The organism is Intrasporangium mesophilum, from assembly GCF_054783095.1.
In genome coordinates this window covers 1-56379 of the sequence record NZ_BAAGRF010000031.1, presented here as the reverse complement: position 1 = coordinate 56379, position 56379 = coordinate 1, and the positions used below count along the sequence as shown (strand labels likewise).

56 protein-coding genes and 1 tRNA gene (1 of these 57 only partly in view) are annotated in these 56379 nt (G+C 69.9%); 20 read left to right on the top strand and 37 right to left on the bottom strand.

The genetic code is table 11. The features are described 5' to 3' along the window. From frdA to ACYVLP_RS23045, 3 genes are all read right to left on the bottom strand, one after another. Positions 1 to 427, bottom strand: partial view of a fumarate reductase (quinol) flavoprotein subunit gene (gene frdA, locus ACYVLP_RS23055; protein ID WP_460629639.1) — the beginning only. It extends 1364 nt beyond the left edge of the window; the window shows 427 of its 1791 coding nt (coding positions 1–427); it begins with the start codon at positions 425 to 427; its stop codon lies beyond the left edge, outside the window. Positions 428 to 433: 6 nt separating this feature from the next. Continuing rightward, positions 434 to 658 carry a hypothetical protein gene (locus tag ACYVLP_RS23050; RefSeq protein ID WP_452267539.1) on the bottom strand — a complete coding sequence of 75 codons (225 nt, stop codon included), beginning with the start codon at positions 656 to 658 and terminating at the stop codon, positions 434 to 436. Positions 659 to 796: 138 nt separating this feature from the next. After that, positions 797 to 1228 (bottom strand): CBS domain-containing protein, encoded by a 432-nt coding sequence (locus tag ACYVLP_RS23045; protein ID WP_452267541.1) that lies wholly within the window; start codon positions 1226 to 1228, stop codon positions 797 to 799. A gap of 207 nt (positions 1229 to 1435) precedes the next feature. Between ACYVLP_RS23045 and ACYVLP_RS23040 the strand changes: the two genes are divergently transcribed. Together ACYVLP_RS23040 and otsB are read left to right on the top strand one after the other, a co-directional pair. Beyond that, positions 1436 to 3028, top strand: a complete 1593-nt coding sequence (locus ACYVLP_RS23040) for an alpha,alpha-trehalose-phosphate synthase (UDP-forming) (protein WP_460629638.1) — start codon at positions 1436 to 1438, stop codon at positions 3026 to 3028. Further along, on the top strand, positions 3025 to 3831 hold the full coding sequence (gene otsB, locus ACYVLP_RS23035) for a trehalose-phosphatase (RefSeq protein WP_460629637.1): 807 nt from the start codon (positions 3025 to 3027) through the stop codon (positions 3829 to 3831). The genes ACYVLP_RS23040 and otsB overlap by 4 nt, the downstream gene beginning before the upstream one ends. A gap of 237 nt (positions 3832 to 4068) precedes the next feature. Here the strand turns inward: otsB and ACYVLP_RS23030 are convergent, their stop codons facing one another. From ACYVLP_RS23030 to ACYVLP_RS23010, 5 genes are all read right to left on the bottom strand, one after another. After that, positions 4069 to 5082, bottom strand: a complete 1014-nt coding sequence (locus ACYVLP_RS23030; RefSeq protein ID WP_460629636.1) for a LacI family DNA-binding transcriptional regulator — start codon at positions 5080 to 5082, stop codon at positions 4069 to 4071. Position 5083: 1 nt separating this feature from the next. Beyond that, positions 5084 to 6976, bottom strand: a complete 1893-nt coding sequence (locus ACYVLP_RS23025; protein ID WP_460629635.1) for a glycoside hydrolase family 13 protein — start codon at positions 6974 to 6976, stop codon at positions 5084 to 5086. Further along, complete coding sequence (locus ACYVLP_RS23020; protein ID WP_460629634.1) at positions 6973 to 7887, bottom strand: sugar ABC transporter permease; 915 nt, start codon at positions 7885 to 7887, stop codon at positions 6973 to 6975. Before ACYVLP_RS23020 ends, ACYVLP_RS23025 begins: the two co-directional genes overlap by 4 nt. A gap of 1 nt (position 7888) precedes the next feature. Further along, positions 7889 to 9445 carry an ABC transporter permease subunit gene (locus ACYVLP_RS23015; RefSeq protein WP_460629633.1) on the bottom strand — a complete coding sequence of 519 codons (1557 nt, stop codon included), beginning with the start codon at positions 9443 to 9445 and terminating at the stop codon, positions 7889 to 7891. A 114-nt stretch (positions 9446 to 9559) separates the two neighbouring features. Continuing rightward, on the bottom strand, positions 9560 to 10867 hold the full coding sequence (locus tag ACYVLP_RS23010; RefSeq protein WP_460629632.1) for a sugar ABC transporter substrate-binding protein: 1308 nt from the start codon (positions 10865 to 10867) through the stop codon (positions 9560 to 9562). Between the two features lie 304 nt (positions 10868 to 11171). On the opposite strand from ACYVLP_RS23010, the gene ACYVLP_RS23005 reads away from it, so the two are divergent. Next, positions 11172 to 12275: an ABC transporter ATP-binding protein gene (locus ACYVLP_RS23005; RefSeq protein WP_460629631.1), complete on the top strand. Its 1104-nt coding sequence runs from the start codon at positions 11172 to 11174 to the stop codon at positions 12273 to 12275. Positions 12276 to 12414: 139 nt separating this feature from the next. Continuing rightward, complete coding sequence (locus ACYVLP_RS23000; protein WP_460629630.1) at positions 12415 to 13659, top strand: DUF4032 domain-containing protein; 1245 nt, start codon at positions 12415 to 12417, stop codon at positions 13657 to 13659. On the opposite strand, the gene ACYVLP_RS22995 is transcribed toward ACYVLP_RS23000, so the two are convergent. From ACYVLP_RS22995 to cysS, 4 genes are all read right to left on the bottom strand, one after another. Further along, the gene (locus ACYVLP_RS22995) at positions 13643 to 14161 is read right to left on the bottom strand and encodes a vitamin K epoxide reductase family protein (protein ID WP_460629629.1); all 519 of its coding nucleotides are present in this window, start codon (positions 14159 to 14161) and stop codon (positions 13643 to 13645) included. The two genes, ACYVLP_RS23000 and ACYVLP_RS22995, sit on opposite strands and share 17 nt — an antisense overlap. 4 nt (positions 14162 to 14165) lie before the next feature. Continuing rightward, entirely contained in the window at positions 14166 to 15020 is an 855-nt protein-coding gene (locus ACYVLP_RS22990; protein ID WP_460629628.1) for a DUF929 family protein, read from the bottom strand. Positions 15021 to 15155: 135 nt separating this feature from the next. Then, the gene (gene rlmB / locus ACYVLP_RS22985) at positions 15156 to 16127 is read right to left on the bottom strand and encodes a 23S rRNA (guanosine(2251)-2'-O)-methyltransferase RlmB (RefSeq protein WP_460629627.1); all 972 of its coding nucleotides are present in this window, start codon (positions 16125 to 16127) and stop codon (positions 15156 to 15158) included. A gap of 1 nt (position 16128) precedes the next feature. Then, entirely contained in the window at positions 16129 to 17583 is a 1455-nt protein-coding gene (gene cysS, locus ACYVLP_RS22980) for a cysteine--tRNA ligase (RefSeq protein ID WP_460629626.1), read from the bottom strand. A gap of 69 nt (positions 17584 to 17652) precedes the next feature. Between cysS and ACYVLP_RS22975 the strand changes: the two genes are divergently transcribed. Continuing rightward, the gene (locus ACYVLP_RS22975) at positions 17653 to 18408 is read left to right on the top strand and encodes a hypothetical protein (protein WP_460629625.1); all 756 of its coding nucleotides are present in this window, start codon (positions 17653 to 17655) and stop codon (positions 18406 to 18408) included. Between the two features lie 102 nt (positions 18409 to 18510). Here the strand turns inward: ACYVLP_RS22975 and ispF are convergent, their stop codons facing one another. The 4 genes from ispF to ACYVLP_RS22955 all read right to left on the bottom strand — a co-directional run bounded on the left by ispF (position 18511) and on the right by ACYVLP_RS22955 (position 21112). Further along, positions 18511 to 19062 (bottom strand): 2-C-methyl-D-erythritol 2,4-cyclodiphosphate synthase, encoded by a 552-nt coding sequence (gene ispF, locus ACYVLP_RS22970; RefSeq protein WP_460629624.1) that lies wholly within the window; start codon positions 19060 to 19062, stop codon positions 18511 to 18513. Continuing rightward, entirely contained in the window at positions 19062 to 19862 is an 801-nt protein-coding gene (locus ACYVLP_RS22965) for an SDR family NAD(P)-dependent oxidoreductase (protein WP_460629623.1), read from the bottom strand. Before ACYVLP_RS22965 ends, ispF begins: the two co-directional genes overlap by 1 nt. A 16-nt stretch (positions 19863 to 19878) precedes the next feature. Next, on the bottom strand, positions 19879 to 20565 hold the full coding sequence (gene ispD, locus ACYVLP_RS22960) for a 2-C-methyl-D-erythritol 4-phosphate cytidylyltransferase (RefSeq protein WP_460629673.1): 687 nt from the start codon (positions 20563 to 20565) through the stop codon (positions 19879 to 19881). Positions 20566 to 20629: 64 nt separating this feature from the next. Beyond that, positions 20630 to 21112 (bottom strand): CarD family transcriptional regulator, encoded by a 483-nt coding sequence (locus ACYVLP_RS22955; protein ID WP_013493734.1) that lies wholly within the window; start codon positions 21110 to 21112, stop codon positions 20630 to 20632. Positions 21113 to 21508: 396 nt separating this feature from the next. Between ACYVLP_RS22955 and ACYVLP_RS22950 the strand changes: the two genes are divergently transcribed. Further along, on the top strand, positions 21509 to 22030 hold the full coding sequence (locus ACYVLP_RS22950; RefSeq protein WP_452267558.1) for a hypothetical protein: 522 nt from the start codon (positions 21509 to 21511) through the stop codon (positions 22028 to 22030). Between the two features lie 97 nt (positions 22031 to 22127). Here the strand turns inward: ACYVLP_RS22950 and ACYVLP_RS22945 are convergent, their stop codons facing one another. After that, a complete protein-coding gene (locus tag ACYVLP_RS22945) occupies positions 22128 to 22811 on the bottom strand; it encodes a response regulator transcription factor (RefSeq protein WP_460629622.1) in 684 nt (227 codons plus the stop codon). Positions 22812 to 22975: 164 nt separating this feature from the next. Beyond that, the gene (locus ACYVLP_RS22940; protein WP_460629621.1) at positions 22976 to 24340 is read right to left on the bottom strand and encodes a sensor histidine kinase; all 1365 of its coding nucleotides are present in this window, start codon (positions 24338 to 24340) and stop codon (positions 22976 to 22978) included. A gap of 248 nt (positions 24341 to 24588) precedes the next feature. Between ACYVLP_RS22940 and phoU the strand changes: the two genes are divergently transcribed. Then, positions 24589 to 25296, top strand: coding sequence for a phosphate signaling complex protein PhoU (gene phoU, locus ACYVLP_RS22935; RefSeq protein ID WP_460629620.1), 708 nt, complete (start codon positions 24589 to 24591; stop codon positions 25294 to 25296). An 86-nt stretch (positions 25297 to 25382) separates the two neighbouring features. On the opposite strand, the gene ACYVLP_RS22930 is transcribed toward phoU, so the two are convergent. The 3 genes from ACYVLP_RS22930 to mshA form a co-directional block, all read right to left on the bottom strand. Further along, on the bottom strand, positions 25383 to 26126 hold the full coding sequence (locus ACYVLP_RS22930; protein WP_460629619.1) for a phosphoglyceromutase: 744 nt from the start codon (positions 26124 to 26126) through the stop codon (positions 25383 to 25385). Between the two features lie 24 nt (positions 26127 to 26150). Next, positions 26151 to 26627, bottom strand: coding sequence for a type III secretion system chaperone family protein (locus ACYVLP_RS22925; RefSeq protein ID WP_460629672.1), 477 nt, complete (start codon positions 26625 to 26627; stop codon positions 26151 to 26153). A gap of 149 nt (positions 26628 to 26776) precedes the next feature. Further along, a complete protein-coding gene (mshA, locus tag ACYVLP_RS22920) occupies positions 26777 to 28105 on the bottom strand; it encodes a D-inositol-3-phosphate glycosyltransferase (protein ID WP_460629618.1) in 1329 nt (442 codons plus the stop codon). A gap of 72 nt (positions 28106 to 28177) precedes the next feature. On the opposite strand from mshA, the gene ACYVLP_RS22915 reads away from it, so the two are divergent. After that, the gene (locus tag ACYVLP_RS22915) at positions 28178 to 28975 is read left to right on the top strand and encodes a methyltransferase domain-containing protein (RefSeq protein WP_460629617.1); all 798 of its coding nucleotides are present in this window, start codon (positions 28178 to 28180) and stop codon (positions 28973 to 28975) included. 123 nt (positions 28976 to 29098) lie between these two features. Then, positions 29099 to 30076, top strand: a complete 978-nt coding sequence (locus tag ACYVLP_RS22910) for an MEDS domain-containing protein (RefSeq protein ID WP_460629616.1) — start codon at positions 29099 to 29101, stop codon at positions 30074 to 30076. Positions 30077 to 30233: 157 nt separating this feature from the next. Here the strand turns inward: ACYVLP_RS22910 and ACYVLP_RS22905 are convergent, their stop codons facing one another. From ACYVLP_RS22905 to ACYVLP_RS22880, 6 genes are all read right to left on the bottom strand, one after another. Next, the gene (locus ACYVLP_RS22905; RefSeq protein ID WP_460629615.1) at positions 30234 to 30695 is read right to left on the bottom strand and encodes a phosphomannose isomerase type II C-terminal cupin domain; all 462 of its coding nucleotides are present in this window, start codon (positions 30693 to 30695) and stop codon (positions 30234 to 30236) included. Between the two features lie 86 nt (positions 30696 to 30781). Continuing rightward, complete coding sequence (locus tag ACYVLP_RS22900) at positions 30782 to 31096, bottom strand: DUF2516 family protein (protein ID WP_452267567.1); 315 nt, start codon at positions 31094 to 31096, stop codon at positions 30782 to 30784. Between the two features lie 71 nt (positions 31097 to 31167). Continuing rightward, positions 31168 to 31593 (bottom strand): D-aminoacyl-tRNA deacylase, encoded by a 426-nt coding sequence (gene dtd, locus ACYVLP_RS22895; protein WP_460629614.1) that lies wholly within the window; start codon positions 31591 to 31593, stop codon positions 31168 to 31170. 12 nt (positions 31594 to 31605) lie between these two features. Continuing rightward, the gene (locus tag ACYVLP_RS22890; RefSeq protein WP_460629613.1) at positions 31606 to 32631 is read right to left on the bottom strand and encodes an asparaginase; all 1026 of its coding nucleotides are present in this window, start codon (positions 32629 to 32631) and stop codon (positions 31606 to 31608) included. 125 nt (positions 32632 to 32756) lie between these two features. Continuing rightward, positions 32757 to 33638, bottom strand: a complete 882-nt coding sequence (locus ACYVLP_RS22885; protein ID WP_460629612.1) for a hypothetical protein — start codon at positions 33636 to 33638, stop codon at positions 32757 to 32759. Between the two features lies 1 nt (position 33639). Beyond that, complete coding sequence (locus tag ACYVLP_RS22880; protein WP_460629611.1) at positions 33640 to 34167, bottom strand: helix-turn-helix domain-containing protein; 528 nt, start codon at positions 34165 to 34167, stop codon at positions 33640 to 33642. Positions 34168 to 34624: 457 nt separating this feature from the next. On the opposite strand from ACYVLP_RS22880, the gene ACYVLP_RS22875 reads away from it, so the two are divergent. Then, complete coding sequence (locus ACYVLP_RS22875; RefSeq protein ID WP_460629610.1) at positions 34625 to 35479, top strand: beta-keto acid cleavage family enzyme; 855 nt, start codon at positions 34625 to 34627, stop codon at positions 35477 to 35479. A 30-nt stretch (positions 35480 to 35509) separates the two neighbouring features. Here ACYVLP_RS22875 and ygfZ read toward each other — a convergent pair whose 3' ends face one another. Together ygfZ and ACYVLP_RS22865 are read right to left on the bottom strand one after the other, a co-directional pair. Beyond that, entirely contained in the window at positions 35510 to 36628 is a 1119-nt protein-coding gene (gene ygfZ / locus ACYVLP_RS22870; protein WP_460629609.1) for a CAF17-like 4Fe-4S cluster assembly/insertion protein YgfZ, read from the bottom strand. A 28-nt stretch (positions 36629 to 36656) separates the two neighbouring features. Next, on the bottom strand, positions 36657 to 37154 hold the full coding sequence (locus ACYVLP_RS22865) for a heme-binding beta-barrel domain-containing protein (RefSeq protein ID WP_460629608.1): 498 nt from the start codon (positions 37152 to 37154) through the stop codon (positions 36657 to 36659). Between the two features lie 22 nt (positions 37155 to 37176). Here ACYVLP_RS22865 and ACYVLP_RS22860 point away from each other — a divergent pair, with 22 nt between their 5' ends. Further along, positions 37177 to 37548 (top strand): DsrE family protein, encoded by a 372-nt coding sequence (locus ACYVLP_RS22860; protein WP_460629607.1) that lies wholly within the window; start codon positions 37177 to 37179, stop codon positions 37546 to 37548. A gap of 118 nt (positions 37549 to 37666) precedes the next feature. Here the strand turns inward: ACYVLP_RS22860 and ACYVLP_RS22855 are convergent, their stop codons facing one another. Together ACYVLP_RS22855 and ACYVLP_RS22850 are read right to left on the bottom strand one after the other, a co-directional pair. Continuing rightward, entirely contained in the window at positions 37667 to 38623 is a 957-nt protein-coding gene (locus ACYVLP_RS22855) for a hypothetical protein (RefSeq protein WP_460629606.1), read from the bottom strand. A gap of 15 nt (positions 38624 to 38638) precedes the next feature. After that, positions 38639 to 38935, bottom strand: a complete 297-nt coding sequence (locus tag ACYVLP_RS22850; protein ID WP_460629605.1) for a MoaD/ThiS family protein — start codon at positions 38933 to 38935, stop codon at positions 38639 to 38641. 76 nt (positions 38936 to 39011) lie between these two features. Here ACYVLP_RS22850 and ACYVLP_RS22845 point away from each other — a divergent pair, with 76 nt between their 5' ends. After that, complete coding sequence (locus ACYVLP_RS22845) at positions 39012 to 39731, top strand: response regulator transcription factor (RefSeq protein WP_460629604.1); 720 nt, start codon at positions 39012 to 39014, stop codon at positions 39729 to 39731. Between the two features lie 172 nt (positions 39732 to 39903). Here the strand turns inward: ACYVLP_RS22845 and ACYVLP_RS22840 are convergent, their stop codons facing one another. Then, on the bottom strand, positions 39904 to 41670 hold the full coding sequence (locus ACYVLP_RS22840) for a bifunctional metallophosphatase/5'-nucleotidase (RefSeq protein WP_460629603.1): 1767 nt from the start codon (positions 41668 to 41670) through the stop codon (positions 39904 to 39906). Positions 41671 to 41826: 156 nt separating this feature from the next. On the opposite strand from ACYVLP_RS22840, the gene mshD reads away from it, so the two are divergent. The 7 genes from mshD (at position 41827) to pstB (ending at position 50494) form a co-directional block, all read left to right on the top strand. Further along, complete coding sequence (mshD, locus tag ACYVLP_RS22835) at positions 41827 to 42759, top strand: mycothiol synthase (RefSeq protein ID WP_460629602.1); 933 nt, start codon at positions 41827 to 41829, stop codon at positions 42757 to 42759. Positions 42760 to 42804: 45 nt separating this feature from the next. Further along, positions 42805 to 45111: an RNA degradosome polyphosphate kinase gene (locus ACYVLP_RS22830; protein WP_460629601.1), complete on the top strand. Its 2307-nt coding sequence runs from the start codon at positions 42805 to 42807 to the stop codon at positions 45109 to 45111. Between the two features lie 155 nt (positions 45112 to 45266). After that, complete coding sequence (locus ACYVLP_RS22825) at positions 45267 to 46217, top strand: NUDIX hydrolase (protein ID WP_460629600.1); 951 nt, start codon at positions 45267 to 45269, stop codon at positions 46215 to 46217. A 285-nt stretch (positions 46218 to 46502) separates the two neighbouring features. Beyond that, positions 46503 to 47630 (top strand): phosphate ABC transporter substrate-binding protein PstS, encoded by a 1128-nt coding sequence (gene pstS, locus ACYVLP_RS22820; protein ID WP_460629599.1) that lies wholly within the window; start codon positions 46503 to 46505, stop codon positions 47628 to 47630. 104 nt (positions 47631 to 47734) lie between these two features. Continuing rightward, on the top strand, positions 47735 to 48739 hold the full coding sequence (gene pstC, locus ACYVLP_RS22815; protein WP_452267584.1) for a phosphate ABC transporter permease subunit PstC: 1005 nt from the start codon (positions 47735 to 47737) through the stop codon (positions 48737 to 48739). Continuing rightward, positions 48736 to 49698, top strand: coding sequence for a phosphate ABC transporter permease PstA (pstA, locus tag ACYVLP_RS22810; protein ID WP_460629598.1), 963 nt, complete (start codon positions 48736 to 48738; stop codon positions 49696 to 49698). Before pstC ends, pstA begins: the two co-directional genes overlap by 4 nt. A 19-nt stretch (positions 49699 to 49717) precedes the next feature. Then, entirely contained in the window at positions 49718 to 50494 is a 777-nt protein-coding gene (pstB, locus tag ACYVLP_RS22805) for a phosphate ABC transporter ATP-binding protein PstB (RefSeq protein WP_460629597.1), read from the top strand. A gap of 563 nt (positions 50495 to 51057) precedes the next feature. Here the strand turns inward: pstB and ACYVLP_RS22800 are convergent. The 5 genes from ACYVLP_RS22800 to ACYVLP_RS22780 all read right to left on the bottom strand — a co-directional run bounded on the left by ACYVLP_RS22800 (position 51058) and on the right by ACYVLP_RS22780 (position 55966). Continuing rightward, a complete protein-coding gene (locus ACYVLP_RS22800) occupies positions 51058 to 52062 on the bottom strand; it encodes an inorganic phosphate transporter (protein ID WP_460629596.1) in 1005 nt (334 codons plus the stop codon). A gap of 7 nt (positions 52063 to 52069) precedes the next feature. Further along, the gene (locus ACYVLP_RS22795; RefSeq protein ID WP_460629595.1) at positions 52070 to 52690 is read right to left on the bottom strand and encodes a DUF47 domain-containing protein; all 621 of its coding nucleotides are present in this window, start codon (positions 52688 to 52690) and stop codon (positions 52070 to 52072) included. A 239-nt stretch (positions 52691 to 52929) separates the two neighbouring features. Then, the gene (locus ACYVLP_RS22790) at positions 52930 to 53139 is read right to left on the bottom strand and encodes a hypothetical protein (RefSeq protein WP_460629594.1); all 210 of its coding nucleotides are present in this window, start codon (positions 53137 to 53139) and stop codon (positions 52930 to 52932) included. Positions 53140 to 53463: 324 nt separating this feature from the next. Then, positions 53464 to 54075, bottom strand: a complete 612-nt coding sequence (locus tag ACYVLP_RS22785) for a hypothetical protein (protein WP_460629593.1) — start codon at positions 54073 to 54075, stop codon at positions 53464 to 53466. 25 nt (positions 54076 to 54100) lie between these two features. Further along, positions 54101 to 55966 (bottom strand): CHAD domain-containing protein, encoded by a 1866-nt coding sequence (locus tag ACYVLP_RS22780; RefSeq protein ID WP_460629592.1) that lies wholly within the window; start codon positions 55964 to 55966, stop codon positions 54101 to 54103. 252 nt (positions 55967 to 56218) lie between these two features. On the opposite strand from ACYVLP_RS22780, the gene ACYVLP_RS22775 reads away from it, so the two are divergent. After that, positions 56219 to 56294: transfer RNA gene (locus tag ACYVLP_RS22775), tRNA-Lys, on the top strand. Positions 56295 to 56379: the final 85 nt, after the last annotated feature.

The window sequence follows — 56379 nt, the reverse complement described above, 5'->3', positions numbered from 1 at the left end:
TCTGGAAGAGCGTATGCAGCATGTGGAAGCCGGTCTTGTCCGCGGCGAACCACGTGCGCATCGTCGTCATGCCGCCGAACGCGCGCACCGCCACGTGTCCATCCCGCTGGCGGCTCCATGGGCAGCCCCAGTGCTCGAGCTGGAGGAGCTCGCGCGGGGCCTCCTCGACGAACGCCTCCACCGCGTCCTGGTCGCAGAGCCAGTCGCTGCCGGACACCGTGTCGTACGCGTGCTCGGCCAACGTGTCCCCCGGCGCGATCACCCCCGCGGCGCCGCCCTCGGCAGACACCGTGTGGCTGCGCATCGGGTAGACCTTGGAGATGACCGCCACCCGCACGGCAGGGTCAGTCTCGGCGATCGCGATCGCTGCGCGCAGGCCTGCGGCCCCGCCGCCCACGATGAGCACGTCGTGGTCGGCGGCCGTCATCGGGTGTCACTCACCGCGGAGCTCTTCGTCGAGGAGCACCTTGCCCTTGTGGTGGACGACGCGGTGATGCGTGCTGCCGTCGTGGAAGTCGTCGCGGAAATCCTCGCAGCCGCAGCCATAGTGAAGGTGATCGACGACCAGCCCGTCGTCGTCACTGTCGGTATATCGGGCACCGTCGACGATCCGCCCGCACGGTGCCTTTTCTGCGCTGAAGCTCGTCCTGGTCGGCATGGTGCACTGCCCTTCGCCCGACGCGTGCTACCAGCATGCTCCTGCTGGGCCCGCCGCGGGAAGGGTCAGCGCCGTCGGCTTGTACCGGCGTAGTGCACCGGCGGCCGGCCAGGACGACGGCGAAGACGACCGCGAGGGTCAGCTCGTGATGTAGTCGCGCAGCTGATCTCGCTCGGACTGCAGCTCTGACAGGCGATGCTTGACGATGTCGCCGATGCTGACGATGGCCGCGAGCTTGCCGTCGTCGTCGACGATCGGCACGTGCCGCACACGCAGCTCGGTCATCGTCGCGGCCAGGTCGGCGATGTTGTCCTTCGCCGAACCGGTGGTCACGTCGCTCGTCATGATCGCGGAGACCGCACCGTCCAGCACCGAGGTGCCGGTGGTGTGCAGATGACGCACGATGTCACGCTCGCTGACGATCCCCTCGACGGTCGCGCCGTCGCTGCTCACGACGACGGCACCGATCCGGTGCTCGTCGAGGAGGGCGAGCAGGTCTGCGACGGTGTCGTCGGGCTTGATCGTCACCACGACGGTCCCCTTGGACCGGATGACGTCCGAAATCTTCACGGCGACCTCCTTCACTCGGCGAGTTTGGGTACGGACAGACCATGAGCCGCTCACGCGCTCCAGCCCGAGTGCCCTGACTCGACCCTAGAACGCCGCCGGATCGGGCGCCAGCATTCGTCGTTAGAGTGAGACCGATCGCGCCCGATCGCTCCCCGAGAGGCGGTGGCGACCAGGCGCAGCCACCCGTAACCCTCAGGAGCTGATTGCGTGCCGTCCCCCCGGCCGACGTTCGACCTGGTCATCGCAGCGAACCGCCTGCCCGTCGACAAGGTGGTGTCCGACACCGGAGAGGACGAGTGGCGCCGCAGCCCGGGCGGGCTCGTGACGGCGATGGAGTCGGTCATGCGCGACGAGCCGGGCGCCTGGGTGGGCTGGGCCGGGGACTCGGGGGACGCGCCCGAGCCCTTCGAGTCGGACGGCATACACCTGCATCCCGTGGCGCTGTCGGCCGCGGACATCCGGGACTACTACGAGGGCTTCTCCAACGACACGCTGTGGCCGATCTACCACGACGTCATCGTGCCCGCGTCGTTCCACCGGGACTGGTGGTACAGCTACCAGCGGGTCAACGCCCGGTTCGCCGAAGCCGTCGCAGAGGTGGCCGCGCCGGGCGCGCGCGTGTGGATCCAGGACTACCAGCTCCAGCTCGTCCCCTCGATCGTGCGCCGACTCCGCCCGGACGTGCGGATCGGCTGGTTCAACCACATCCCGTTCCCGCCGGTCGAGCTCTTCGCCCAGCTCCCCTGGCGCACCCAGCTGCTCGAGGGCCTGCTGGGCGCCGACTTCCTCGGCTTCCAGCGACAGGCCGACGCCCGCAACTTCGTCCGGGCGTGCCGGCAGCTGCTCGGCGCGCCCACGCGGCGCGACCTGGTGACGGTGGAGGGGTCGCAACGGCAGGTTCGTGCCGCGGCCATCCCCATCTCCGTCGACTTCAAGGGTCTGGAGGCGCTGGCGAAGCAGCCCGAGGTGATGGCACGCGCCAAGGAGATCCGGTCGAGCCTCGGGAACCCGAAGGTGCTCATGCTCGGAGTCGACCGCCTCGACTACACCAAGGGCATCAGGCACCGGCTCAAGGCCTACGAGGAGCTGCTCGCCGAGGGCCGACTCGAGCCACCCGAGGCCACCCTCGTCCAGGTCGCGACGCCGAGCCGTGAGCGCGTCGAGTCCTACCGCATCCTGCGCGAGGAGATCGAGCAGACCGTGGGCCGGATCAACGGTGACCTCGGCAAGATCGGCGCGCCGGCGGTGCACTATCTGCACCACTCGTATCCGCGCGACGAGATGGCGGCGCTGTTCCAGGCCGCGGACGTCATGCTGGTCACGCCCCTGCGCGACGGGATGAACCTCGTCGCGAAGGAGTACGTCACCTGCAGGCACGACCTCGGCGGGGCGCTCGTGCTGTCGGAGTTCACCGGCGCCTGGCACGAGCTCCACCAGGCGTTCGCCTGCAACCCCCACGACATCGAGGGCCTGAAGCAGACGATCATGCGGGCGATCAACACCCCGGCCAGGGACAAGCAGCGCATCATGCGTGCGCTACGCCGCCGCGTCTCCGACCACGACGTCCAGCGGTGGGCCAGCCGTTACCTGGCGGCCCTCGATGCGGCGCCCGACATGCCGCGCTACGACCGTCGCGGCTTCGGCGTCGACGGCTCCGCCAACGGCTCGCCCGACCTGGACGGGGGCGGGCCCGGCCCGACCGACGCCGACGGCCCCAGCAGGACCCACGGTGCGACGGACCGTCCGGCCGGCGCGTCGGCCGGACCAACGGCCCACGACGACAACGTGGCCGGGGCATGAGCGCCGTCGCACCCTCGGACGAGGTGCTCGAGCACGCGGCCGCGGCCACACCGCTTCTCGTCGCGACCGACTTCGACGGGGTGCTCGCGCCGTTCCATGCCGACCCGATGCAGGCGACGCCGCTGCCCGGCACGGTCGACACGCTGCGCGCCCTGGCCGCCCTCGAGGGCGTCCACGTCGCAGTCGTCTCTGGCCGTGACCTCGACACTCTGCGCCTTCTGACCGGCATCGACCCCGCCGAGCCGATCGTCCTGATCGGCAGCCACGGAGCCGAGTCCTCAAGTGAGGCAGTGCGATCCGCGATGGAGGCCGCCGCGGTGACACCAGACGACGAGGCGACCTTGGCGATGCTGCGCGACGACATCGAAGCGCTCGTCAAGGAGCACCATCCGGCGGCCGGCATCGAGTACAAGACCGCCGCGGTCGTCGTGCACACCCGTGGGCTGCCGCACGACGTCTCCGAGGCTGCCATCGCAGATGCCCGACGCGTCGCACTCGACCACGCCGGGGTCAAGGTGCTCAAGGGCAAGTCGGTCCTGGAGCTGACGGTGTCGCACGCCGACAAGGGCTCGGCCGTCACTGCGCTCGGGCGGCACGTGGGCGCCGTTGCGCGCGTCTACCTCGGCGACGACGTCACCGACGAGGACGCCTTCATGCGGATGACCCGGCCGGACGACGTCACCGTCAAGGTCGGCGCCGGCTCGACGGCCGCGCACTACCGCGTCGACGACGAGGCCGCGGTCGCCGGCCTGCTGGAGCGCCTCCTGTCGCTGCGCTCCGCCGCCCACGCCACCGTCGAGTGAGCGCCCCGTCCCACACCTCTTCCTCGAGCCCTCCGTCCCACACCTCTTCCTCGAGTGGGCGCTCCGTCCCACACCTCTTCCTCGAGTGGGCGCTCCGTCCCACACCTCTTCGTCGAGTGGGCGCTCCGTCCCACACCTCTTCGTCGAGTGGGCGCTCCGTCCCACCCGTTCCAGCGGAAGGTGCGATTCCGCTGGAACTCGTGGGACGGAGCGCCCACTCGACGGTGGAAAGGCGAGTCAGCGGCTGCGGACGGCGCCCGTCGAGCCGCGGACGACGAGTTCAGGCCGGAAGACATACTCGGCCCGAGGCGACGGCTGGCCGGCGATCTCGTCCAGGAGGGCGCGCACGGTCGCCGCGCTCATCGCGTTGACGCTCTGCCGGACCGTCGTCAGCGGCGGGTCGGTGAACGCGATGAGCGTCGAGTCGTCATAGCCCACGACGGAGAAGTCCCGCGGCACCTGAAGGCCCCTCTTGCGTGCCTCACGGATCGCACCGAGCGCCATCAGGTCGGACCCGCACACGACGGCGGTCGCGCCTCGGTCGAGCAGGCGCCCGGCCGCGGTCGCCCCGCCCTCGACGGAGAACAGCGACCGCTCGATGAGGTGGTCGACGTCCGAGCGGCCGGTCAGCTCCTGCATCGAATGGCGGAAGCCGGCGATCTTCCTGATGACCGGCACGTAGCGGTCCGGCCCCACAGCCAGCCCGATCTCCTTGTGCCCCAGGCTGACCAGGTGCTCCAACGCGAGGCCCATCGACGCGACGTCGTCGTTGGAGATGAACGGCGCGTCGACACCTTCGATGTACCCGTTGACGAGCACGAGCGGGAGACCACGCTCACGGAGCGCGACGTAGCGGTCCGGGTCGGTCGTCGTGTCCGCGTGCAGCCCGGAGATGAAGATGATCCCGGCCACGCCGCGTTCGAGCAGCATCTGGACGTAGTCGTCCTCGTGCACTCCGCCGGCGACCTGCGTGCAGAGCACCGGGGTGTATCCGTTCTGCGCGAGGGAGTTCTCGATGATCTGGGCGAACGCCGGGAAGATCGGGTTCGTCAGCTCGGGGACGATGAGCCCGACGAGCCCGGCGCTCTTTCGCCGCAGGCGACTTGGACGGTCGTAGCCCAGCACGTCCAGTGCGGTCAGGACCGCCTGGCGGGTCGACTCTGCGACCCCTGGCTTCCCGTTGAGGACGCGTGAGACCGTCGCTTCGGAGACGTTCGCCTGGTCAGCAATGTCCTTCAGCCGTGCCTTCACGTCACCTCCTCCTTCGCCGCGGGAGGCGGGCCCCCTCGTCGCCCGGCTTCCACGTCCATACCCTGACAAGCGGCCCCCCAGCGCTCAGTGTGACAGCCCGCGTCCCGACCTTCGGTGCGGATCCGTATGTCGGTGTGCCCGTGTCGATCCCGGCTAGATGCCGCGTGTCGAGCACGATCGGCTCGTGAGCCCCTCGCGCCACGTGCACGAGGGCCACCTCGTCGAGCGTCTCTCGCAGGAACACGATGGCGTCGCCGTCGGCATGAACCCAGCGCAAGCCACCCCGGCGCAGCGCGACCGACCTGTGCCGCGCGGCGATGAGGCCACGGTAGACCTCGAGAATCCTCGTGTCCCAGCCATTTCCGTCCCACTGCATGGTGCGCCGGCCGTCCTCGCCGAACGCACCCTCCATCCCGATCTCGTCGCCGTACGTCATCATCGGCATCGACGGCATGGTGAACAGCAGTCCGGCGGCGACGTCCACGAGCCTCGGGTCGTCCCCGACCAGCGTGCGGATGCGGGTCACGTCGTGCGAGCCGACAAGGTTCCAGGAGCGGACGAGCGACTGCCATGCGATGCGGGAGGTGAAGTCGCGCATCGTCTCCACGACCGCACCGGCCTCGAGGACCGGCAGCGGTGCCGGGGCCCCCATGGTCATGGGGTCCTCGTCCTCCTGGCGCAGCCAGTTCCACACCGGCTTGCAGAAGCCGGCGTAGTTCATCACGCCGTGCCAGCCGTCGCCCGGGATGTCGTGGGTGTAGTCGTGGAAGTGCTCGCCGACGAGCAGTGCCTCGGGCGCCCACCGCGCGAGTGAGCCGCGCATCTGCCGGGCGACCTCGTGGTTGACGTCGGTCGCGCGCCAGCGCCCGGTCATGTTGGCGACATCGACCCGCCACCCGTCGAGACTGCCGCTGCGCCCGAGCCACCTGCGCACGACGCCGTTGCGGTCCTCGAAGATCCGCTTGCGCAGGTCGTGGTCGAGGTGGTTCAGCTTCGGCAGCGACCGCACCCCGAGCCACGCGACGTAGTCGCCGTCCTCCCAGATGTAGTAGCCGCGCTCGGGCCGCTTGCGACCGTCGGGACCGGCGGCCGCGAGGAACCACTCGTGGGCGTTGCCCGTGTGGTTCGTCGTGAAGTCGCCCATGACTTTCATGCCCCGCGCGTGCGCCGCGGCCGTGAGCCGGCGCAGCGCCGCGTCACCGCCGACGAGCGGGTCGACCCTGTCGAAGGTCGTGGCGTCGTAGCGGTGGTTGGACCGGGCGGGGAAGAACGGCGTGAAGTAGATGACGTCGACGCCGAGCGACTCGAGGTGGTCGAGGTGCTCGATGACACCGTCGAGGTCTCCGCCGTAGAACTGGTGGGCGACGGCTTTCGAGCTCGTGTCGACGGGTGCGTCCCAGCTGGCGGGGATCGCCCAGTCCGGCAACTCCCGCCGGTCGGCAGCCCGCGAGCGGGCGAAGCGGTCGGGGAAGATCTGGTAGACGACGCAGTCGAGGGACCAGTCCGGTGGCGGCGCGTCGCCGGCCACGAGGCGGAAGTCGCTCGCATCCGGCACGTCCCGGTGGTGCACACCGGTGCCGTTGAGCCACGCGTACTTCGTCGGGCCGCCGACGAGCAGGAACCGGTAGTTGGTGACCGGGTTGTGGCAGACCACCGTGACCTTCCACCACGCGTCGGTGGCGGTCGTCTTGACGAGGCGGGCGCTGCGGAACTGGTTCTCCCCGTCGGGAGCGGTGCGCACGTGCACCGAGTCGATCTCGCACTCGAGCGGCACGCGCACGAGCAGGTCGACGCGGTCGCCGAGGCGGGGCGTCTGGTTGGAGACGTACCGCCCCGACCCGTCGTGGTGTGGCTGGGTCAGCCACGCGTGCTGGCGGGCCGGGGCAGGGCTCACTTGACCGAACCTGCGGTGAGTCCGCCGACGAGGAACCGCTGGACGGCGAAGTAGAGAGCCATGACCGGCACCGACGCGAGCAGCGCGCCCGCGCAGAAGGGGCCGAAGTACTTGTTCTTGTCCGCCTTGAGCAGGGCCCACAGGCCGACGGCCAGGGTCTGGTTCTCGGCGTCCTTGAGGAAGATGCTCGCAAGGAGGAACTCGCTGAAGAGCCCGACGAACGCGAGCATCCCGACGGTCGCCAGGATCGGCAGCACCAGCCGCAGGATGATCGTGAAGAAGATCCTGGCGTGGCTCGCGCCGTCGACCTTGGCCGCCTCGTCGAGCTCGCGCGGCACCGTGTCGAAATAGCCCTTGAAGAGCCACACGTTGGCGCCCATGGCGCCGCCGAGGTAGGCGATCATCAGGCCGATCTGGGTGTTCAGGCCGATGGCGGGGATCGAGTCGCCGATGTAGTCGAAGGTGAGGTACATCGCGACGAACGCGAGCATCACCGGGAACATCTGCGCGAGCAGCAGCGTCATGAGGCCGCCGCGGCGGCCGTAGAAGCGCATCCGCGAGAAGGCGTATGCCGCTGCCGCACCGATGAAGACGCTGGCGAACGCACCCACGCCGGCGATGAAGAGCGTGTTCTTGTACCAGGCCCAGTACGGCCGGATGTCGAACAGCTGGGTGAAGTTGTCGGTGCCGATGTTGTTCGGCAGCAGCTGCGTCGTGCTCAGGGTGCCCGACGGGTTGAACGCCGCCGAGACGATGAACACGATCGGGAAGAGCGCCCAGATGAGCGCGATGATGGCCAGGACGTACTTCCACCAGGTGCCCGAGCGCTTCTTCTCGCCGACGGCGTGGACGACGTTGGCGGCCTCGAGCTCGGCGGAAGTGGTGATGCCGGAGGTCGTGGTGGTGCTCATGTCAGTTCACCTCTTCCAGGGCCTTGGTCTGACGGAAGCCGACGTAGGACAGCACGGCCACGATCATGAAGATGAAGATCGAGATCGCCGCGGCATACCCGAAGTTCGGTGCGGCGCTGGTGAAGGCGAGGCGGTACGCGTAGGTGATGAGCAGGTCGGTCGACCCGATCGCGCTCTGGTTGTTCTCGAACGGACCGCCCTCGGTCATGAGGTAGATCACGGTGAAGTTGTTGAAGTTGAAGGCGAACGACGCGATGAGCAGCGGACCGACCGCGACCAGGACCAGCGGCATGACGATCGACCGGATGGTGCGGAACCCGCTGGCACCGTCGATCGCCGCAGCCTCCTTGACGTCGCCCGGGATCGCCTGCAGAGCGCCCGTGCACACGATGAACATGTACGGGAAGCCGAGCCACAGGTTGGCGATGAGGATGGCCACCTTGGCCGCGTAGCCGTTGCCGAGCCAGTCGACATCAAGGCCGAGCGCGTTGTTGATCAGACCGAACTGCTGGTTGAACATCGAGGCCCAGACCAGCGCGGAGACGAAGCCGGGCAGCGCGTAGGGCAGCACGAGCAGCGTCCGCATCACCCGCCTGCCCTTGAGCCGTTCGTCGTTGAACAGCAGCGCGAGCGCCAGGCCGAGCAGGAACGTCGTCAGCACCGACATGAAGGCGAACAGCAGGTTCCAGCCGAAGATCTTGAGGAAGCCGGCTCGGAGCGTCTCGTTGGTCAGGGCGTTGGTGAAGTTCTTGAAGCCGACGTTCTCCTTCCAGCCCTGCGGAAGCTTGTCGGTCGAGTCCGAGACGTTGACCCACGACGCGTTCGACGGCCCGTAGACCTTCGCCGGCTGGCCGCTGGCCTCCGTGCGGGTGTCGGTGATCCGGTCCGTCCTGGGGTCGTACGTCGCGGCGGGTTTGCCTTCGAAAGCCTCGGAGAGGCCCACCCGTTTGATCGCCGCACCGCCCGTCGTCGGGACCGCGAAGTCGTCGAGGTCCTGGCGGGCATTGACCTGTCGGCCGTTGAGGATCGTGTAGCCGTTGACCGCCGTGACGCGACCCGTGGCCCCCTTGGTCACGTCGCTGGCAGGGAGCTCGGTGAGCCCGTCCTTCGTGCCGGCATACACCTTGTCGGTCGTCGGGTTGGTCAGGATGTAGACCGGTTCACCCGTGGTGACGTCGTCGCCGGCCTTGACCGCGACGCTGAGGGCGTAGCGCGGCTGGCCCTGCACCTCCTCGACCGACGAGGAGACGATCGCCTTGATCGACTCTTCCTTGGTGAGGCTGTGGCCGTCGCCCCAGTTGGTGAACGCCGTCGTGGCCGTGAAGACCGCCGGCCAGATCTGGAAGGCGAGGAAGAAGACGAGGCCCGGGAAGAGGTACTTCGCCGGGACGTTGCGGCGCGAGGCGTAGATAAGGAGCACGGCGAGGCCGACGAGGCCGAGGACAACCGTGCCGAGCAGCTGGCCGTTCGCGGCGAACAGGCCGGCCATGTAGATGATCACGGCCATCACGGCCACGATGATGACCCATTTGAGCACGACGTAAGGGGAGCGATTCATCGTTGAATCTCCGTCAAGGAGGAGGAGCGGCGGCGGGGGCGGCTCCGCGGGCGGCGACCAAGAGATGCGCTCTCGGTCACCGCCCGCGGGGTTTGCTCAGGTGACGTCGGGACGTCAGCCCTTGGCGATGTTCGCGATGATCTCCTGCGCGGCGGCGTCGAAGCGGGCCTTCGGGCCGGTCTTCTGGGAGATCACGTCAGCACCGGCCTGGCCGAGCGGGCCCCACACCGAGTTCATGGCGGGAATGTTCGGCATCGGCAGGGCGCCCTGGCCGGCCTGGAACCAGGCGGCGACGTCGGGGTCGCTCTTGGCGACCTCCTGGTAGGCCTCGGTCAGGGCCGGCGGACGGTGACCAACGTTGAACAGGTCGACCTGCAGGTCCTTGTTCGGGACGTACTTGGTGACGAACTCCTCGGCGAAGGCCTTGTTCTTGGCCTTGGACGAGACGTAGAACATCTGGACGCCGAGGAACGGCTCCATCTTTCCGCCGTTGAGCGTCGGCAGCGGCGAGATGGCGTACTTGATGTTCGCCTTCTTGGCCTTGTCGATGGCCCACGGGCCGGTGATGTAGTACGGGTACTTGCCGGAGTCGAAGAGCGCGTCGGAGTTGGTGCCGTCGACGTTGGTCGTCAGGACCTTCTCCTTGCCGAGCTTCGCGAGCTCGTTGGCACCCTTGATCGAGCCGGGGCTGTTGACGATGACCTTGTTCGGGTCGTAGTCGCCGTTGGACTTCTGCGCGAAGATGCCGCCGTCGAACGCCTTGAGGTAGGGGTACGTGTAGTAGGCGTTACCGGTCTTGCCGACCTCCTGGACGACGATGCCGTCGGCCTTGCCAGCAGCCATCAGGGCCTTGCCCTTGGTGATCATGTCCTCGTAGCTCGCGGGAGCGTTCGGCGCGAGCGCGGTGTTGCGGACCAGGCCGATGTTCTCGACGGCGTAGGGGACGCCGTAGATCTGGCCGTTGAACTTGGTGGCCTTGATGGCGTCCGGAGCGAACTTGGCCTGGATGTCGGGCGCGAGGTTGATCGGCGACACGGCGTTGTTCTGGACGAGCTCGCCGAGCCAGTCGTGCGCACCGACGATGACGTCAGGGCCCTTGCCGGCGTTCGTCGCGTCCTTGAAGTTGGCGCGGACGTCGGGGGCCACCTGGACGGCGACCTTGATGCCCTGCTCCTGGCCGAACTGGTCGGCGTACTTCTGGATCGCCGCCGCACGGTCGTTGTCGGTCCAGATCACGAGGTCGACCGAGGCGTCACGAACCGGGGCAGCAGTCGTGCTCGCCGGTGCGGGGGCCGCGGAGGTCGTCGTGGTCGTCGATCCAGCGGGGGTCTGAGACGCGGAGGGCGTCGACCCACCGCAGGCGCTGAGGGCCAGGGCGGCAACACCCGTGACGGCTGCAGCACCGAGCGCACGCTTGTGCATGGATTCTCCTTTGAAGCCTGGTGGCACACGCCGCCACCGGTTGTGGCGCCGAATGTAGCAAGAACTTGCAGTATGGGCCACCGGCTCTTGCAGCAAGTTTTTGCAACGTTCTGGACACATCCTGGGCTCAGGACGGCAACGACGCGGACGGCATACGGACCCCCTCGGACGGACTCGCCGGTGGACCTGGGGTGGTCAACCCCGCCCGCATGGGACATGATGGCGATGCCCGCTCACCCGGGTGGGTTCCCTTTACAACGGATCGTCCGGCACGTTCCTGCCGGTGAAGGAAGGCAATGAAGCCATGGCAACAGTGACGTTCGACAACGCGACGAGGCAGTACCCGGGCAACCCGGTCCCGTCGGTCGACAAGCTCAACATCGAGATCGCGGACGGAGAGTTCCTCGTTCTCGTCGGTCCCTCCGGGTGTGGCAAGTCCACGTCCCTGCGCATGCTCGCCGGCCTCGAAGAGGTCAACGGCGGCCGCATCCTGATCGGTGACCGCGACGTGACGAACCTGTCCCCCAAGGACCGCGACGTCGCGATGGTGTTCCAGAACTACGCGCTCTACCCGCACATGTCGGTGGCCGACAACATGGGCTTCGCGCTCAAGATCGCCGGCGTCGACAAGGCGGAGATCCGCAAGCGCGTCGAGGAGGCCGCCAAGATCCTCGACCTCACCCCCTACCTCGAGCGCAAGCCGAAGGCCCTCTCCGGTGGTCAGCGGCAGCGTGTGGCCATGGGCCGCGCGATCGTCCGCTCGCCCCAGGTGTTCCTCATGGACGAGCCGCTGTCGAACCTCGACGCCAAGCTCCGCGTCCAGACGCGCACCCAGATCGCCTCGCTGCAGCGCCGGCTCGGTGTCACGACGGTCTACGTCACGCACGACCAGGTCGAGGCCATGACGATGGGTGACCGCGTCGCGGTCCTCAAGGACGGCATCCTCCAGCAGTGCGACAGCCCGCGCCGCATGTACGACCACCCCGCCAACGTCTTCGTCGCGGGCTTCATCGGCTCGCCGGCGATGAACCTGCTCGACGTGCCCATCGTCGACGGCGGCGTCGACCTCGGCGGCCACACGCTGCCCGTCGAGCGTGAACACCTCAAGGACGCCGGCTCGCACGTGACGCTCGGTGTTCGCCCCGAGGACCTCGAGGTTGCCGAGGACGGCCACGGCGTCGCGGTCACGGTCGACGTGGTCGAGGAGCTCGGTGCCGACGCGTACATCTACGGCTCCACCAAGGCACACCAGGTTGACTCCGACGGCACCGAGGAGATGTCCACGCCGTTCATCGCGCGCGTCGACGGCCGCCGTCCCCCGGAGAAGGGCCAGGTCGTGAACCTTCGGCCCAAGCAGGGTCACGTCCACCTGTTCAACGCCGAGTCGGGCATCCGCCTGGGCGACTGACGCACGAGCCGGCTTTCCGAGCCGGTATGCCGCTGGGCCGGCTCCCGTCGACGGGGGCCGGCCCAGCGCCGTTGCGGCACCTGGCACCGCTCCGCGGACTCGAACGACGCCTCGAGGTGCCGCGTGCCACGATGGGTGCGTGACTCTCGAGATCACCACGGCCCGGCCGGAGTCGGCCCTGCTCGACCTGCCCTGGTCGACACCCCTGGAGGAGTGGCCGGAGAGCACGCTCGCGGCGCTCCCGCGCGGCATCTCCCGGCACGTGGTCCGGTTCGTCCGGCTCGGCAACCGCGTGCTGGCCGTCAAGGAGATCAAGGACGACATCGCCGACCGCGAGTACGCCATGCTGCGCAACCTGCGCCGGCTGGAGGTGCCCTCCGTCGAGCCGTTCGGGGTGGTGCACGGCCGGGCGACCGACGACGGCGAGCCGCTCGACGCCTGCCTGGTCACGCGGCACCTGCAGTTCTCGCTGCCGTACCGCGCCCTCTACAGCCAGAACCTGCGACCCGACACGGCGGTGCGCCTCATGGACGCCCTCGCCCTACTGCTCGTCCGGCTTCACCTCGAGGGCTTCTGGTGGGGAGATGTGTCCCTGTCCAACACACTGTTCCGGCGCGACGCCGGCGCGTTCGCGGCATACCTCGTCGACGCCGAGACCGGCGAGCTCCACCCGCGGCTGTCTGACGGGCAGCGGGAGCACGACCTCGACATCGCCCGCGTCAACATCGCCGGGGAGCTGATGGACCTCGCGGCGGGCGGTTTCCTCGAGGAGCAGGCCGACCCGTTCGAGGTGTCCGGATCGATCATCGACCGCTACCACTCGCTGTGGCAGGCGCTGACCGGCACCGAGCGTTTCGAGCTCGGTGACCGGTGGCGGGTCGACGAGCGCATCCGGCGGCTCAACGAGCTGGGCTTCGACGTCGACGAGCTCTCGATCCGGACCGACATCGGCGGCACCGAGATCCAGATCACCCCGAAGGTCGTCGATGCGGGCCACCACTCCCGCCGCCTGCTCCGGCTCACGGGGCTCGATGTCGGCGAGAACCAGGCCCGCCGCCTGCTCAACGATCTGGACGCCTACTCCGCGGCCACCGACCAACAGGGCGTCGACGAGGAGCTCGTCGCCCACGAGTGGCTCGCCCGGGTCTACGAGCCGACGACGCGGGCGGTCCCGCGTGAGCTGCTCGGGCGTCTCGAGTCAGCCGAGCTGTTCCACGAGGTGCTGGAGCACCGCTGGTATCTCAGCGAGCGCGCCGGCCACGACATGCCGATCGAGGATGCGCTGCGCGACTACGTCGCGACGGTGCTGCCGAAGAAGCCCGAGGAGAAGGCCGTGCTCGGTGTCGACACGATGGAGCTGCCGGTCATCAGCCGCCTCGACTGACCCTCGCCTCCTGCTTCTCCACGGGACCCGACAGGATCTGCCCGAAGAGCACGACCATCCACAGCGCGAAGGTCGCCACGTGAACCGCCGTGCACCACAGGCAGATCGCGTTGATCCGGAAGAGCTCGGCCCAGACCAGGTAGAGCACCATCCCGAGACCGATGGTCACCCAGACGAGGCGGACTGCGTCGAGCCAGCCCTCTGGCCGCCGCCACGTCCTCGGCAGACAGAGGCCGAGCGCGACCACGAAGAAGACCAGCCCGAGCAGCGCGACCGGGACACCCATGAAGGTGCTCCACGCGCTCGTGGTCACCTTCGCGCAGTCGATGATGCCGCCGATGCTGCACGCGAGGGTCGCGTTGTTCGTGGAGTGCTCGTAGGTGAGGTAGACCGACGTCCCGAGCCCGATGATGACGAGCACGAGCGAGGTGGGGGCGAGCCAGCGGGGCCGGACGCGGACGAACTGGGTCTGCTCGGCCGAGGCCGTGCTCTGGCGGCTCATGTCGTCAGTTCTTCAGCAGCACGCTCGCGGACATGACGCCCGGGCTCGTACACACGTTGGTCGGCTGGCCCTTGGTCAGCTGGCACAGCTGCGCGGAGATCATGTTGATCGCGGGGTCCATCGCCTTGCCGATGTCGGACTTCGGGTCCTGGATGCCGGCGATGATCTGGTCGTACGTCTTGCCGTCGAGGGCGTTGGCGTCGACCGTCGCGCCGCTGGTGGCGTGGGTGCCGCCGTAGGTGATCCACGGGATGCCGCCACCAGGGTTGTGCTTGGTGAACAGCGCCAGGTTCTCGCCGTCGAGGGTCTGCAGCGGCTGTCCCTCACGGTCCTGGGTCTCCACCGCCTCGAAGGCCAGCTTGTCGCTGTCGAACTTGGCCTTGGCGAACGACCACGTCGGGGTGTCCGGGTGCACGTCGGTCGAGGAGCTCGTCGTGGGGGTCAGCCCGCTGAACGTGCCGAACCTCGACATCGCTCCGATCAGGGCCCAGCGCTCCATGGCGCAGAACGGGCAGTACTCGGCGCCGACGTAGAGCACCTTGGGCTTGCCGTCCTGGGTCAGGGGCGTGCCGCCCTGCAGCGGCTGGGGAGCCTGCGAAGGCGTCGGGGCGACCGCGGAGTCGAGCGTCGAGACGGGCAGCGTCGTCAGCTTGGCGAGCGCCGCGTCCGCGCCGGTGGCCGCCGGAGCGGCCGGCTTGGGCCGGTTGGCGATGACGACACCGAGGGTCACCGCGATGATGACGACCACGACCGCGACGGCCGCCGCGATCACCTGCTTGCGCTGTCGCTCCTGTCGAGCCGCCTCGGCGCGCAGCTGCGCTGCCCGAGCCGCTGTCTCGGCGCGGTTGCTCTTGGCCACAATGGTTCCTTTGGTCGTCGTCATGCCCCGGCGCGGTGCGGGCCCAATACTACGTAGCGTAGTTGTCGCGCCGAGAGCACTGTACCGGGGTCCACTGATCAAGCGTCGGGAAGGGCCGATGAGTTCCCGCGGACCTCAGCGGCGGCGCTGCCGGGCGATCTCGTAGAGCGTCACGCCGGTCGCGAGCCCGGCGTTGAGCGACTCGACGGCCGAGCTCATCGGGATCGACACGATCTGGTCGCAGGTCTCCCGTACCAGCCGGGAGAGGCCCTTGCCCTCCGAGCCGGTGACGATGACGAGCGGCTCCGAGGCCAGCGACAGGTCGGGCAGGTCGACGTCGCCGTCCATGTCGAGGCCGAGCACGAAGAAACCGGCCTTCTTGAACTCCTCGAGCGCGCGGGTGAGGTTGCCGGCCTTGGCGACCGGGATGCGCGCCGCGGCCCCGGCGGACGTCTTCCACGCGGATGCGGTCATCCCGACCGACCGCCGCTCCGGCACGACCACGCCGTGGCCGCCGAAGGCGGCGACCGAACGGATGATCGCCCCGAGGTTGCGAGGGTCGGTGATGCCGTCGAGAGCCACCACGAGAGGTATGCCGGGCTGCTCAGGATCGATGAGGTCCGCCGGGTCGGCGTAGTCGTACGGCGGCACCTGCAGCGCCAGCCCCTGGTGCACCGCGCCGTCGGTCAGCCGGTCGAGCTCACCCCGGGGCGTCTCGAGAATGGCCAGACCCCGCTCGCTGGCGAGCTTGAGCGCCTCCTTGACCCGGTCGTCGGATTCGATCCGCGTCGCGATGTACATCGTCGACACGGGGATGTCGGCGCGCAGCGCCTCGACGACGGAGTTGCGGCCGGCGACGATCTCGCTCGATCCCTTGGCACGCCGGCTCGGTCGCGCCCCGGCCCCAGCGCGCCCACCGGTCTGGGGGTGGCCCGAGCGCTTGGCGACGGTTCTGGCGCGCTTGTGTGCCGCGTGGTACTCCCGGTCGACCGCCTTGGGGGTCGGCCCCTTGCCCTCGAGGCCGCGCTTGCGCTGGCCCCCCGAGCCGACCGTCGGCTTCTTGCCGCCCTTGCGCACCGCACCGCGCCGCTGTGAGTTCCCAGCCATGTCAGGCCCCCGTTCCGTTGCCGCGCTCTGGGCGGACCAGCGACCATTGCGGTCCGGACGGCGTGTCAGTGATGGCGATGCCGACGACGGCCAGATGGTCGCGGATCTCGTCGGCACGGGCGAAGTCGCGCTCCTGACGTGCCGCCTGCCGCGCGTCCAGCTGGACCTGGACCAGCGCGTCGAGCGCTGCCTCGGCGGCGGCGTCGTCGGCGGCCGCATCACGGGAGCTCCAGTGCGACGCAAGCGGGTTCACGCCGAGCACGTCGGTCATCGCGACGACGGACGCAGCCGCGGTGAGGGCCGCCTCGTCGTCGTCCTCGTCGAGCGCGCTGTTGCCGGCGCGGACGGTGTCGTGCACCACGGCAAGGGCGCCGGACACCCCGAGGTCGTCGTCCATCGACGCCACGAACTCCTGCGGGAGGGATGCCGCCGCGTGGATCTGGTGACCGGGAGCCCTCCGGGCGGCTCGCTCGAGGAACCCCTCGATGCGCTCGACCGCCGCGGCCGCTTCCTCGAGCGAGCCCGAGTGGTACTCGATCATCGAGCGGTAATGCGCCGCGGTGAGGTAGTAGCGCAGCACGATCGGGCGGGTGTGCTCGAGCAGGTGGCGCACCTCGAGAGCGTTGCCGAGCGACTTGCCCATCTTCTCGCCCTTGACCGTGACCCAGCCGTTGTGCAGCCAGTACCGGGCGAACCCGAGCCCGGCGGCGCGCGACTGGGCCTGCTCGTTCTCGTGGTGTGGGAACCGCAGGTCGATGCCGCCGCCGTGGATGTCGAACTCGTCACCGAGCCAGCGCCGGGCCATGGCCGAGCACTCGAGATGCCAGCCCGGGCGGCCTGGGCCGAACGGGGTCGGCCAGGAGGCGTTCTCCGGCTCGTCGGACTTGCGACCCTTCCAGAGCGCGAAGTCGCGCGGGTCTCGCTTGCCTCTCGGGTCGGCGTCGTCGGCGCTGGCCATGTCGTCGAGCGACTGGTTGGACAGCGAGCCATACTCGGGCCAGGACTTCACGTCGAAGTAGACATCGCCGCTGTGGTCGGGAGCGACGTAGGCGTGACCCTTTTCGATCAGGGTCTCCATGAGCGAGATCATGTCGGGCACGTGGCCGGTGGCACGGGGCTCGTACGTCGCCGGCTCCACCCCGAGCGCATCGAGAGCCTCGGTGGTGAGGCGTTCGTTGCGATAGGTCAGCGCGAACCACGGCTCGCCCGCCTCGGCGGCCTTGCGAAGCACCTTGTCGTCGATGTCGGTGACGTTGCGCACGAGGGTCACGTCGAAGCCGTGGCCCGTCTCGAGCCACCGCCGGAGCACGTCGAAGGCGACGGCGAACCGGATGTGCCCGATGTGCGGTGCGCCCTGCGTCGTGAGCCCACAGATGTACATACCGACCTTGCCGGCCTCGCGCGGCGTGAAGTCGCGCAGCTCCCGGGTGGCGGTGTCGAACAGTCGTAGGCTCACCCGCCGAAGTCTATCGGCGCTCGCCGTCGAGCCCGACCACGCGAACCTGCCTGCCGATACGCTGCGGACATGGCTGCGCCGAGGCTCTCCAGCTACGAGCGACTCGACGGTCGGGAGGTCCGGGCGGTCATCCGCTACCTCGGCGAGCGGATCGACGAGTACCTCCCGAACCACCGCGGCCTGCGCTCGTCCACCGAGCAGCTGGGCCGCCTGGTGGACGACCTGCTCGACCGGGAGCGCACGGCTCCGCGCCGTCGCCGCATCGTGGTCTGGGTATGCCGGGTGCTCATCGTGATCGTCATCGTGACCGTCGCGCTCACGGTCGGTGCGGCCGTGCGGGACGCGGTCAGCGACCGGGGCGCGCTGCACGCGTTCGAGTGGCTGCCGGTGGTCGAGAGCGGCGTCAACGACCTGGTCTTCGCGGGCATCGCCATCTGGTTCCTGTTGTCGCTCGCCGACCGTCTGGTCCGCAACGAGCTGCTCCGCCGCCTGCACCGCCTCCGCTCGCTGGCACACATCATCGACATGCACCAGATGAGCAAGGACCCGGCTGCCCTGCTGCCGGACACCGAGGCCGGCACGCCCGCCGGACGCGACGTGATCAGCCCGCGCACACTGTCGGTCCGCGACTACGGCATCTATCTCGACTACTGCTCCGAGCTGCTCTCCCTGACCGCGAAGGCAGCCGCGCTCTGCGCCGAGGAGTCGACGGACGCGCTGGTGCTCGACACGGTCAGCGAGATCGAGAACCTGACGAATGGGATGAGCCGCAAGATCTGGCAGAAGATCAGCCTGCTGCGCGACACCCCCGCCCCGCGCGCCTGACCTCCCCCACCGTTCGAGGTAATCGAGTCGAGGTGATGGTCCGGGCCATGACCCGGACCATCACCTCGACCGGGATACCTCGAACCGGGTGAGGGACTGCGGTCAGAGTGCTGGAGTCGCGGCTGTCGGGACGACCAAGGCCGTGGCGATGGCTGCCACGCCCTCGCCGCGTCCGGTGAGGCCGAGCCCGTCGGTGGTCGTGCCGCTGACGGACACCGTGGCACCGGCGGCCGCACCGAGAGCTGCCTCCGCCTCGGCCCGCCGGCTGCCCACCTTGGGCCGGTTGCCGACGACCTGCACGGCGATATTGCCGATCTCGAAGCCCGACGACCTCACAAGCCGGGCCGCCTCGGCCAGCAGGGTCACACCTGACGCACCGGCAAGCTCCGGCCGGGACGTGCCGAAGTGAGCACCGAGGTCGCCGATCCCAGCCGCAGAGAACAGCGCGTCGCAGGCCGCGTGGGCGGCGACATCTGCGTCGGAGTGGCCGACGAGGCCGGGCTCTCCGGGCCAGCGCAGGCCGGCGACCCACAGCTCGCGGTCCGACCCGGCCGGGGCGAACGCATGGACGTCGACGCCGACGCCGACGCGAGGCAGCGGCATACGGACGCCGGGAACGGAAGCCTCGGACGCGCCCGGCGCGGAGTCCGCCATCAGGACTCCTTCCAGTCGATCGGCCCACGGTGCACCTTGTGCGGTGCCGCCTGCGCCACCGGCTTGATGACCATGGTGTCGATGTTGACGTGCTGGGGCAGGCCGACGACGAAGCCGACGCACTCCGCGATGTCCTCGGCGACGAGGGGACGGTCAACCCCTTCGTAGACCTTGTCCGCCGCCGCCCGGTCGCCGTGCAGCCGGGTCAGCGAGAACTCCTCGGTCTGCACCATGCCGGGCCGGATGTCCGCCACTCGGATGTTCTCGCCGTTGAGCTCGAGCCGGAGGGTCTCGGAGACCACCGAGGTGCCGTGCTTTGCTGCGACATAGCCGGCCCCGCCCTCGTAGACCCGCTCGCCGGCGATCGAGCTGATGTCGATGATGGTGGCTCGCGCCGAGCGGCGCAGCAACGGCAGCACGGCCTGGACGACCCGCATCGTGCCGACGACGTTGGTGGCGAACATCTGCTCCCAGTCGTCCGGGTCGCCGTCCTCGACCCGGGTCACGCCGAGCGCGCCACCGGCATTGTTGACCACGACGTCACAGCGCTCGAGCGTGGCGACCGCAGCCGTCACCGACTCGGCGTCCGTGACGTCCATGACGACCGCTCGGGCCACCGGGCCGAAGGTGTCGGCGATGGCGCCGACGACCTGGTCGAGCTTCTCCCGGCGGCGCCCTGCGACCACGACGTCGAAGCCGTCGTTCGCGAGCCGACGTGCGATGGCCGCGCCGATGCCGGTGCCGCCTCCGGTGATCAGGGCCAGAGGCCGGGACTGCGCTGCGGTGGGGTCGCTCGTCACTCCCCGAGGATATGCGTCACCCGAGCAGGCGCGACGCGGCGTCGAGGTCACCGGGTGTGGTGACCTTCATCGCGAGCGGGTCGCCCGCGACGACGACCACCGGCTCGCCGAGCCGCTCGACCAGGCCGGCGTCGTCGGTCACGCCGCCCGACGCCGGCACCCTTCGCCCGAGAGCAGCGTGGGCACGTTCGAGCACGTCGCGCCGGAAGCCCTGCGGCGTCTGGATGGCCCTCAGGGTGGCCCGGTCTGGCGTGCTGACGACCACCCCGTGAGCGTCCACCTGCTTGACGGTGTCGACGACCGGCGTGCCGGGGACCGCGGCGACAGCGCCTCCGTCTACCGCTGCGACGACCCGCTCGAACAGGTCGACCGGGGTGAGGCACCGGGCGGCGTCGTGCACGAGCACGACCTCGATGGCCGCACTGAGCCGGTGCAGGCCGGCCAGCACCGAGTCGCCTCGCTCGGCCCCGCCGGAGACCAGCGTCACGGGCACGCGTGAGTCGGCCGCGCGGCATACCTCGTCGGCGATGGCCTGTGCCTGCGCGAGGTGGCTGTCGGGCACGACCAGGACGACCTCGTCGACCGCCGAAGACGCGAGAACCCCCCGCAGCGCGTGCCCGAGGATAGGCACCCCTGCGAGGGGCACGAACGCCTTGGGCTCGGAAGCCCCCAGGCGTGCGCCGGAGCCGGCCGCGACGACGATGACGCCGACGCGACCGGCTCCGACAGAGGTGTTCAGTGCGTCTCGAGTGCTCAGGAAGCCCGGCTCAGGACGCCAGGACCTCGTCGAGGATCGACTCGGCCTTGTCCTCGTCGGTCTTCTCTGCGAGCGCGAGCTCGGACACCAGGATCTGACGCGCCTTGGCGAGCATCCGCTTCTCGCCTGCCGACAGGCCACGGTCCTGGTCGCGGCGCCACAGGTCGCGCACGACCTCGGCAACCTTGATGACGTCACCCGAGGCAAGCTTCTCGAGGTTCGCCTTGTAGCGGCGGGACCAGTTGGTCGGCTCCTCCGTGTGGGGAGCCCGCAGGACCTCGAACACTCGGTCGAGACCCTCCTGGCCGACGACGTCGCGGACACCCACGAGGTCGCAGTTCTCGGCTGGCACTTCGATCGTCAGGTCACCCTGAGCGACCTTGAGCTTGAGGTAGAGCTTGTCCTCTCCCTTGATCGTGCGTGTGTTGATCTCCTCGATCAGTGCAGCCCCGTGGTGGGGGTACACGACCGTCTCGCCGACCTTGAAAACCATCTGCTGTTTTCCCCTTTCGCGACCTCCAGATTATCACGATCCGGATGACAGCGCGATCTCAGGATCGCGCATCTGCGCAGGTCAGAGCCCTAACCGGACGCCTTCTCGCCATCCGAGCCGTCTTGACAGATGGGCTCTCGCGTGCATCAGCGAGCCCCGGGCGACGACGCCGAGGCCCCTCTGGTATGCCGTCCAGTCGCGTCCCAGGGGCGGGTCCCCGTCCGCTCGCCCTGCGCCCCGGGCGCCGGTCCGGGAGCCGGGCGACCACCGGCCCATGGGCGGTCAGGGGGCGTTCGGGAGGCACTCGGGCCGGTCCGAAGGGTGCTGCGGAATCGTTGTCGAGCAGCTCGGTGGGTGTGCGGGTCGAGGCGCAGGGCCGCCGGTAGGCTGTCGCCCGTGAAGCGTCGATTCCCCGCCCAGGCCACTGCGCGTCGCCCGATCTCCCGGCAGGTGTCGGCGCTGCTCGCCGGCGCCGCCGTCGTCGCTGTGACGGCCGGATGCCAGGCCAGCTCGCCCGTCCAGACGGACGTCCCCTACGTGCCCGCCGACGGTGTCCCGGTGGATGTCGGCCAGCTGGCCATCCGCGACCTGCTGCTGGTCGGCGACGGCTCGGGCCCGGCCGTGATCTCGGGCTCGGCCATCAACCTCGGCGACGGCTCCATGACCGTCAAGATCGCACCGCAGGCGGCCTCCGGCTCCTCGTCGACGCCGACCTCCTCGGAGTTCCAGCTCGGCCCGCGCGAGCAGGTCAACCTCTCCACCAAGGGCCTGGAGATCTCCCAGCTCTCCGGCAAGCCGGGCACGCTCGTGCCGGTCACGGTCACGTCGAGCACGAGCGGGAGCGCGGTCGCCGACGTGCCCATCCTCCTGCCCGAGCACTACTACTCCACGGTGACGCCGAGTCCGACGGGTTCCTGACCCACAGAGACCGGCCGGCGCTCGCCAGACCGGCGAGCGCCGCACCTTCTGACGAGCGCCGCAGATTCGGCCGAGAGGCGCAGTGCTGCGGCTCTCGTCAGCTCGCCTCGAACTTGTAGCCCAGACCCCGCACGGTGACGATGTGGACCGGGCTGGCCGGGTCGGGCTCGATCTTGGCGCGCAGCCGCTTGATGTGGACGTCGAGCGTCTTGGTGTCGCCCACGTAGTCGCTGCCCCACACGCGGTCGATCAGCTGCATCCGGGTGAGCACCCGGCCCGAGTTGCGCAGCAGCATCTCGAGCAGCTCGAACTCCTTGAGCGGGAGCGAGGCGGAACGACCCTGGACGCTCACCGTGTGGCGTTCGACGTCCATCCGGACGGGGCCCGACTCGAGTGTCGAGGGCAGCAGGTCCTCGGGCTCGCTGAGCCGGCGCAGCACGGCCTTGACCCGAGCCAGCAGCTCGCGGCTGGAGTAGGGCTTGGTGACGTAGTCGTCGGCCCCGATCTCCAGGCCGACGACCTTGTCGATCTCGCTGTCCTTGGCGGTCAGCATGATCACCGGCACCGACGAGCGCTGGCGCAGGGCACGGCATACGTCGACCCCGGACAGGCCCGGGAGCATGAGGTCGAGCAGGACGAGGTCGGCGCCGTTCTTGTCGAACTCGGCGAGGCCGTCGGGGCCGGTCTCGGCGATGGCGACGTCGTATCCCTCCTTCTTGAGGAGGTAGGACAGGGGGTCGGAGAACGACACCTCGTCCTCGACGATGAGAATGCGACTCAAGGCTGACCTCTCGGGGCTCAGGCGGCAGTGCGGCGATGGTTCAGGAGTGGTTGCTCAGGGTGGGTTGCTCAGGGGTGGATTGCTCAGGGTGGGTTGCGCAGGGGTGGGCGGTTCGGGGCGGGTGTTCAGGACATTCGGCGGCTGACAAGCTCGGGCCCCGCCGGTCAGGCCGGGACGGGTGGTGAGGCGTCGGATGGTTGCTGGCTGCCGCGAGCCGCAGCCTCGCGAGGCGACGGTGCGCGCGTGCTCGTCTCGTCGGACCATGTCGGCTGCGGCCCCGACTCTCGAGGGCCTGGCTCGCGTGGCGCGATCTCGGCGCCGCTCGCCTCTGCACTGTCTATCGCGGCTCGCTCCGGCGACTCCTGCGTCGCCGGGACCGAGGACGGCGTCGCCGGGACCGAGGACGGCGTCGCTGCCGGCAGCTCGATCGTGAACGTCGACCCGCGTCCAGGCTCGGACCACACGGAGACGTTGCCGCCGTGGTTGTCCGCGACGTGCTTGACGATGGCGAGGCCGAGGCCCGTGCCCCCGGTCGCACGCGAGCGGGCGGTGTCGACGCGGTAGAACCGCTCGAAGATGCGCTGCTGCTCCTCCGGCGGGATGCCCAGACCCTGGTCGGTGACGGAGATGTCGACGATGCCGCCGGAGACGCGGCGCACCGTGACGCTCACGCGCGTGTGCGACTCGGAGTAGGCGATGGCGTTGCCGACGAGGTTGCTGATCGCGGTCGTCACGAGCTCGGCGTCACCCCACACCTGGCAGCCCTCGGCGAACGAGGTGACCAGCTCGATCCGGGCCTCCTCGGCCAGCAGCCGGCTCCGCTCGGCCGCGTCCTGCGCGCAGGCGGCGACGTCGATGAGTGTCGGATCCTTGATGACGTCGGCGCCCTGCAGCCGCGAGAGCTCGACGATCTCCTTGACGAGGCGGGTCAGCCGCGCCGACTCGACGCTGATGCGCCGGGCGAAGCGGGCCACGGCCTCGGGGTCGTCGTGAGCGTCGAGCACCGCCTCGGCGAGCAGCGAGATGCCGCCGACGGGGGTCTTCAGCTCGTGGCTGACGTTGGCGAGGAAGTCGCGCCGGATCTCCTCCACCCGCGCGGCCTTGGAGCGGTCCTCGACGAGGAGCAGCACATGGTGCGCGCCGAGCGGTGCCACGCGCGCGGCGACGACGAGTCGCCCATCGCCCATGCCCTTCTTGAGCTCCAGCTCGGCCTCGCGGATCACGCCGTCGCGGCGCACCTGCCGCGCGAGGTTGACCAGCTCGGGGTGGGCCAGCTCCTGGCCGCGCACCAGCCCGTGGGCCACGGCGGCCGGCGAGTTGTTCACGACCCGGTCGGACGCGTCGATGAGGATGCCACTCGAACGCAGCACGGCGATCACCTCGCCCACGCCGGGCGGCAGGGGCGGCGCCGGAGCCTTGGCCTGCTCGGCTGCGGTGGACCGGTCCGACAGGCGCACGGCAACCATCGCCAGGCCGCCCAGGGCGAGGCCGGCGATGCCACCGAGCGTTGCCGCGGTCGTCGGGTCCACGACACTCAGCGTACGCAAGCCTGTGACAGGCTCAGACCACGCAGCCGTGACGCGTGCGCGGGGCGAACCCACTGTTCACCTCCCGGCCCCCGCCCATTCACGCTCCGGTGCCAACCTCGGCACGATGGGCCACGACGCCCTGCGGATCCCCCTGCTGCCACGGTGCGCCCCACGGCAGGGTGGTGGCAGGCTGATCACACCCGCACGAGACGCGATGTTTCATGAGCCCGGCTACCGACAGGAAGACCATGCGCGACCAGTTCCACGAGGACCTCGACAAGATCTCGGACCAGCTCGTCGAGCTGACCCGGCTTGCCGGGTCCGCCATCGCCCGCGCCACGACCGCACTCCTTGACGCGGACGTCCACCTCGCCGAGTCCGTCATCGAAGCCGACCGCAAGCTCGACGACATTCGGATCGAGCTCGACAACCTGTCGATCGACCTGCTCGCCCGCCAGCAGCCCGTGGCCACCGACCTGCGCATCGTCGTCACGGCGATGCACATGAGCTCGGACCTCGAGCGGATGGGTGACCTGGCCCGCCACGTCGCGAAGGTGGCGCGGCTGCGCACCCCCGACTCGGCCGTGCCGCCGGAGCTGCGCTCCCACATCCTGCAGATGGGGCAGGTCGCCGAGTCGATCGTGGCCAAGTGCGGCTCGATCATCGCGAGCAAGGACGTCGCTGCGGCGATCGCCCTCGAGAAGGACGACGACCAGATGGACGAGCTGCATCGGCAGCTCTTTGCCAAGCTCCTCGACGAGGACACCACCTGGACGCGCAGCTCGATCCTCGACCTGACGCTGGTCGGGCGCTACTACGAGCGCTTCGCCGACCACGCCGTGTCCGTCGCGCGCCGGGTCATCTACCTCGTCACCGGTGAGTACGACCAGTCGGTCGACCACGAGGACGAGGAGGACGCCGAGGCCGTCGCCCGTCTCGAGAGCGACATCAGCTGAGGCCAGCGGGACCACTCGAGTGGTCAGCCCAGCACGCACCACGGCGCGCACGGGAGTGACCACCCGACCTCGGTCTGGAGGGCCGCTCAGCGGCCCTGGTTGGCGACCGCCTCGGCGGCGGCGCGGGCAGCCTCGGGGTCGAGGTACCGGCCACCCCGCGTGAGCGGACGGAACTGGTCGTCGAGCTCGTAGACCAGCGGCATACCGGTGGGGATGTTGAGCGCGGCGATGTCGTCGTCGGAGATGTCGTCGAGCGTCATGACCAGACCGCGGAGCGAGTTGCCGTGCGCGGCGACCAGGACAGTGAGCCCGTCGGCCAGGTCGTTCTGGATCTCGTTCTCCCAGTAAGGCATCAGCCGCGCCACGACGTCCTTCAGGCACTCGGTGGCTGGCATCGCGTCGCCGAGCCCGGCATACCTCGGGTCGTCGGTCTGGGCGAACTCGTCGGCGGCGTCGATCGGCGGCGGCGGCACGTCGTACGACCGGCGCCACAGCATGAACTGCTCCTCGCCGTACTCCTCCAGCGTCTGCTTCTTGTTCTTGCCCTGGAGCGCGCCGTAGTGGCGCTCGTTGAGGCGCCAGTCGCGCTTGACCGGGATCCAGTGACGGTCGGCCACGTCGAGCGCCACGTTGGCCGTCGTGATGGCGCGCCGCAGCACGGACGTGTGCACGATGTCGGGCAGGATGCCGGCTTCCTTGAGCTGCTCCCCGGCGCGCACGCCCTCTTCGCGGCCCTTGTCGGTGAGGTCGACGTCGACCCAGCCGGTGAAGAGGTTCTTGGCGTTCCAGTCGCTTTCGCCATGGCGGAGAAGGACGAGCGTGTAGGTCATGCGCGTCAGCCTAGCGACGCGCCTCTACGTGCCGGCCTCGTCGTCCAGAAGGTGACGGAACGCCTCGAGGTTGCGGGTCGACTCGCCTCGGGAGATCCGCCAGGCCCACTCCTTCTTCATCGAATCGAGGAAGCCCAGGGCGAGCAGCTCGTTGAAGGCCTCGTCGCTGGCCGCCAGGACGACGCCGAACATCTGGTCGAGCTGGTCACCGTCGAGCGCCGCGGTCGGCACCTCGCCCCGGAGGTACACGTCGCCGTCGTTGTCGATGGCATACGCGACGCCCTGCAGCCGCAGGTTCTTGCGCAGGAGCGCGCGGTAGAAGGCCTCGTGGTTCTCGTCGGGGTTGCGGATCACGAACGCGCTCAGGCTCGTCGTCCGGTCGCGCACCAGGAGCGACACGACCGTCTTGAGCTTCTTCTCCCCCGGCAGCGTCACGACGTACTCCCCCGGGCGCCCGCCGAGCTCCCACTCGAGCCCCACCGAGCCGAGGTATGCCGTCAGGCGGGCTTCCGCGGCCGCCTGCGCCTCGGTCGGTGACTCAGCTCGAGACGGGGTCTGCAACTCGGCCTGCAACTCGGTGTGCAACTCGGTGTGCGACTCGGACTGCGTCTCGGGCTGTCCGCCGGTCACCGCATCGGTGTGTGGCCCCGTCACGGGATCACCGCCCGTGGCACACCGACGAGGTTCTGGCCCTCGTCGATGGGCGACTCGTTGCGAGCGTGCTGCCGGCCGGCGAGGGCCTGGCGGTAGACCTCGAGCAGCCGATCCGTCGTCGCGGACCAGCCGAACTGTCGCGCATGCTCGACTCCCTTGCGCGCCATGGCCTCTCGCCGCTGCGGGTCACGCAGCAGCGCTTCGGTCGCATCGGCCCATTGCGCCGTGTCGTGCCCGTCGACGAGCATCCCGGCATCGCCCACCGCGGTGGGCAGCCCGCCGACGTCAGCGGCGATGACTGGCGTGCCGCAGGCCTGGGCCTCGATGGCGACGAGGCCGAACGACTCCGAGTAGCTCGGGACGACGACGAGGTCGGCGGCGCGGTACCACTGCGCCAGGACCGGTCGCTCGACCGGCTTGACGAACCGGACGAGGTCGGCGATGCCGAGGGACGCGGCGAGCTCCTCGAGCTCGTGGGGGCGGGTCAGCCCGCTGCCGCTCGGCCCGCCGACCACCGCGACCGTAAGAGTCCGCCGGCGGGTCGGGTCGCGCCGGATCAGCTCGTGCGTCGCGCGGAGCAGGACATCGGGCGCCTTGAGCGGCTGGATGCGTCCGACGAACAGCATCAGCTCACCGTCGATCTCGACCCCGAGCTCGCGGCGAGCGGCGACCCGGTCGCCCGGGGTGAACGTCGTCAGGTCGACACCGGGAGGGACGACGGACACCTTCTCGGGCGGGGCGGCATACAGCTCGATGAGCTCGCGCGCCTCACCGTCGGTGTTCGCGACGAGGCGGTCGGCCGCCTCGACGACCTGGGCCTCGCCGATCTCGCGGCCGCGGGGCTCTGGGGTGTCCCCATCGGCCAGATGGAGGTTCTTGACCCGGGCCATCGTGTGCATGGTGTGGACGAGGGCGACGCGCCACCGGTCGGCCGCGAGCCAGCCGACCTGGCCGGAGAGCCAGTAGTGCGAGTGGACGAGGTCGTAGTGGTCCTCGGGCACGGACAGGCCGGCCTGCATGATGCCCGCCGAGAAGGCGCACAGCTGCCCCGGCAGGTCGAGCTTCGAGAGCCCCTCGTACGGTCCGGCCGTGACATGCCGGACCCGGACACCGGGGACGAGGTCCACCTCGACCGGGGTCGCGCTGGTCGTGCGGCGGGTGAAGATGTCGACCTCGATGCCGCGGGCGGCGAGCTCCTTGGCGGTCTCTGCGACGTATACGTTCATCCCGCCCGCATCACCGGTGCCCGGCAGCTCGAGCGGAGAGGTGTGAACACTGATCATCGCCACGCGCTTCGGGTCGCCCGACATCACGTTCCTTCCCATTCCAGTCCTGTACGTGGCCAACGGCCGCGATCCTTCGAAGTATTCCGCGGCGGCGGCCTCTAGGCTGCTCAGGTGGCTGGCCGCTCACGCCCCGTCGGGACGATCACGCGCGGCACGACCAACCCGAACCGGTTGCGTCGGTGCGACCGGTGGCTTGCCGGCCCGGAGCGCTGGCGCCTGCTCAAGGCCTCGTCCCCGCCGGTCGTCGTCGACCTCGGCTACGGCGCCTCGCCCATCACGGCCGTCGAGCTGCACGACCGGTTGCGCACCGTCCGGTCGGACGTCCGGGTCGTAGGCATCGAGATCGACCCTGCCAGAGTGGAGGCGGCCAAACCGCTCGAGCGCGAGGGACTGACCTTCCGCCTCGGCGGCTTCGAGGTGCCGCTCGACGACGGTGAGCAACCGACGGTCGTGCGCGCCTTCAACGTGCTCCGGCAGTATGCCGAGGACGACGTCGCCGGCGCATGGGCGCGCGTGCGCGAGCGCCTCGGACCGGAGGGGCTGCTCGTCGACGGCACGTGCGACGAGATCGGCCGCCGGGCGACGTGGGTCGCGGTCGACGCGGACGGGCCGCTGAGCCTGACGGTCTCGCTGCGCATGGGCGGGCTCGAGCGCCCGTCGGACGTGGCGGAGCGTCTGCCCAAGGTCCTCATCCACCGCAACGTCCCCGGCGAGCCGATCCATGAGTTCCTCGGCGACCTCGACCGGGCCTGGGAGCGCAGCGCAGCGCACGCGTCGTGGGGCGCCCGGCAGCGGTTCCTGGCTGCGGTCGAGCAGGTGCGCGAGGGCTGGCCGGTGCTCGGCGGAGCCTCGCGTTGGCGCCTCGGCGAGGTCACCGTGGCCTGGTCCGCCGTGGCGCCGAGACCCTGAGCAGGCGCCTTGTCCTGACCGGGTTCGCCCGGGTCTGTGGGCATTCTGGAGGGCGCACACTCCCCGAAATCTCACAGGAATCCGGCCACCATCGCGCTACACCCCCGGCGTACCATGAGGCACATGTCGCAGAGCGACATGACCGCGTGGGGGCGAGGTCATGCGGTGAGCTTCTACGCGCTCGACACGGAGGGTGTCGACTCCGTCGCGCACTATGTTGCGCAGGGGTGGACAGTCGGCGAGTGCGTCATCGTCGTGGCCACGCGAGCGCATCGGGCAGCCATCGAGGCGCGCCTTCGCGATCTCGGGCACGACCCCGCCGCCCAGCTCGCCCAGAAGCTCTACCTCCCCTACGACGCCGAGACGACGCTGCGCAGCCTGCTCTCCGACGGCTCGTTCGACGTGGAGCGGTTCCACGTCGTCGTCGGCGCGATGCTCCAGGAGGCCGCCGCGACCGGTGCTGCGATCCGGGCCTTCGGCGAGATGGTCGCCCTGATGTGGCAGCTCGGCGCGGTCGACGACGCCATCGAGCTCGAGATGCAGTGGAACCGGCTCATGCACGACCACGACTTCTCGCTCCTGTGCGCATACCCCACCGGGGTGTTCGACCACGCCACCCTCGTCGACGTCCGCCGGGTCTGCGAGCTGCACACGGACGTCGTGCCGCCAGCGACCCCGGCCGATACGTCAGCCGCGGAGCTCGCTGTCGGCCATGCCTGCTCCCGCATCTACCTGCCGATACCGGAGTCGGTGCCGGCCGCACGACACTTCGTCGTCGACGTCCTGCGGTCCTGGGGCAACGATGACCTGACGGGAGACGCCGCGCTCATCATCTCCGAGCTGGCGACCAACGCGCTGAGCCACGCGATGTCACCCTTCCGGGCCGTCCTCGACCGCCGCGGGCAGGGCCTGCGCATCGGCGTCGAGGACGCGACCGACATCGCGCTGGAGCGACGCTCGCCCCCGACCGATGCCACCAGCGGCCGTGGCGTCGCGATCATCGAGGCCCTGTCCGAGCGATGGGGCTACAGCGCCGTCCCAGGCGGCAAGGTCGTCTGGGCGGAGCTGCCGCTTCGGGCTCGCCGCTGGCAGGCAGGCTGACCGGCCCCACCCGCGCACGGGCGCGAGCGACTGCCCCGCGCGCGCTCGGATGCGCCACGAGGGCGCTCGGTCGACTCACGGAACCACCCCGGGACGCACGTATGCCGCCGGGCGGGGCCGGCGGCATACGTGAAAGCGGGTGCCTGGAGCCGAGGGCTCAGCGGACGTAGTCGTCCTGGAGGCGCTCGATGTCGGCCTCGTCGAAGTGGCCGAAGCCGACCTCGAGGAGTCGGCCGGGCTGGTCGCCGGAGTTGCCCATGCGGTGGGTCGACCCGCGCGGGACCCAGACGGTCTCCCCCTGCTGGGCGCACCACGAACGGTCGTCGACGGTGACGTCGATCGGCACGTCGAGCACCTGCCACATCTCACCGCGGTGGTCGTGGCGCTGGAGCGAGAGCCGATGCCCGGGCTGGACCGTGATGATCTTCACGGTCACCTGCTCGTTGGACACGAACTGCTGGAACTGACCCCACGGGCGCTCGGCGACGAAGATGTCCTTGGTCGGGTTGCGGTTGCCCAGGTCGTACTCGTCGGCGGTGTGCCTCGGAGCGGTGACTCGGGCGTGCTGGTGGGCGTCGAGCTCGTGGTCGACGACAGCAGCAGGCTGCTGGTCGGACATGGTTCTCCAATCGGTTGTGAGTGCACCAGTGTGCCGTACGCGGCACGGTGCTCGTGCCGACTAGGGTTCGCCAGTTGCCGTGACGGTCACCAGCCGCTGTTGGACCTCCCACCCAGGCCACGCACCTGACGCAGCGCAGGGCGCACGTCAGCGAGGTAGACGGCCGCCCCGACAAAGGCGAGCAGGCCGAACAGGCTCAACGGGTTGAAGAACGTGACGAAGCCGAGGAGGAGGGCCACACCCAGCAGGATGAGCCAGAACTTTCGCGTGCGCTTGCTCGCAGCGACGTAGGCCCCCTCGGGCTGGCGCACGGCATCGACGAACGCGAAGACCTCGCAAGCGAACGCGACGACGCCGAGCGCGAGGAGCACGACGTTCTGGAAGCCGTAGTACAGCTGCATGATGGAAGGGTAACTCGCCGATCTGACAGAACGCGCTCCCAGCGTCCTCCCAGACTTCTCGGACCGTGGGGTCAGACGTCGACGACCAGTGTGAACGGCCCGTCGTTGACGAGGGAGACCTGCATCATCGCCCCGAAACGGCCTTGCGCGACCTCGACCCCACGGGCCTGGAGAGCCTCCACGAGCCGGGAGATCATCGGCTCCGCCACCGGCCCGGGGGCCGCCGCACTCCAGGACGGCCGTCGTCCCTTGCGGGTGTCGGCGTGCAGGGTGAACTGGCTGACGACGAGGACCGGCGCCCCGATGTCGGCCACACTCTGCTCGTCGCGCAGGATCCGCAGCTCGGCGATCTTGCGCGCCATCCGCTCGACCTGGTCGGAGCCGTCGTTGTGCGTCACCCCGACGAGGGCGAGCAGGCCCGGACGGTCGATGGACCCGACCACCTCGCCGTCGACCTCGACCCGCGCCGAGGTGACGCGCTGCAGGACCGCGCGCACGGCCCCTCGCCCTCAGACGCCGACGGCGACGACGGCGCCGACCGGCTGGCCGTGGCCGAGGACCGGCTGCAGCTCGAGCGCCGCGAGCGCCTCCTCGTCGGTGACGCCGATCCGGCGCAGCACCGCGGCGAGGAGCACGGTCCGGGCCCGCGACGAGCCGTCCGCGACCTTGACCGCCACGCCGCGACCGTCAGCCAGCCCGACGGCATACACGGCTTCGGCGCCGTCCTTGGCGATGAGCCCGTCGACGCCACGGATCAGTGTCGTGACGTCGCGGTTGGTGCCGCCGAGGTACTCGGGGAAGTCGCGAATCGCCTTGGCGATCTTGGCTTCCGGCCCGTCGGTGGCTGCGGCGATCTGACCGAAGGCGTGCGCCAGCGAAGCGAGCGGGATGGCGTGGATCGGGGCACCGCACCCATCGACGGCGACTGCGCTGAGGTCGGCCCCGGTGAGCTCGCGGATCGTCTCGCCGACTGCGACCTGGAGCGGATGGTCGACCGCGCGGTACGTCGCCAGGTCCCAGCCGTTGATGACACACGTGGCGAGCATCGAGGCGTGCTTGCCGGAGCAGTTCTGGGCGATGGCCTGCTTCGGCCTGCCCTCGGCGATCCAGGCGATCTTGGCGGACTCGTCGTAGGGGTAGTCAGGCGTGTTCTGCAGGTCGGCCTCGGTGAGGCCCGCGCGGGAGAGGATCTCTCGGGCGGCCTCCTGGTGGAAGGCCTCGCCGGAGTGGCTCGAGCACGCGAGCGACAGGAGCCGTCCGTCGGTGTCGAGGCCGTGGCGCACCATGGCCAGCGCCTGCAGCGGCTTGCTCGACGACCGCGGGAACACCGGACCCGTGGCGTCGCCCACCTGGAAGTCGATGCTCCCGTCGGGGTTCGTGACGACCGCCGTGCCGTGGTGCACCGACTCGACGAAGCCGGCCCGCACGACGTGAGCGATGACGGGAGCGTCGACCAGTGCCGGGGACACCCGTCCGTGCTGGGCGGGCGTGGGCGGGCTCGGTGCTGAGGGCGAGGACTGCGGCTGCTCTGACACGTCCCGCAGTATGCCGGAGGCCGAGCTCACCCTGTCGGGCGCGGTGCCACTCGCCCGGGTAAGGGAACGGGCCGCCACCCCGGAAGTGGGATGGCGGCCCGCTGTGTCCTGCGGAGCGACGACGGTCAGCCGTCGGCCTTCTTGGCGGCGGCCTTCTTGGCCGGAGCCTTCTTGGCCGGGGCCTTCTTCGCGGCAGAGGTGCGCGCCGCGGTCTTGCGCGTCGCGGTGGCCTCCGCGTCGTTGGCCTTGCGGGTCGCGGCCGACTTCTTGGCGGCAGACGAGCGAACAGCCTTCTCGTGCGCGGCAGTCCGCTTGGCCGGCACCGGAGCGGCAGCGGCCTCGACGGCGGCAGTCGACTCGGCGACCTGGTCGCTGACCTGCTTCGCGTCGTCGGAGACAGCCCCGACGACACCCTTGGCGACCTTGGTGCCCTCGGTGGCGGCGGTCTTGGCCACGCGGCGGCCGCGGGCCACGAGCGCGTTGCTGCGCTCGACCGCGTCGAAGGCGGCCTTCTCGCCCTGGGCGCGAAGGTCGGTCACGACCTTCTCTCCACGCACGGCAGCGGCGTCGTACTGGTCCTTGGCGTTGCTTGCAAGGACGAGTCCCTGGTTGAGGACGTGCGCCGGGAGCTCCTGCGCCTCGGCGAAGAACCGCTCGGCATACTTCGCAGCGAGCTTCTGCAGCTCGGCCGTGCGTCCCTGGAGGTCGGCGATGCGCTGCATGAGGTCCTTCTGGAGCACGTCCGCCTCCTTCTTGGCACCGGCTCGCAGGTCGAGGCCCTGTGCCTGCTTGCGCGCCGCCTCGAGCTGCTCCCCGGCCGCCTTGACGGTGTCGAGGGCGACCTCGGCAGCGCCGACGACGGCGTAGAACGGAGTCGGGTCGACGTGCACCTCGGGCAGCTTGCCGTCGAACTGACGGTCGAACTGGGCGCGGACGTCGGCCGCGGTGGCCTCGGCCTGCTTCTGGGCGTCCTTGACCGCCTCGGTGATCTTCTTGCTGAGAGCCATCTCAGTTCTCCTTCTCATTGACAGCTGTGGGGGTCGCCGCGGTGTCGCGGAGCGACCTGAGCGCCCGACGGGCTCGGGCGGAGCTCGACTCGGCGGCACCGGTGGGCCCGGTGGGCGCGATCGCGTCGGTGGCCATGGCGGCCTCGGCGCGCTGGGGGGTCTGGGGTGCCGGCGTGTGCTCGCCGACGAAGGACAGGTAGATCTCGACGAGCACCCCGCGCTGGCGCTCGGTCAGCACCGGGTCGGCGGCGATGGCAGCGAGGACGTCACGCGCGGCGGCCGGGTCGTCGTTGAGGACCCGCTCGTCGAGGAAACCGGCGCGGACGTAGAGGGACTCGGCCGACACCTTGAGACCCTTGGCGATCTGCTGCAGGATCTCGGCGCTCGGCCGCTTCAGGCCTCGCTCGATCTGCGACAGATACGGGTTCGAGATGCCGGCGAGGTCGGCAAGCTGACGCAGCGACAGCTGGGCGTTCTCGCGCTGCTCGCGCAGGTACGCCCCGAGGTCGGGTAGCGGAAGCTTGCTCATGCCTCCATTGTGCTAACTGGAGCAAGCAGAATGCAAACTCTGGGCAGCGTGATTCGAACCACACCCCCTCTCGTCGAGTGAGCGCCCCGCCCCACCAGCCCCACCGACCTCCTTTCGTCGAGTGAGCGCCCCGCCCCACCAGCACCACCCGTCACGTGACGGATGGGACCGAGCGCTCACTCGACTAGAGCAGACCCGCCCACCTCGTCGAGTGGGTGCCCCGCCCCACGAGCCCCACCGACCTCCTTTGGTCGAGTGTGCGCCCCGCCCCACCAGCCCCACCCGTCACGTGACGGATGGGACCGGGCGCTCACCCGACCGGGACCGCGGGGCGCCGAGGTGCACGCTGTGGACGCGGACCGGCCCACCGCGGGAGGTGAGGGTGGCATCGGGGTGGGCCGGGACGGCATACGAGGGGATTCTGGAGCAAGACGCGGCCACTGGCAGGATGTGCCGCATGAGCAACGCACGCAGCGCCGCGGCCACGATGATCACGATCGCCCCGACCGGGGCCGAGACCGCGAAGGCCGACTTTCCGGCGCTGCCGACCACGCCTGAGGAGCTCGTCGAGACCGCGGTGGCCTGCGAGCGGGTCGGGGCTGCGCTGATCCACATCCACGTGCGCGACCGTGACCACCAGCCGACCCTCGACCAGGTGTTCCTCAACGAGGCCGTCGCCGGGGTGCGGGAGGCGACCGACCTCGTCGTCCAGCTCTCGACCGGCGGCTCGATCACGGACCCACTCGAGCAGCGCCTTACGGTGCTCGAGGCCGACCCAGACTCCTGCTCGCTGACGTGCGGCACGACGAACTTCGGGGACGGCGTCTTCCTCAACCCGTGGGGCTTCATGGTCGACCTCTACAAGCAGGCCCAGGAGCGCGAGGTCGTCCCCGAGTTCGAGCTGTTCGAGCTCGGGCACGTGCACGCGCTGCGGCGGCTCATCGACGAGTGCGGCCTGCCCTATGGCGGCAAGGTCCACGTCGACTTCGTCACCGGCGTCCCCGGTTCTATGCCCGGCACACCGCAGGCCCTCATGGCAGGCGTCGCGATGCTCCCGCCTGAGGTGACGAGCTGGTCGGCGACCGGCATCGGCCGCGCCCACCTGCCGATCGTCGCGGCCGCCCTCTCCGCGGGTGGTCACCTGCGCGTCGGCATGGAGGACAACCTGATGTACGCCAAGGGCCGGCCTGTCGAGCACAACAGCGAGCTCGTGTCTCGTGCGGCCGAGCTGGCGTCGATCATGCAGAGGCCGGCGATGTCGACGACCGAGGCCCGCGAGATGCTTGCAGTGAAGGACCGCCGCGCCCGCTGACTGAGCCGCGGGCTGCGGTGCGTTCTGAGGTCAGGGGCGAACGCGGCGCGGAGCGACGGGTGGGTCGGCGGGGACGATGACGGTCTGCGCTGCGCTGAGTCCGTCGACGAGAAGCTCGAGGTCTGGGTCGGTGTTGCGCTTGATCACCGCGAGCGCGATCGGGCCGTCGGTGTGGTGCCGACCCACGGAGGTCAGGTGGCCCACGACGCGGTCTCCGGCATACACCTCGCTGCCGCGCGCGGGCAGCACATGACCAGAGCCGTCGACGTGCAGGAAGACGAGCCGACGCGGCGGACGGCCGAGGTTGTGCACGCGGGCGACGGTCTCCTGGCCGCGGTAGCACCCCTTGTGCAGGTGCACGGCGGTGCGGAGCCAGTCGAGCTCGTGGACGATCGTGCGGTGGTCGGTCTCGAGACCGAGTCGCGGTCGCCAGGCAGCGATGCGCAGGGCCTCGGCGGCCCAGACGCCAGCAAGCGGCCGATCCCCCACTGCTTCAAGGAGATCCGAGCGCGGGACGATGATCTCGCGCCAGGCGCGCTCGCTCCCCGGGTGGCCGTCGACGATGCCGTATGCCGTCGTGTCGCCCACGAGGTCGGGCCACGGGTCGCGCCAGGCGAGGGGCTCTCCGGGGGCTGACTCGCTCGCATGCGGCTCGCCCAGCACCGCCCACTCGTCGGTGACGAGTGCGACCTCGACGCGCAGCATGAACCGCATCTTGTCCAGCCAGGCGGCGAGGGCGGGGCCGGCGCCGGGCTCCGTCGTGATCCAGGTCGTCTCGCCGTCGTCCACGACGTGCAGCGAGTGCTCGACGTGGCCCTTCGGCGTGAGGATCAGGGCCTCCCGCGACTCGCGCGGCTGAAGGTCGATGAGCTGCTGGGTGGTGAGCGAGTGCAGCCAGCTGAGCCGGTCCGGGCCGGTGACCGTGATGACATCACGGTTCGACAGGTCGACCACCGCGAGCCCCTCCTCGAGGAGTCGCTGCTCGCGCATCGGGTCGCCGTAGTGCAGGGCGACGACACTCTCGACCCCGTCCCCCGCAACACCGCCGGGCCGGCCGAGCAGCTGACTGCGCGGCGCCAGCGGCACGACCTCCACCGACTCGTCGGCCGATGGGCCCCCAGCGGCTGAAGTCACGGGCACGTCACTCATGTCGGGGCCAACGCTCGGGGTGCGGGGGTCATTCCACCTTCTTGAGCGTGGCGGACACGTGGCTCTGCAGCTCTTGCCCGACGGCGGCCATGTCCATCACCCACATCAGCTGGCCCTCGACGAGGCCGTACATCCGAGTCGCCGCGTTGTACTCCTTGGCTCCGGGAGCACGAAGCACGCTGTCGGTCTTGAGCTGGATGCGAGCGGGCTCCATCGTGCCGTAGTAGAGCTCGAGGATGCCGGTCGGGTGGACAAGGAGCAACTCGACCTCGCCGTTCTCGAGTGGCCGCCAGAAGCCCGACTCGACCGCCGCCGGACGGATCTTCTCGCCGCTGTCCGAGTCGAGGATCCAGGCACGGCTCTCCCACTTGAGGAAGCTGCGCCCGTCGTGCGTCACCTCGACCTCCTGGCCGAAGTGGGCCGACTCGATCGTCGGGTAACCGACGACGCCGGCCCCCTCCCAGCGGCCGATGAGCCACGCCAGCGGACGGAGCGGCTCCGGGATGTCCTGGTCGAGGTTGAACATGCCGCGATCGTAGCCTGATCGCATGGACTCGCCCGCTCGCTCTCTCGTCGTCAAGGTCACCTCCGGCATCGAGTCGCCGGAGCGCCTGTCCCAGGCGTTCACCGTCGCGGCCACGGCCGCCGCCAGCGGCGTCGACGTGTCGTTGTGGCTCACCGGGGAGGCGTCGTGGATGGCGGTGCCGGGCCGGGCGGAGGAGTTCACCCTCCCGTATGCCGTGCCCATCCCGGACCTGCGCGACGCCGTGCTCACGACGGGCCGGCTCACGGTCTGCACGCAGTGCGCGGCGCGCCGAGACCTGACCGAGGAGGACCTCGTGCGGGGTGCTCACATCAAGGGCGCAGCCGTGTTCGTCGAGGAGGTCATGGCCCCGGGCGCCCGCGCGCTCGTCTACTGAGCCGCCCGATGCGCCAACCACCACCCCCGGGCAACACACCCGGAAATCGCGAAGTCCATGCGGTTGCAACTATCCCGAGGTCGCAGTTTCCGGGTGTGTTGCGGGGTCAGCTGAGGGGTTAGCCGAGGGCGGCGAAGAGGTTGACGATCGCGCCGATCGCCAGGACCGACCCGACGCCGGCACCGACCTGACCCCGCACAGTGACCATCGCGGGTGACAGTGCGAACACTCGTCGGAGCGACCACGACACGGTGCCGGCGGCGGCCCCGATGCCGAGCGAGGTCAACGCGCTGACACCGTCGAACCACGAGCCCGCCAGCATCGCGACGACGGACGAGACGACGAGCGCCACGATGCCGAGCAGGGGGCTCACTGCGCGCCTTCCGGCCAGCAGGTCCGCCACGACCGAGGCCCCTACCGCCGCCATCGCGATCACGGCGACCGCCGTGCCGTGGTCGGTGTTGGCGGCGACCACGGCGGTGGCACCGGAGGCGGTCACGGCCAGCCCACCGAACGACGCGAGCAGGGTGAGGACCAGTCCCTCGCGGCCGGTCCGGCGGATCAGCTGCGCCAGGAACGACAGCACGATCCCGAAGGCCACGGCCGCCGCGAGCCAGCGCAGGTCGTCGCGCAGCGCGCTGAGCACGATCGCCACCGAGGACACGACGAGCACCACCGAGGTCGCGTTCGGCGTGAACGACCCGGCGAGGACCGGCCAGCCCCAGGCGAGCACGAGAGCGAGCACGAGCGTCACACCCAGCATCGCCGCATACCCGGCCAAGGCGGCGACGAGCAGCGCAAGCGCGGCGACGAAGGTCGACGCGATGGCGACCCACCGGACGGAGTCGGCGCCGGCCGGCGTCAGCGGGAGGTGCAGCGTGCCGTCGGCTCCGCCGCTCGGGCTCTCGGGCGGGGTCTCGTCATCGTCTGCGTCGTGCGGGCCCTCGCGCTCCTGCGCAGGCGCGTCGCTGACCTCGCCGACCTCGCCGACCTCGTCGCGCGCGTCGGCGACCGACGCCTGGAGCGGGTCGGCCGCGCGCTCGGCAGGCGGGGGCGCGGTGTCGTCCTCAGGCACGGGGGCCATTGTGCATCACCCGCCGGCGAACGGCGGGAGCACCTCGACCGTCGCGCCGGCCTCCACCGGCGCCTCGCGCGTGGCGGCACGCCCGTCGAGCAGGAACGTCGCCACGGCCGCGACCCGGACCAGCGCCGGGTGGGCGGCGACCGCCGCGTCAACCACCTCGCCGACCGTCGCACCGGCGTGCAGGTCCGCGTCCACGCCGGCCGCGGCCCGGGCGGCGGCCCAGTAACGAACCGTCACCACGGTGTTCGCGGCAGGTTCGGCCGCAACCCCGGTGGCCTGTGTCTGCTGGGCACTCGGCGCCATCTCGCTCCGTCTCGCTCCGTCTCATGGTTCATTCGGTCAGGTCCGTGCAGGACCAGTCTCGCCTATCCTGCATGAGATGGCCCGACTGCTGCTGCTCACCAACGCGCTCGCTCCGAGCGCCGAGGTGCTGCCTGCCCTCGGCCTGCTCAGCCACACCGTGCGGATCCTCCCGGCAGAAGCCACCGCGCTCGTCGACTCCCCCGACTGCGACATCGTCATCGTCGATGCGCGACGGGAGCTAGCCAGTGCCCGGTCGCTGTGCCGGGTGCTGCGCACCACCGGCATCGGCACGCCCCTTCTGGCCGTCCTCACCGAGGGCGGCCTTGCTGGTCTCACGGCCGAGTGGGGCCTCGACGACGTCCTTCTCGACTCGGCCGGCCCGGCCGAGGTCGACGCTCGCCTGCGTCTCGCGATGACCAAGGGCCAGGACGCCGAGGCCGACCTCGACATGCCGATCACCTCGGGCGAGCTCGTCATCGACGAGGCGAGCTACTCGGCTCGGTTCCGCGGGCATCCCCTGGACCTGACGTACAAGGAGTTCGAGCTCATCAAGTACCTCGCACAGCACCCCGGCCGGGTCTTCACTCGCGCCCAGCTGCTGCAGGAGGTCTGGGGGTACGACTACTACGGCGGCACCCGCACCGTCGACGTGCACGTCCGCCGGCTCCGCGCCAAGCTCGGGCCCGACCACGAGGCCCTCATCGGCACGGTGCGCAACGTGGGCTACCGGCTGGTCCCCGACCGCCCCGGGCAGGACGCCGCCGTCGCCGACCCCCAGCCCCAGATCCGCCCCTGACCCCACGCGGCCGACGCGGCCGACGCTGCCCCAACGCGACCCCAACGGACCCGACGCGACCCGGACCGCAACCGACCTGACCGTATGCCGGCGGCCCGGCTCCCCTGGTCAGGGGTGCCGGGCCGCCGGTCGTACGCAGCTGCTGTTCAGCCTGCCTGCAGCTCTGGCGAGGTCACGGGACGAGCGTGACCCGGTCGAGCGGCGGCGGGTTGTACGGCGAGTGCGCGGCGAGGTAGTTCGCGAAGGCGTCGATGTCGAGCCCACCGAAGTACTTGTTCGTCCCGCCGGCGAAGGCCGGGAAGCCGTCACCGCCATCCGAGAGGAAGTTGTTCGTGACGATGCGGTAGGTCGTCGCGACGTCGATCGGGGTGCCGTTGATCTTGACGTCCGAAACGACGTGGTTGTTGTGCGTGTAGGTCAGGCCGGCACTCGTCGCGAGAACGTACGGACGCGTGGGCGTGGTGAGCCCGGGCGGCAGCACGAACTGCTGGTTGAGCACGTTGATGATCTGCTGACCGGTGAGGTCCATGGAGACGAGGTAGTTGTTGAACGGCTGGACCGTGAACGCCGCCTCGTACGTCACGTTGCCGCTCGCGTTCTCGACGAGGTCGCCCCGGATGCCGCCTGCGTTCATGAACGAGACGACCGGTGGCACGCCACCCGACGGGATGGTCGAGGTGTCCGCGAGCTGCGCGTCCGCGATGAGATCGCCGAGCGGCGACTCGCCGGCCGGGTTGGCCGACCTGGACACGGAGCTACCGGCAACCTGTCCGAGCACCTTGTTGGCGATCGGGGCAACGAGCGTCTGGTACTTCGAGATGAGAGCCGTCTCCGTGGCGTCGGCCGGGACCGTGCGGGTGACGATCTTGTTGACCGAGTCGGCCATCGTGGGGCGCACGATGTCCGAGGTACGCCGGTCGTAGGTGACCTCGGTGTCGTTGTACAGGCGACCGAAGGAGGAGGCCGACGTGACGAGTCGCGGCGTGCCGTTCTTGTCGGGCAGCGCGCACACGTACGGCTGGTGCGTGTGGCCCGAGATGATCATGTCGATCGCCGGGTCGAGGTCACGCGCGATCGGGATGATCGGCGAGTTCGCGGCGAGTGCTCCGCCGCCCTTGCACGTGAGGTCGTAGGGACCTGACGGCACGTTGCCGCCCTGGTGGATCAGCACGACGATCGCGTTGACGCCCTGTGCCTTGAGGACGGGCACGAGCGCGTTGGCCGTCTGGACCTCGTCCTTGAACTCGAGGCCGGCCACACCGGAGGCGGTGACGATCGAGGGGGTTTCCTTGAGCGTCATGCCGATGAAGCCGATCTTGGCGCCGTTCCAGGTCTTGACCGCGTAGGACGGCAGGATCGTCTTGCCGGTCGCGGTCTCGACGACGTTGGCGGCGAGGTACTGGAACTTCGCGCCGGTGAACACGTTGCCCTGCGGGCAGGAGTCCTGGTTGTTCAGCCCGTCGCCGTCGTCGATGCACCCGCCGTTCTGCAGGCGCTGGAGCTCCTTGTAGCCCTCGTCGAACTCGTGGTTGCCCACGGCGGTGATCTCCAGGCCGAGGTTGTTGAGCGCCTCCACCGTCGGCTCGTCGTGGAAGGCCGCGGACAGCAGCGGGGAAGCGCCGACCATGTCGCCTGCAGCGACCGTGACGGTCTTGTCGTGGCCCTTGCGCGCCTCCTTCAGGTGGGTCGCGAGGTACTCGACGCCGCCGGCGTCGACGTTGCCGGTGCTGGTCAGGATGCGGCCGCTGGAGCCGGTTGGCGGCACGAGGTTGCCGTGGAAGTCGTTGAACGACAGGATCTGGATGTTCAGCAGCGGGCCCTGCGGGTCGCCCTTGCCGTTGTTGTCCCCCGCCGGAGCGGCGAGGGCGGGTGCCGCGAGGGCCGCGATGCAGGCTCCTGCGATCGCGACGCCGGCGAGGCGGCGGGTGGAACGGGACATATCTTCCCCTTGTCACTGTTTCGGGACCGTGCGTTCGTGACGCACGTAGCCCGCAGGCTAGTGGTCCGCGGCGACAAACGGGGGCGTTCGCATGGCCTCATCGTGAACGCCGATGGACGCGGCCCGACGGCATACCCCTTGTGGTGGAATCGCCTCATGTCCCAGCCCACGATCGAGCTCCGCGACGCGGCGACGCCGCTGTCGAGCACCGAGGCGGAGGCCGTGCTCGCGGTCGCCCAGGCGGCGTCGGAGGCAGACGGCTCGATGCCGCTGTCGGAGGCGTTCCGGCTGGCCCTTCGGGGCGCCGCGCCCGACGGGGTCGTGCACCTGCTCGCGTATGCCGCGGGCCACCGCCTGGTGGGGTACGCGCAGTACCGCTCGGGTGGCGACGCCGAGCCGCCGTCGGCGGAGCTTGTCGTGGCCCCGGACTCCCGTCGACAGGGCATCGGCACCAGGCTCGCCGCGGACCTCCCCGGAGACGTGCGCATCTGGAGCCACGGCGCGGGCGCCACTGCCGACGCCGCCTCGGCGTTCGCCAGGTCGCTCGGCCTGCGCCCGGTGCGCCGACTGCACGTCATGGGCCGGCCCCTTCAGTCCGGTGAGCCGTGGCCCGAGGCCACCGTGCCCGAGGGGTATGCCGTCCGCACCTTCGAGCCCGGACGTGACGAGGACGCGTGGCTGGCGCTCAACGCAGCCGCGTTCGCCCACCATCCCGAGCAGGGCGGCCTGCGCAGACCCGACCTCGACCAGCGGATGGCCGAGCCCTGGTGGGACCCGGCCGGGCTCATTCTCATCGTCGAAGCCCGTGACCTCGACCGGCTGGCCGCGTCGCACTGGACCAAGGTCGACCCGCCGGACGGCGACGTCGGCGAGGTCTATGTCGTTGCGGTCTCCCCCGACCGGCAGGGTCACGGGCTCGGGCGGGTCGTGACCGTCCTTGGGCTTGACCACCTCCGCTCGCTGGGGCTCGAACGGGTCGTGCTCCATGTGGACGAGGAGAACATTGCAGCGGTGCGCACGTACCGCGGCCTGGGGTTCCAGGATCTCGAGGTCCACCAGCAGTTCGCTCGGACGACAGCCGCCGGCTGAGACGAGACCGTCCCATCTGGCCGATTCGGTGTCACGATTGGAGGCATGACCAACGGCAGCGTCGCGACCACGGACCTCGACGAGAGCGTCACCCGAGAGGAGGCGCGGCCGGCCACGGACGACTCGACGGCTGAGGCCTCCGAGGTGAGCTCCTTCACCAGCACCGTCCCGAGCCGGCGCATCCCGGCCCGTGCGGCGAACGGGCGCTTCGTGGTCACCGCTCCCCCGGAGGCCCCGGCGGACGAGCTGCCTGCGGACCGGTACCTCGAGCGCGAGCTGTCCTGGCTCCAGTTCAACGAGCGTGTGCTCCAGCTGGCGATGGACCCGGCTGTCCCGCTGCTCGAGCGCACGCGGTTCCTGGCCATCTTCGCCAACAACCTCGACGAGTTCTTCATGGTCCGGGTCGCCGGCCTCAAGCGGCGCATCGCGACGGGCCTGGCCGTGCGGACCTCGGCGGGCATCGAGCCGCGCGAGCTCATCGAGCGCATCGCGCGCCTCGCCCACGAGCTCATGCAGCAGCACGCGTCGGTCTTCCAGTACGACGTGCGCCCCGAGCTCGAGGAGCAGGGCATCACGATCGTCCGCTGGGACGAGCTCGACGAGGAGGAGCGTGACCCCCTGCACTACTTCTTCGCCGACCGCGTCTTCCCGGTGCTGACTCCGCTCGCGGTCGACCCGGCCCACCCGTTCCCCTACATCTCCGGGCTGTCGCTGAACCTCGCTGTGCTGCTGCAGAACCCGAAGACCGGGTCCGAGCACTTCGCGCGCGTCAAGGTGCCGCCGAGCCTCCCGCGGTTCATCCGCGTCGAGGAGGACATCGACGCCGACGTCGAGCGCAAGCGGTTCGTGCCGCTCGAGGACGTCATCGCCAGCCACCTCGACCAGCTGTTCCCCGGCATGATCGTCATGGAGCACTTCTCCTTCCGGGTCACCCGCAACGAGGATCTCGAGGTCGAGGAGGACGACGCCGAGAACCTCCTGACCGCGCTCGAGAAGGAGCTGACCCGGCGCCGGTTCGGCCCGCCGATCCGGCTCGAGGTCGAAGAGGACATCGACCCGAAGGTCCTGGACATGCTGGGGCGCGAGCTGCAGATCAGCGACCGCGAGATCTACCGGCTGCCCACTCCCCTCGACCTGCGCGGCCTGTTCACCATCGCCGACGTCGACCGCTCCGACCTCGAGTTCCCGAAGTTCTTCCCCCGCACGCATCCCGACTTCGCGCCGACCGAGAGCGCCAAGGCGATCGACCTGCTCGCCGCCGTGCGCCAGAAGGACGTGCTCGTCCAGCACCCGTACCACTCGTTCTCGACCTCGGTGCAGGCGTTCATCGAGCAGGCCGCGAGCGACCCTCAGGTGCTGGCGATCAAGCAGACCCTCTATCGCACCTCAGGCGACTCGCCCATCGTCGACGCGCTCATCGACGCAGCCGAGGCGGGCAAGCAGGTGCTCGCCGTCGTCGAGATCAAGGCCCGGTTCGACGAGGTCAACAACATCTCCTGGGCCCGCAAGCTGGAGGAGGCGGGCGTCCACGTCGTCTACGGCGTCGTCGGCCTCAAGACCCACGCCAAGCTGTGCCTCGTGGTGCGGCAGGAGTCCGACGGTCTCGTCCGCTACTGCCACATCGGCACCGGCAACTACAACCCCAAGACCGCCCGCATCTACGAGGACTTCGGGCTCTTCACGACCGACCCGCAGGTCGGCGAGGACCTCTCCAGGCTTTTCAACCTGCTGTCGGGCTTCGCCCCGCGCAGCCGGTTCAAGCGCCTGCTTGTCGCCCCACGATCGGTGCGCTCCGGCCTGATCGACCTCATCGACGAGGAGATCGCGATCCATCGCGACCGGCCCAAGGACGCCCCGGTCGGACGGATCGTGCTCAAGGCCAACTCCATCGTCGACGAGGCGACCATCGACGCGCTCTACCGGGCGAGCATCGCCGGCGTGAAGGTCGACATCTGGGTGCGGGGCATCTGCGCGCTCCGGCCGGGGGTCGAGGGCCTCTCGGACAACATCCGGGTGCGCTCGGTGCTCGGGCGCTTCCTCGAGCACTCCCGGGTCTTCTGGTTCGACCACGGCGGCGACCCGCAGGTCTACATCGGCAGCGCCGACATGATGCACCGCAACCTCGACCGGCGCGTCGAGGCACTGGTGTCGATCGCCGAACCGGGTCACATCGTGGAGCTCGCGGACCTCATCGACCTCGCCTTCGCCGAGACCACCTCGCGGTGGGACCTCGGGTCGGACGGCCGCTGGGTGCGCCGCCACATGTCCGATACGGGCGAGCCGCTCGACGACCTCCAGGCCACGCTCATCGAGCGCCACGACAAGCGGCGCCGGCGCGCACGCCGCCGCTGACGGCATACGGGCGTCAGGCGACGACTCAGGCGACCGGTGGACGGGCGTCCCCGCGCGGGCTGACGCGACCGGCATACGGAACGTCGCAGGCACGAGCGGAAGTCCAGACGACGGGATCGCGTGTCCTCGGGCGCGGCATCGGGCACACTGTCGCGGTGGCCTCTGTGATCCCTGCCGCCGGCACCCTGCCGTGGCGCCGTCGCGACGGGCAGCTCGAGGTCGCCCTGGTGCACCGGCCGAAGTACGACGACTGGTCGTGGGCCAAGGGCAAGCTCGACCCCGGTGAGCAGCCGTGCGTGGCCGCCGCCCGGGAGACTCTCGAGGAGACCGGGCTCGTGGTCCGGCTCGGCGTGCCGCTGCCGTCGTCGGAGTACCCGGTGCTCGACTCCACGGGCGGGCCGGCCACCAAGCAGGTGCACTACTGGGCCGCCAAGGTGATCGGCGGCAACGGCAGTCTCGAGCACGAGATCGACGAGGTGCGCTGGGTCGACGTGCCGGCCGCGAACTCCCTGCTCGACTACGCGCGCGACCGCGAGCAGCTGCTTGCGCTGGTGCGCGCCGACCGCGCCGACGAGCTCAAGACGTGGCCGCTCGCCCTGGTGCGCCACACCAAGGCGGTGCCCCGAGCCAAGTGGTCGGGCGACGACCGCGTCCGTCCGCTCGACGCGGTCGGGCGCACCCAGGCCAAGACCGTCGCCTCGGTGCTCGAGGCGTACGGCATCACCCGCGTCGTCACGTCGTCGTCCACGCGGTGCCGCGCCACCGTCGAGCCGTATGCCGACCTGGCGGGCTTGCGCCTGCACGTGCGGGAGTCGCTGTCGGAGGAAGGCTTCGAGGAGCGCCCCGACGGCGCGCTCCGCCAGCTCGAAAAGGTGCTCGACCGTGCCGAGCCGGCGGTGGTCTGCAGCCACGGACCGGTGATCCCCAGCCTGCTCGAGGTCCTGCGCGAGCGCACCGTCTACTCGGTCGACCGCGGCGACACCGTCGGCGTACGGCTCGACGAGGCGGCCAAGCAGGCGATGGGCAAGGGCGAGGTGCTCGTGTGCCACCTGGTCGGCCGGGGCGCTGACGCGCTCGTCGTCGACATCGAGCGAATCGACACCTGACCCCGCCGGCCGTCCCGTCGGACATACCAAGCTCTGGCGCGCTCGGCTGGGCCCGCAGGTGCGACGCCGCCCGTTCCGACTTGCTATGTCCGATTGGCCGCACCTCGACAGGGACGACTCGGCCGCGGCACGAAGTCGTCACCCCGCGTTCACCTTGCGTTAACCGCACGTGGACCAAAGGTCATTCGGGCGCTCCTATGTTCGCGGGTGGATAACGGTCCATCAACGTCGCTCGGCCGCGTCCGTTCGACATCAAGACAACCCCCATCGAGAGGGAACAAGCTCGTGTCTGTTTCGCGTATCAGCGCTCTCGGCGCCATCGCCCTGTCCGGCGCTCTTGCGCTATCGGCCTGCGCGTCCGAGAACAACGACTCCTCGACCTCCGGCGGCAGCACCGCCGCGGGTGGGGAGACCGGCGCCTCCGCCGACTGCTTCAGCGGCGACCTCAAGGCGGAGGGCTCATCGGCCCAGAAGAACGCCATCGACGAGGCGATCACGGCCTTCCAGAACAAGTGCGCCGACGCCAACGTCGACTACCAGCCGACCGGCTCGGGGGCCGGCATCAAGCAGTTCATCGCCAAGCAGGTCGACTTCGCCGGCTCCGACTCGGCCCTCAAGACCGTGCCGGTCGACGGCAAGGTCGAGGCCACCGACGCGGCCACCGCCTGTGGCTCGCCCGCGTGGAACCTGCCCATGGTCACGGGCCCGATCGCCATCGCCTACAACGTCAAGGGCGTCGACAAGCTCGTGCTCAACGCCGAGGTTGCCGCCAAGATCTTCGACGGCAAGATCAAGACGTGGAACGACCCGGCCATCGCCGCGCTCAACAAGGGCGCCACGCTTCCGGCCACCCCGATCAAGGTCTACTTCCGCTCTGACGAGTCGGGCACGACCGAGAACTTCACCAAGTACCTCAAGGCTGCGGCCCCCGACGCCTGGTCCTACGAGACCAGCAAGAAGTGGCCGGCCACCGGCGAGGGCAAGGAGAAGTCGGCCGGTGTCGCCACCGCCACCAAGGGCCAGGACGGCGCCATCACGTACGTCGAGCTCTCCTACGCCCAGCAGAACCAGCTGCCGATGGCCCAGATCGACACGGGCAGCGGCCCGGTCGAGCTGACCTCCGAGTCGGCCGGCAAGACGATCGCCACGGCCACCCAGACGGGCAGCGGCAACGACCTCGCGCTGAAGATCGACTACGCGACCAAGGAGGCCGGGGCCTACCCGATCGTCCTGGTCACCTACGAGATCGTCTGCTCGAAGTACGCCGACGCCGAGACGGGCAAGAAGGTCAAGGCGTTCCTCAAGACGTTCGCCTCGGACGAGGTCCAGAAGAGCATCGAGTCCAAGGGCTACGCTCCACTGCCCACCGAGGTCGCGACCAAGGTCCAGACCGCGGTTGACGCGATCTCCTGAGAACCCGACGCTGGGGGCGGGCGCCTGATTCAGGCGTCCGCCCCTCGCGACACTCCGAGTGACCGCCCGGGCCGCTAACGACGGGCGAAGGAAGTAGGAACCACGTGTCTTCTATGACCGGTGTCTCCGCAACCGACGAGCTTCCAGGCCCTGAAGGTCGTCCCTCCTGGCGAGGCGACCGCGCCTCCACGGGCCGCACGGGTGACCGGCTCTTCGGCGGGGTGGCGACGCTCTCGGGCGTCTTCGTCATCGTCGTCGTCACCCTCATCGCGATCTTCCTCATCGTCCAGGCGATCCCGGCGCTCGCGAACAACAACGTCAACTTCTTCACCTCACGGGTCTGGAACCCAGGCGGCGAGAAGCCCGCCTTCGGCATCCTCGAGTTCCTCTGGACCACGGTCGCGGCCTCGACGCTCGCCATGGTCATCTCGGTGCCGATCGGCGTGGGCGTGGCCCTGTTCCTGACGCAGTACGCACCGATGTGGATGCGCCGCCCGGCGGCCGCCCTCGTCGACCTGCTGGCCGCCGTCCCGTCCATCGTCTTCGGCCTCTGGGGCCTGATCACGCTGGCCCCGGTCTACAAGCCGGTGCAGTCGTGGATGGAGGGCCATCTCGGCTGGTTCCCGCTCTTCTCCCCGACCGGCATCTCGGGCAACATCCTGTTCATCGGCGTCGTGCTGTCGATCATGGTGCTGCCGATCGTCACGGCCCTCTCGCGGGAGGTCTTCGACCAGACGCCGCTCGCGCACAAGGAGGGCGCCCTCGCGCTGGGGGCGACCCAGTGGGAGATGATCCGCACCGCGGTGCTGCCCTTCGGGCGCCCCGGCGTCATCTCCGCGTCCATGCTCGCGCTCGGACGGGCCCTCGGCGAGACCATCGCCGTGACCTTCCTCGTCTCGTCCCTTCCTGACGGCGCCCAGTGGACGTGGTCGCTCTTCAACGGCGGCGAGACCTTCGCCTCGAAGATCGCGAACAATGCGTCCGAGTTCAGCAACCCGACCAAGACGGGTGCCTACATCGCGGCCGGCCTGGTCCTCTTCGTGCTGACCTTCGTGGTCAACAGCATCGCCCGGATCGTCATCGAGCGCAGGAAGGCATTCACCGAATGAGCACTGTGACGAAGGACCGCGTCTCGGCGGACGCCGAGCTGGGCGACGACGCCGTTCCCCCCGGCGGACCCCAGGGCCGTGAGGCTCTGGAGGAGATGGGCAGCCCCCATCGCGGACGCGCGACCAAGGACGTCATCGCCCGGGTCGTGGTCTGGCTCTGCTTCTTCCTGGCGATCGTGCCGCTGGTCTGGATCCTGTGGACCGTCATCAAGAACGGCATCCACCTGGTCGTCACCTCGACGTGGTGGACCAACAACCAGCGCAACATCAACTCCGAGGACTTCGGCGGCGGTGCGCGTCACGCCATCGAGGGCACGCTGATGATGGTCGGCATGACGGCGCTCATCGCCGTGCCAGTCGGCATCATGACGGCCGTCTACCTCGTGGAGTACGGCCGCGGGAAGCTCGCCCGGGCGATCAGCTTCATGGTCGACATCCTGTCCGGTGTCCCCTCGATCGTGGCCGCGCTGTTCATCTATGCCGTGTGGGTGACGACGTTCGGCATCAACCGGTCCGGCTTCGCCGCCGCGCTCGCGCTCGTGCTGCTCATGATCCCGGTCGTGGTGCGGTCCACCGAGGAGATGCTCAAGCTCGTCCCGAACGAGCTGCGGGAGGCCTCCTACGCACTCGGCGTCCCGAAATGGGTCACGGTCGTCAAGGTCGTGCTGCGGACCGCATTCTCCGGCATCATCACCGGAGTGCTGCTCGGCGTCGCGCGTGTCATGGGTGAGACCGCACCGCTGCTGATCCTGGCGCCGTACACCAAGAACTTCCAGCGGAACCTCTTCGACGGCAACTTCCCCACCCTGCCGATGATGATCAACCAGGACCGCGGCGACATCGCGCTCGCGGCGGCCGCGCAGCGCATGTGGGCCACAGCGCTGACCCTGATCCTGCTCGTCCTGCTCCTCAACATCATCGGCCGGGTCATCGCGTACTTCGGCTCGGTCAAGAAGTAAGAGAAAGCGAACCATTCCGATGGCAAAGCGAATCGACGTCAGCGACCTCAACGTCTACTACGGCACCTTCAAGGCCGTGGAGGGCGTCTCGATGACGGTCGAGCCCCGGTCCGTCACGGCTTTCATCGGCCCCTCCGGCTGCGGAAAGTCCACCTTCCTTCGCACCCTGAACCGGATGCACGAGGTCATCCCCGGCGGGCGCGTCGAGGGCAAGGTCATGCTCGACGACCAGGACCTCTACGCCTCGACGATGGACCCGGTGACGGTCCGCCGCACGGTCGGCATGGTCTTCCAGCGCCCCAACCCGTTCCCGACGATGTCCATCTACGACAACGTGGCGGCCGGGCTGCGCCTCAACGGTGTGAAGAACCGGAAGACGCTCGATGGCATCGTCGAGGCGTCGCTCAAGGGCGCCAACCTGTGGAACGAGGTCAAGGACCGCCTGAGCAAGCCCGGCGCGGGCCTGTCCGGTGGCCAGCAGCAGCGCCTCTGCATTGCGCGCGCCATCGCGGTGCAACCGCAGGTGCTGCTCATGGACGAGCCCTGCTCGGCGCTCGACCCGATCTCGACGCTCGCGATCGAGGACCTCATCAACGAGTTGAAGTCCGAGTACACGATCGTCATCGTGACGCACAACATGCAGCAGGCGGCCCGCGTCTCGGACCGCACGGCATTCTTCAACCTCAAGGCGACCGGCGAGCCGGGTCGCCTCATCGAGATCGACGACACGACGCGGATCTTCAACAACCCGACCGAGCAGGCCACCGAGGACTACATCTCCGGCCGCTTCGGCTGACCGGCATACGGCGCCCTCCCCGTCGAGTGTGCGCCCCGCCGCGCGACCATCCGGTCGAGTGGGCGCCCCGTCCCACGCCCCATCCCCGGTCGAGTGGGCGCCCCGTCCCACGACCATCCGGTCGAGTGGGCGCCCCGTCCCACGACCATCCGGTCGAGTGGGCGCCCCGCCCCACGACCATCCGGTCGAGTGGGCGCCCCGTCCCACGACCATCCGGTCGAGTGGGCGCCCCGCCCCGCGACCATCCGGTCGAGTGGGCGCCCCGCCCCGCGACCATCCGGTCGAGTGGGCGCCCCGCCCCGCGACCATCCGGTCGAGTGGGCGCTCGGTCCCACCCGTCACATGACAGGTGGGAAGGGTGGGACCGAGCGCCCACTCGACTGTTGGGAGGCTGGCCACGTATGCCGCAGCCCTGGGACGGGTGGGACGGGGCGCCCACTCGACTGTTCGGGGGGCCGCCCCCTTCCCCGTATGCCGCAGGGCTGGGAGGGGTGGGACCCAGCGCTCACTCGAATGCCGGGGGTGCGCCGCGGCGGCTTATGCGGCGAGCTGGATGGGCCGGGTCAGCGGAAGATGCTGGTCACGTACCAGGTGAGGGCGGCCACGAGGCCGGCGCCCGGGAACGTGAGGAACCACGCGCCGACGATGTTGCCGGCGACGTTCCAGCGGACGGCCCGCACGCTCTTGGTAGCGCCCACGCCCATGATCGCCGAGGTGATCGTGTGCGTCGTCGAGATCGGCGCACCGAACCCGAGACCCGCGACGTAGAGGATCGAGGCGGCCGTGGTCTCGGCCGCGAAGCCCTGCGGGGGCCCGAGGTCGATGATCCGGCGACCGAGCGTGCGCATGATGCGCCACCCACCGGCATACGTGCCGAGGGAGATGACGATGGCCGACAGCACGAGGACCCACGGCGGGATGGAGTCGCCCTCGTGGTAGCCCGAGATGTTGAGCACGAGCACGACCACACCGGCCGTCTTGGCGGCATCCTGCAGACCGTGGCCGAAGGCCATGGCTGCCGCGGACGCCGTCTGCGCGGTGCGGAAGCCGCGCTGCACGCGGCCCGGATGAGCGCGCCGGAAGACCCAGAGGATCGTTGCCATGACGAGGTAGCCCAGGAGCAGGCCGATGACAGGCGAGGCGACCATCGGAATGATGACCTTGTCCCAGAGCACGTCCCACTGGACGCCGACGCCGGCGACGATGGCCGCCCCGGCGAGGCCGCCGATGAGGGCGTGGGAGGACGAGGAGGGAAGGCCGAAGTACCACGTGAGCAGGTTCCAGGTCATCGCCCCGACGAGGGCCGCTGTCACCAGCCAGAGGCCGTTGACGCCCTCGGGCTGCTCGATGATGCCGCTGCCGATGGTCTTGGCCACCTTGCCGCCGAAGAACGCGCCGGCGAGGTTGGCGACGGCAGCCATGATGAGGGCCACCTTGGGCGTGAGCGCCCGGGTGGAGATCGAGGTCGCGATCGCATTGGCCGCGTCGTGGAAGCCGTTGGTGTAGTTGAACGCCATGGCCAGTGCGATGACAGCACCGACCGCAAGGACCGGAATGGTCGTGTCCATCGGAGGGTCAGGACTCCTTGACCGCGATGCCCTCGACCACGTGCGCGACCTTCTCGAACGCGTCAGCAGCGTCCTCGAAACCGTCGACGATCGACTTCACCTTGATCACGTGGACAGCGTCGTGCGAGTTGTTGAAGAGGTTGGCCACCATCGTGCGGTGGAGGGAGTCGGCCTGGTTCTCGAGGCGGTTGATCTCGATCCAGTAGCTCTTGAGGTCGCTGAGGGAGCGCAGCCGAGGCATAGCCTCGGCCGTCACCTCCGCCATCCGGGCCAGGATCTCGAACTGGTCGGCGAGGCCATCCGGGATCTCGCCGAGGCGGTACAGGACGATGAGGTCGCCGGTCTCCTCGATGAGGTCCATGCAGTCGTCGAGCGACGCGGCGAGGCCGTGGATGTCCTCGCGGTCGAAGGGCGTGATGAACGAGCTGTTGACCTTGTTGATGAGCTCGTGGGTGGCGTCGTCAGCCGCGTGCTCCAGCTCCTTGAGGCGGTCAGCCACCGCCTGGCGCTGCATGGGATCGACCTCGAGGAACCGTGTCAGCTCGCGAGTCGCCTCGACGAGGAGTTGGGCGGAGGAAGTGAAGAGGTTGAAAAAGCTGGTGTCCTGGGGTGTGAGGCGAAAACCCACGGGCGTTGCTCCGGTCGATCGGCGTCTGGTCCGTGGAAGATGCTACGGGCAAGGCGTCGATCGAACGCAACCGAGCCGTGGCCGGCTGTTCACGACGACGTCGGGGCCCATGCCCCCAAAAAGGTGATATCGGGACATTCAGGGCCATGGCTGGCCGCCTGTCTACCCCTCGTCCTGTGCGGTTCCGGCCGCTGGCCAGGACGGGCTCGTCGAGCCGTGGCTCGAGGGGCACCAGCGTTCTACTGGTCGGATCCTGCCCGTCGCGTCGCAGCCGACGGGTCGACCTTGGCCGTCGAGCCGGCGCTGATGCCAAGGAGCGCGTCCACCTCGGCCGGCGTGAAATGGCGCGGGCTCGACGAAGCCGCCACGACGAGGTCGCTCACGAGCTCGATCTCGTCGCGCAGCGCGACATCGAGCAGGTCGCCGGACCGCTCTTCCTCGGGGGCCATGCGCCCCAGGGTACGGCGCCGTGCTGGGTGCCGTGTGAAGAAGCCGGGAACGAGATGGCCGTTTACCGGATCGTGCTCTGACCGGCCACCGGAGCCCGCAAGGGTCAGGCCTTGGCGCCACGGTGAGGCGCCGCGCACCAGCGAGAGGTTGCGTCGGGCCGGGAGCGCCTCTCGGCACTGGGCCGCTCGTAGCGGCGGAAATTGGGACCCGGGGCTACCGCGACCCGACGCGGGTTCAAGGATAAAGGTGCCCGCGCGGATCACCAAAGTCGCTGAAACGCAAGCCCTTCGGCACATTCTGTGCGGTATGCCGTCGGGGAGCACTCAGTCGAGGGCGTCGCCGCGCCACAGGCGGGCGCACACGGTCAGATCGTCGGCCATCGCGAGCACGTTGGCGGCCTGCTCGGCAGTCTCGTCGCCGGACGAGATGTCCGCACGGCCCGCAGACACGACGCGGCAGAACGCCGCGGCCCGCTCGAGCGCGATCGCGAGGTCGCCCTCGAACACGCCGCGCAGGATCTCGTCGATGAGGCGGCTCATCTCCTGAGGCCCGGCGGGCTCGGCGGCACCGGCGATGACGTGGCTGGGGCCGGTGAAGCGGATGCCCGCGGCATACTCGCGGCTGGCCTCCTCGGGCGCCCGGCGCACCCACTCACGCAGCACGTAGAGGCGCCAGAGCGCGCCCGGCAGCGAGCGCGCGGGGCGCTGGGACCACAGCTCGGCGAGGGTCGACAGCCCGATCTCGTCGACGAGGGCGACGAGGCGCTGGGTGAGCTCAGGGTCGGCGGCGGCGCGGCCGGCGTGCACGAGAGCGAGCGCCGTCTCGTGGGCGATGTGGATCTCCTCGGTGGGGTCGTACGCGCCCCCGTGCGCCTCGAGGGCGGACGGGCTGAAGAAGGCCGGCCGCCTCGGGCTCGGGTGGTCGTGCTCGCTCATCCCAGCAGGCTAACGGCTGGGGCCGTCATCCCTTGAGAATGCGCCGCAGGCGCCTGCGCGGCAGACGCCGCCACGCCTTCTCGAACTCGGCCTCGGCGCGCTCTGCCCGCTGCTGCTCGAGCGCGTGGAGGCGGCCGTAGGTGAAGCCGTTCTCGTCGCTGAGGTGGGCCTGCACCCCGAGCTCGCGCAGGGCGGCGCGGGCGACCACCGCGTCCTGGTGCTCGCCGAGCGTGGCCTGCACCTGCTTCGCGCGGCGCGCGAGCCGCTTGGCGGGCTTGCCGTAGGCGGGGATCGCGCTCTCGGCGGCATACCGGTAGCGCTTGGCCTTCTTGCGGGCCTCGTGCAGGGCGGCGTCGTGGGCCTGCGGGTCCGTGGCTTCGTCGATCTCCGAGACGGCCCGCCCGAGCCGCTTGGCGTCGCGGCGGAGCAGCTTCGGCACCACCCGTCCGGCGCGGTCCTCGGCGAGGAGCGTCCACGCGGACCACGTGATGAGGTCGTCGAGCGAGTCGAGCAGCCGGTAGTAGCGCTCGCTCCGCAGGGCCTCCAGCGCCTCCTCCACGCCCATCTGGTGCTGGGCGCCGAGGGTGTCGTCGATCCGCGTGGCGACGGGCCCGATTACGAGCTCGGCCGGCTCGGCCGACAGGACCTCGTCGAGGTGGTCACGCAGGACGTCGGCATCGCGGGCGCGGCCCAGCGACTGGCCGAGCCACTTGAGGTCGTTGCGCAGCGGCTCGACCGAGCCGGGCGCCAGGAGCTTGCGGTAGGTCACGAGCGCCGACCGGATCCGCCGTGCGGCGATCCGCATCTTGTGCACCGACCCGGGCTCCCCCGCCCGAACCCCACGGTCGTGCTCCTCCAGCTCCCCCACGTGCTCGGCCAGGTGAGCCAGGAGCAGGTCTCTCGCCGAGCCCTTGCGGGCCGCCTTGCGGCTGGTCGGCCGGGTGGGCCGCCCCGCGCCGATGCGACCCACGCGGTATGCCGTCTCGCCGAGGGCGCGGGCCACCTTCGACCCGACGGTGGCTCGGGAGCAGCCGGCGGCGGTGAGTACCGCGTCGATGCGTTCGATGAGGTCCTCGCTGCCGTCGACGAGCTCGACCTCGACCTCGCGCCACTCCATCGTTGCGGCGCTCTGGACGGTTGCGGTGAGTGGTTCGGTGGCGGACTCGGTGACCGACTCGGTGAATGTTTCGGAGAGGGGTTCGCCGAGTGGCTCGGCGAACGGCTCAGCGGTGGGCTCGGCGAACGGCTCGGCGGTGGGCTCGGCGAACGGCGTCTCGGTGAGCGGCTCGGCGAGCGGCTCGGACACACTCTGGGAGGCGAGGTCTGTGGGTAGCACAAAGGGCGTCTCGGCTGCTGACCCGGTCGCCTGCTCCGTTGCCGGGACGGTCGGCGCCTCGGTGACAGTCCCGAGGAGCGCGGGCTCGCGCTGGGCGATGAGGCGCTCTGCTGTGACGTGGTCGTCGGACAGCTGCGCCATCTCTCGTCCGTCGGCGTCGAGCAGAGTCCGTTCGAGCCGGTGCGTGGACACTCGCGCGACCGCCTGGAGCGGGCGGTCCCGCACGATGGCCCGCACGGGGTCGACGAGCTCGTCGGGTGGGACGGTGTCGGGAGCGGCGTGCCGGCCAAGCGGCATACGGACCTCGATGCGAGCCTCGTCGGACTCGGGGAGCTTGAGGTGCCAGCCCGCGTCATCCCCGCCCGTGCGGCGGCGCAGCGTGACCTTGTGGTGGAGGAGGTCGAGCGTGGCAGTGTCGAAGTAGGTCGCCTCGAGGTCGTGCACGACCTGCCGGCTCGCCGACGCGACCCCGTCGACTCCGACGAGATCGGGCAGGACTGTGCCCGAGTCGACGTCGTACTTGCGCTCGACCTCACGATGTTGAGACGTGCCCATGGCCAATCATCTACCCACTGAGGAGTGGGCGGCCAACGACGCGGCGGATCGGGCGCTGTGCTGATGGCCACCTGGGTGGTGTGGCGGCGTTCGTGGTGTTCAGTCGGCCGCTCTTGGCTGGGGTCGGCCTGCAATGGGGGCCGCGCCAGAGTCCCGGACATCGGCGTGAGGCATACTGACGTCGGATCCAGAACAGGTCGACGGGCGACCGCCCGGCAGGGCGAGGCCCGCGACGGAGTTCCAGGTTCGCCAGGGCCTCTAGCTCAGTCGGTAGAGCATCGGACTTTTAATCCGCCGGTCGTCGGTTCGAGCCCGACGGGGCCCACCACACGTTTGTATGACTCCGCCTGATGCTTGACGTTTGGGCTTCGGTTGATGCCTGACAGTGTTTCGGCTGATGCTTGACAGTTGCT

Coding starts and splice junctions, on each gene's coding strand:
- ACYVLP_RS23050 (WP_452267539.1), bottom strand. CDS start 658: ATGCCGACCAGGACGAGCTTCAGCGCAGAAAAGGCACCGTGCGGGCGG.
- otsB (WP_460629637.1), top strand. CDS start 3,025: ATGAGCGCCGTCGCACCCTCGGACGAGGTGCTCGAGCACGCGGCCGCG.
- ACYVLP_RS23020 (WP_460629634.1), bottom strand. CDS start 7,887: ATGAGCACCACCACGACCTCCGGCATCACCACTTCCGCCGAGCTCGAG.
- ACYVLP_RS23015 (WP_460629633.1), bottom strand. CDS start 9,445: ATGAATCGCTCCCCTTACGTCGTGCTCAAATGGGTCATCATCGTGGCC.
- ACYVLP_RS23010 (WP_460629632.1), bottom strand. CDS start 10,867: ATGCACAAGCGTGCGCTCGGTGCTGCAGCCGTCACGGGTGTTGCCGCC.
- ACYVLP_RS23005 (WP_460629631.1), top strand. CDS start 11,172: ATGGCAACAGTGACGTTCGACAACGCGACGAGGCAGTACCCGGGCAAC.
- ACYVLP_RS22995 (WP_460629629.1), bottom strand. CDS start 14,161: ATGAGCCGCCAGAGCACGGCCTCGGCCGAGCAGACCCAGTTCGTCCGC.
- rlmB (WP_460629627.1), bottom strand. CDS start 16,127: ATGGCTGGGAACTCACAGCGGCGCGGTGCGGTGCGCAAGGGCGGCAAG.
- ACYVLP_RS22975 (WP_460629625.1), top strand. CDS start 17,653: ATGGCTGCGCCGAGGCTCTCCAGCTACGAGCGACTCGACGGTCGGGAG.
- ispF (WP_460629624.1), bottom strand. CDS start 19,062: ATGGCGGACTCCGCGCCGGGCGCGTCCGAGGCTTCCGTTCCCGGCGTC.
- ACYVLP_RS22955 (WP_013493734.1), bottom strand. CDS start 21,112: ATGGTTTTCAAGGTCGGCGAGACGGTCGTGTACCCCCACCACGGGGCT.
- phoU (WP_460629620.1), top strand. CDS start 24,589: ATGCGCGACCAGTTCCACGAGGACCTCGACAAGATCTCGGACCAGCTC.
- ACYVLP_RS22930 (WP_460629619.1), bottom strand. CDS start 26,126: ATGACCTACACGCTCGTCCTTCTCCGCCATGGCGAAAGCGACTGGAAC.
- mshA (WP_460629618.1), bottom strand. CDS start 28,105: ATGGGAAGGAACGTGATGTCGGGCGACCCGAAGCGCGTGGCGATGATC.
- ACYVLP_RS22910 (WP_460629616.1), top strand. CDS start 29,099: ATGTCGCAGAGCGACATGACCGCGTGGGGGCGAGGTCATGCGGTGAGC.
- ACYVLP_RS22905 (WP_460629615.1), bottom strand. CDS start 30,695: ATGTCCGACCAGCAGCCTGCTGCTGTCGTCGACCACGAGCTCGACGCC.
- ACYVLP_RS22900 (WP_452267567.1), bottom strand. CDS start 31,096: ATGCAGCTGTACTACGGCTTCCAGAACGTCGTGCTCCTCGCGCTCGGC.
- ACYVLP_RS22885 (WP_460629612.1), bottom strand. CDS start 33,638: ATGGCTCTCAGCAAGAAGATCACCGAGGCGGTCAAGGACGCCCAGAAG.
- ACYVLP_RS22880 (WP_460629611.1), bottom strand. CDS start 34,167: ATGAGCAAGCTTCCGCTACCCGACCTCGGGGCGTACCTGCGCGAGCAG.
- ACYVLP_RS22875 (WP_460629610.1), top strand. CDS start 34,625: ATGAGCAACGCACGCAGCGCCGCGGCCACGATGATCACGATCGCCCCG.
- ygfZ (WP_460629609.1), bottom strand. CDS start 36,628: ATGAGTGACGTGCCCGTGACTTCAGCCGCTGGGGGCCCATCGGCCGAC.
- ACYVLP_RS22865 (WP_460629608.1), bottom strand. CDS start 37,154: ATGTTCAACCTCGACCAGGACATCCCGGAGCCGCTCCGTCCGCTGGCG.
- ACYVLP_RS22860 (WP_460629607.1), top strand. CDS start 37,177: ATGGACTCGCCCGCTCGCTCTCTCGTCGTCAAGGTCACCTCCGGCATC.
- ACYVLP_RS22850 (WP_460629605.1), bottom strand. CDS start 38,935: ATGGCGCCGAGTGCCCAGCAGACACAGGCCACCGGGGTTGCGGCCGAA.
- ACYVLP_RS22845 (WP_460629604.1), top strand. CDS start 39,012: ATGGCCCGACTGCTGCTGCTCACCAACGCGCTCGCTCCGAGCGCCGAG.
- ACYVLP_RS22840 (WP_460629603.1), bottom strand. CDS start 41,670: ATGTCCCGTTCCACCCGCCGCCTCGCCGGCGTCGCGATCGCAGGAGCC.
- mshD (WP_460629602.1), top strand. CDS start 41,827: ATGTCCCAGCCCACGATCGAGCTCCGCGACGCGGCGACGCCGCTGTCG.
- ACYVLP_RS22830 (WP_460629601.1), top strand. CDS start 42,805: ATGACCAACGGCAGCGTCGCGACCACGGACCTCGACGAGAGCGTCACC.
- pstA (WP_460629598.1), top strand. CDS start 48,736: ATGAGCACTGTGACGAAGGACCGCGTCTCGGCGGACGCCGAGCTGGGC.
- pstB (WP_460629597.1), top strand. CDS start 49,718: ATGGCAAAGCGAATCGACGTCAGCGACCTCAACGTCTACTACGGCACC.
- ACYVLP_RS22800 (WP_460629596.1), bottom strand. CDS start 52,062: ATGGACACGACCATTCCGGTCCTTGCGGTCGGTGCTGTCATCGCACTG.
- ACYVLP_RS22790 (WP_460629594.1), bottom strand. CDS start 53,139: ATGGCCCCCGAGGAAGAGCGGTCCGGCGACCTGCTCGATGTCGCGCTG.
- ACYVLP_RS22785 (WP_460629593.1), bottom strand. CDS start 54,075: ATGAGCGAGCACGACCACCCGAGCCCGAGGCGGCCGGCCTTCTTCAGC.
- ACYVLP_RS22780 (WP_460629592.1), bottom strand. CDS start 55,966: ATGGGCACGTCTCAACATCGTGAGGTCGAGCGCAAGTACGACGTCGAC.